The organism is Parasutterella sp. (assembly GCF_057870745.1).
Map to the genome: position 1 here is coordinate 1 of NZ_DBMALT010000018.1, position 54482 is coordinate 54482.

The 54482-nt window shown below is 51.0% G+C and carries 64 protein-coding genes and 5 tRNA genes; 56 read left to right on the forward strand and 13 right to left on the reverse strand.

The window, feature by feature from the left end:
* Positions 1–139: 139 nt before the first annotated feature.
* Complete coding sequence (locus ACZND6_RS06290) at positions 140–640, reverse strand: nitrate reductase (protein ID WP_008865138.1); 501 nt, start codon at positions 638–640, stop codon at positions 140–142.
* 161 nt (positions 641–801) lie between these two features.
* Between ACZND6_RS06290 and ACZND6_RS06295 the strand changes: the two genes are divergently transcribed.
* Positions 802–2382, forward strand: a complete 1581-nt coding sequence (locus ACZND6_RS06295) for a RecQ family ATP-dependent DNA helicase (RefSeq protein ID WP_278851320.1) — start codon at positions 802–804, stop codon at positions 2380–2382.
* 42 nt (positions 2383–2424) lie between these two features.
* Here ACZND6_RS06295 and ACZND6_RS06300 read toward each other — a convergent pair whose 3' ends face one another.
* The 5 genes from ACZND6_RS06300 to folE2 all read right to left on the reverse strand — a co-directional run bounded on the left by ACZND6_RS06300 (position 2425) and on the right by folE2 (position 7262).
* Positions 2425–3276 carry an SDR family oxidoreductase gene (locus ACZND6_RS06300; protein ID WP_008810396.1) on the reverse strand — a complete coding sequence of 284 codons (852 nt, stop codon included), beginning with the start codon at positions 3274–3276 and terminating at the stop codon, positions 2425–2427.
* A gap of 153 nt (positions 3277–3429) precedes the next feature.
* Entirely contained in the window at positions 3430–4059 is a 630-nt protein-coding gene (locus ACZND6_RS06305; protein WP_008810397.1) for a thiol:disulfide interchange protein DsbA/DsbL, read from the reverse strand.
* A gap of 66 nt (positions 4060–4125) precedes the next feature.
* Positions 4126–4668 (reverse strand): SPOR domain-containing protein, encoded by a 543-nt coding sequence (locus ACZND6_RS06310; RefSeq protein WP_008810398.1) that lies wholly within the window; start codon positions 4666–4668, stop codon positions 4126–4128.
* Positions 4669–4680: 12 nt separating this feature from the next.
* Entirely contained in the window at positions 4681–6426 is a 1746-nt protein-coding gene (gene argS / locus ACZND6_RS06315; RefSeq protein WP_489524480.1) for an arginine--tRNA ligase, read from the reverse strand.
* 29 nt (positions 6427–6455) lie between these two features.
* A complete protein-coding gene (gene folE2, locus ACZND6_RS06320) occupies positions 6456–7262 on the reverse strand; it encodes a GTP cyclohydrolase FolE2 (RefSeq protein WP_008865134.1) in 807 nt (268 codons plus the stop codon).
* Positions 7263–7602: 340 nt separating this feature from the next.
* On the opposite strand from folE2, the gene ACZND6_RS06325 reads away from it, so the two are divergent.
* The 21 genes from ACZND6_RS06325 (at position 7603) to rpsJ (ending at position 27188) form a co-directional block, all read left to right on the forward strand.
* Positions 7603–7908: a hypothetical protein gene (locus tag ACZND6_RS06325; RefSeq protein WP_008810401.1), complete on the forward strand. Its 306-nt coding sequence runs from the start codon at positions 7603–7605 to the stop codon at positions 7906–7908.
* 4 nt (positions 7909–7912) lie between these two features.
* Positions 7913–8278 (forward strand): hypothetical protein, encoded by a 366-nt coding sequence (locus ACZND6_RS06330; protein ID WP_008810402.1) that lies wholly within the window; start codon positions 7913–7915, stop codon positions 8276–8278.
* A 24-nt stretch (positions 8279–8302) separates the two neighbouring features.
* Positions 8303–8388: transfer RNA gene (locus tag ACZND6_RS06335), tRNA-Tyr, on the forward strand.
* Between the two features lie 125 nt (positions 8389–8513).
* A tRNA-Tyr gene (locus ACZND6_RS06340) sits at positions 8514–8599 on the forward strand.
* Positions 8600–8644: 45 nt separating this feature from the next.
* A tRNA-Gly gene (locus ACZND6_RS06345) sits at positions 8645–8718 on the forward strand.
* A 5-nt stretch (positions 8719–8723) separates the two neighbouring features.
* Positions 8724–8798 (forward strand) — tRNA-Thr (locus ACZND6_RS06350).
* A 52-nt stretch (positions 8799–8850) separates the two neighbouring features.
* A complete protein-coding gene (gene tuf / locus ACZND6_RS06355; RefSeq protein ID WP_008864676.1) occupies positions 8851–10041 on the forward strand; it encodes an elongation factor Tu in 1191 nt (396 codons plus the stop codon).
* Positions 10042–10053: 12 nt separating this feature from the next.
* A tRNA-Trp gene (locus ACZND6_RS06360) sits at positions 10054–10129 on the forward strand.
* 53 nt (positions 10130–10182) lie between these two features.
* Positions 10183–10566 (forward strand): preprotein translocase subunit SecE, encoded by a 384-nt coding sequence (gene secE, locus ACZND6_RS06365; protein WP_008810405.1) that lies wholly within the window; start codon positions 10183–10185, stop codon positions 10564–10566.
* A 12-nt stretch (positions 10567–10578) separates the two neighbouring features.
* The gene (nusG, locus tag ACZND6_RS06370) at positions 10579–11115 is read left to right on the forward strand and encodes a transcription termination/antitermination protein NusG (RefSeq protein ID WP_008810406.1); all 537 of its coding nucleotides are present in this window, start codon (positions 10579–10581) and stop codon (positions 11113–11115) included.
* Positions 11116–11223: 108 nt separating this feature from the next.
* Complete coding sequence (gene rplK, locus ACZND6_RS06375; protein ID WP_008810407.1) at positions 11224–11658, forward strand: 50S ribosomal protein L11; 435 nt, start codon at positions 11224–11226, stop codon at positions 11656–11658.
* Positions 11658–12350, forward strand: coding sequence for a 50S ribosomal protein L1 (gene rplA, locus ACZND6_RS06380; RefSeq protein WP_008810408.1), 693 nt, complete (start codon positions 11658–11660; stop codon positions 12348–12350). Before rplK ends, rplA begins: the two co-directional genes overlap by 1 nt.
* A gap of 257 nt (positions 12351–12607) precedes the next feature.
* Positions 12608–13138 (forward strand): 50S ribosomal protein L10, encoded by a 531-nt coding sequence (rplJ, locus tag ACZND6_RS06385; RefSeq protein WP_008810409.1) that lies wholly within the window; start codon positions 12608–12610, stop codon positions 13136–13138.
* Positions 13139–13186: 48 nt separating this feature from the next.
* Entirely contained in the window at positions 13187–13564 is a 378-nt protein-coding gene (gene rplL / locus ACZND6_RS06390; RefSeq protein ID WP_008810410.1) for a 50S ribosomal protein L7/L12, read from the forward strand.
* 229 nt (positions 13565–13793) lie between these two features.
* Entirely contained in the window at positions 13794–17927 is a 4134-nt protein-coding gene (rpoB, locus tag ACZND6_RS06395) for a DNA-directed RNA polymerase subunit beta (protein ID WP_008810411.1), read from the forward strand.
* Positions 17927–22171 (forward strand): DNA-directed RNA polymerase subunit beta', encoded by a 4245-nt coding sequence (gene rpoC, locus ACZND6_RS06400; protein WP_083769652.1) that lies wholly within the window; start codon positions 17927–17929, stop codon positions 22169–22171. Before rpoB ends, rpoC begins: the two co-directional genes overlap by 1 nt.
* A gap of 289 nt (positions 22172–22460) precedes the next feature.
* Positions 22461–22838, forward strand: coding sequence for a 30S ribosomal protein S12 (rpsL, locus tag ACZND6_RS06405; RefSeq protein WP_008810413.1), 378 nt, complete (start codon positions 22461–22463; stop codon positions 22836–22838).
* A 108-nt stretch (positions 22839–22946) separates the two neighbouring features.
* Positions 22947–23420 (forward strand): 30S ribosomal protein S7, encoded by a 474-nt coding sequence (gene rpsG, locus ACZND6_RS06410; RefSeq protein WP_008810414.1) that lies wholly within the window; start codon positions 22947–22949, stop codon positions 23418–23420.
* 57 nt (positions 23421–23477) lie between these two features.
* Positions 23478–25580, forward strand: coding sequence for an elongation factor G (gene fusA / locus ACZND6_RS06415; protein WP_008810415.1), 2103 nt, complete (start codon positions 23478–23480; stop codon positions 25578–25580).
* Positions 25581–25622: 42 nt separating this feature from the next.
* On the forward strand, positions 25623–26813 hold the full coding sequence (gene tuf / locus ACZND6_RS06420) for an elongation factor Tu (RefSeq protein ID WP_008864676.1): 1191 nt from the start codon (positions 25623–25625) through the stop codon (positions 26811–26813).
* A 63-nt stretch (positions 26814–26876) separates the two neighbouring features.
* Positions 26877–27188, forward strand: a complete 312-nt coding sequence (gene rpsJ / locus ACZND6_RS06425; RefSeq protein WP_008810418.1) for a 30S ribosomal protein S10 — start codon at positions 26877–26879, stop codon at positions 27186–27188.
* Between the two features lie 118 nt (positions 27189–27306).
* Here rpsJ and ACZND6_RS06430 read toward each other — a convergent pair whose 3' ends face one another.
* A complete protein-coding gene (locus tag ACZND6_RS06430) occupies positions 27307–28386 on the reverse strand; it encodes an FAD:protein FMN transferase (RefSeq protein ID WP_008864579.1) in 1080 nt (359 codons plus the stop codon).
* A 495-nt stretch (positions 28387–28881) separates the two neighbouring features.
* Between ACZND6_RS06430 and rplC the strand changes: the two genes are divergently transcribed.
* From rplC to ACZND6_RS06570, 28 genes are all read left to right on the forward strand, one after another.
* Complete coding sequence (rplC, locus tag ACZND6_RS06435; protein WP_008810420.1) at positions 28882–29532, forward strand: 50S ribosomal protein L3; 651 nt, start codon at positions 28882–28884, stop codon at positions 29530–29532.
* Between the two features lie 10 nt (positions 29533–29542).
* Entirely contained in the window at positions 29543–30163 is a 621-nt protein-coding gene (gene rplD / locus ACZND6_RS06440; RefSeq protein ID WP_155167964.1) for a 50S ribosomal protein L4, read from the forward strand.
* A complete protein-coding gene (gene rplW / locus ACZND6_RS06445) occupies positions 30160–30456 on the forward strand; it encodes a 50S ribosomal protein L23 (protein WP_008864581.1) in 297 nt (98 codons plus the stop codon). The genes rplD and rplW overlap by 4 nt, the downstream gene beginning before the upstream one ends.
* Positions 30456–31283, forward strand: a complete 828-nt coding sequence (rplB, locus tag ACZND6_RS06450) for a 50S ribosomal protein L2 (protein WP_008810423.1) — start codon at positions 30456–30458, stop codon at positions 31281–31283. Before rplW ends, rplB begins: the two co-directional genes overlap by 1 nt.
* A 10-nt stretch (positions 31284–31293) precedes the next feature.
* Positions 31294–31578: a 30S ribosomal protein S19 gene (rpsS, locus tag ACZND6_RS06455; protein ID WP_008810424.1), complete on the forward strand. Its 285-nt coding sequence runs from the start codon at positions 31294–31296 to the stop codon at positions 31576–31578.
* A 5-nt stretch (positions 31579–31583) separates the two neighbouring features.
* Positions 31584–31928 carry a 50S ribosomal protein L22 gene (gene rplV, locus ACZND6_RS06460; RefSeq protein WP_008810425.1) on the forward strand — a complete coding sequence of 115 codons (345 nt, stop codon included), beginning with the start codon at positions 31584–31586 and terminating at the stop codon, positions 31926–31928.
* Between the two features lie 10 nt (positions 31929–31938).
* Complete coding sequence (rpsC, locus tag ACZND6_RS06465; RefSeq protein ID WP_008810426.1) at positions 31939–32733, forward strand: 30S ribosomal protein S3; 795 nt, start codon at positions 31939–31941, stop codon at positions 32731–32733.
* A gap of 2 nt (positions 32734–32735) precedes the next feature.
* Positions 32736–33152 carry a 50S ribosomal protein L16 gene (gene rplP, locus ACZND6_RS06470; RefSeq protein WP_008810427.1) on the forward strand — a complete coding sequence of 139 codons (417 nt, stop codon included), beginning with the start codon at positions 32736–32738 and terminating at the stop codon, positions 33150–33152.
* 12 nt (positions 33153–33164) lie between these two features.
* A complete protein-coding gene (gene rpmC / locus ACZND6_RS06475) occupies positions 33165–33359 on the forward strand; it encodes a 50S ribosomal protein L29 (protein WP_008810428.1) in 195 nt (64 codons plus the stop codon).
* Positions 33356–33613, forward strand: a complete 258-nt coding sequence (gene rpsQ / locus ACZND6_RS06480; RefSeq protein ID WP_008810429.1) for a 30S ribosomal protein S17 — start codon at positions 33356–33358, stop codon at positions 33611–33613. Before rpmC ends, rpsQ begins: the two co-directional genes overlap by 4 nt.
* Positions 33614–33886: 273 nt before the next feature.
* Positions 33887–34255 carry a 50S ribosomal protein L14 gene (gene rplN, locus ACZND6_RS06485; protein ID WP_008810430.1) on the forward strand — a complete coding sequence of 123 codons (369 nt, stop codon included), beginning with the start codon at positions 33887–33889 and terminating at the stop codon, positions 34253–34255.
* Between the two features lie 13 nt (positions 34256–34268).
* Positions 34269–34589, forward strand: coding sequence for a 50S ribosomal protein L24 (rplX, locus tag ACZND6_RS06490; protein WP_008810431.1), 321 nt, complete (start codon positions 34269–34271; stop codon positions 34587–34589).
* Between the two features lie 14 nt (positions 34590–34603).
* A complete protein-coding gene (gene rplE, locus ACZND6_RS06495; RefSeq protein WP_008810432.1) occupies positions 34604–35143 on the forward strand; it encodes a 50S ribosomal protein L5 in 540 nt (179 codons plus the stop codon).
* A 14-nt stretch (positions 35144–35157) separates the two neighbouring features.
* Positions 35158–35463, forward strand: a complete 306-nt coding sequence (rpsN, locus tag ACZND6_RS06500; RefSeq protein WP_008810433.1) for a 30S ribosomal protein S14 — start codon at positions 35158–35160, stop codon at positions 35461–35463.
* 16 nt (positions 35464–35479) lie between these two features.
* Entirely contained in the window at positions 35480–35875 is a 396-nt protein-coding gene (rpsH, locus tag ACZND6_RS06505; protein ID WP_008810434.1) for a 30S ribosomal protein S8, read from the forward strand.
* A 16-nt stretch (positions 35876–35891) separates the two neighbouring features.
* A complete protein-coding gene (gene rplF, locus ACZND6_RS06510; RefSeq protein ID WP_008810435.1) occupies positions 35892–36425 on the forward strand; it encodes a 50S ribosomal protein L6 in 534 nt (177 codons plus the stop codon).
* Positions 36426–36445: 20 nt separating this feature from the next.
* Positions 36446–36811, forward strand: coding sequence for a 50S ribosomal protein L18 (rplR, locus tag ACZND6_RS06515; RefSeq protein WP_039895993.1), 366 nt, complete (start codon positions 36446–36448; stop codon positions 36809–36811).
* An 11-nt stretch (positions 36812–36822) separates the two neighbouring features.
* A complete protein-coding gene (gene rpsE, locus ACZND6_RS06520; RefSeq protein ID WP_008810437.1) occupies positions 36823–37341 on the forward strand; it encodes a 30S ribosomal protein S5 in 519 nt (172 codons plus the stop codon).
* Between the two features lie 17 nt (positions 37342–37358).
* Positions 37359–37538 carry a 50S ribosomal protein L30 gene (gene rpmD, locus ACZND6_RS06525; protein ID WP_008810438.1) on the forward strand — a complete coding sequence of 60 codons (180 nt, stop codon included), beginning with the start codon at positions 37359–37361 and terminating at the stop codon, positions 37536–37538.
* 14 nt (positions 37539–37552) lie between these two features.
* Positions 37553–37999 carry a 50S ribosomal protein L15 gene (rplO, locus tag ACZND6_RS06530; RefSeq protein ID WP_008810439.1) on the forward strand — a complete coding sequence of 149 codons (447 nt, stop codon included), beginning with the start codon at positions 37553–37555 and terminating at the stop codon, positions 37997–37999.
* A 20-nt stretch (positions 38000–38019) separates the two neighbouring features.
* Positions 38020–39348: a preprotein translocase subunit SecY gene (secY, locus tag ACZND6_RS06535; protein WP_008810440.1), complete on the forward strand. Its 1329-nt coding sequence runs from the start codon at positions 38020–38022 to the stop codon at positions 39346–39348.
* 152 nt (positions 39349–39500) lie between these two features.
* Positions 39501–39614, forward strand: coding sequence for a 50S ribosomal protein L36 (gene rpmJ, locus ACZND6_RS06540; protein WP_008810441.1), 114 nt, complete (start codon positions 39501–39503; stop codon positions 39612–39614).
* Between the two features lie 13 nt (positions 39615–39627).
* Entirely contained in the window at positions 39628–39993 is a 366-nt protein-coding gene (gene rpsM, locus ACZND6_RS06545; protein ID WP_008810442.1) for a 30S ribosomal protein S13, read from the forward strand.
* A 14-nt stretch (positions 39994–40007) separates the two neighbouring features.
* Positions 40008–40421 (forward strand): 30S ribosomal protein S11, encoded by a 414-nt coding sequence (rpsK, locus tag ACZND6_RS06550; RefSeq protein WP_008810443.1) that lies wholly within the window; start codon positions 40008–40010, stop codon positions 40419–40421.
* A 67-nt stretch (positions 40422–40488) separates the two neighbouring features.
* Complete coding sequence (rpsD, locus tag ACZND6_RS06555) at positions 40489–41112, forward strand: 30S ribosomal protein S4 (RefSeq protein WP_008810444.1); 624 nt, start codon at positions 40489–40491, stop codon at positions 41110–41112.
* A gap of 153 nt (positions 41113–41265) precedes the next feature.
* Positions 41266–42306, forward strand: coding sequence for a DNA-directed RNA polymerase subunit alpha (locus ACZND6_RS06560; RefSeq protein ID WP_008864587.1), 1041 nt, complete (start codon positions 41266–41268; stop codon positions 42304–42306).
* 160 nt (positions 42307–42466) lie between these two features.
* A complete protein-coding gene (gene rplQ / locus ACZND6_RS06565) occupies positions 42467–42868 on the forward strand; it encodes a 50S ribosomal protein L17 (RefSeq protein ID WP_008810446.1) in 402 nt (133 codons plus the stop codon).
* A 73-nt stretch (positions 42869–42941) separates the two neighbouring features.
* The gene (locus ACZND6_RS06570; protein ID WP_008810447.1) at positions 42942–43376 is read left to right on the forward strand and encodes an RNA-binding S4 domain-containing protein; all 435 of its coding nucleotides are present in this window, start codon (positions 42942–42944) and stop codon (positions 43374–43376) included.
* Between the two features lie 136 nt (positions 43377–43512).
* On the opposite strand, the gene hemB is transcribed toward ACZND6_RS06570, so the two are convergent.
* The 6 genes from hemB to lptM all read right to left on the reverse strand — a co-directional run bounded on the left by hemB (position 43513) and on the right by lptM (position 49802).
* Positions 43513–44526, reverse strand: a complete 1014-nt coding sequence (hemB, locus tag ACZND6_RS06575) for a porphobilinogen synthase (protein WP_008810448.1) — start codon at positions 44524–44526, stop codon at positions 43513–43515.
* A 77-nt stretch (positions 44527–44603) separates the two neighbouring features.
* On the reverse strand, positions 44604–45245 hold the full coding sequence (gene yihA, locus ACZND6_RS06580) for a ribosome biogenesis GTP-binding protein YihA/YsxC (protein WP_039895758.1): 642 nt from the start codon (positions 45243–45245) through the stop codon (positions 44604–44606).
* Between the two features lie 72 nt (positions 45246–45317).
* On the reverse strand, positions 45318–46445 hold the full coding sequence (gene ppk2 / locus ACZND6_RS06585) for a polyphosphate kinase 2 (protein WP_008810450.1): 1128 nt from the start codon (positions 46443–46445) through the stop codon (positions 45318–45320).
* A 129-nt stretch (positions 46446–46574) separates the two neighbouring features.
* Complete coding sequence (locus ACZND6_RS06590; protein WP_279125641.1) at positions 46575–47615, reverse strand: GMP reductase; 1041 nt, start codon at positions 47613–47615, stop codon at positions 46575–46577.
* Between the two features lie 535 nt (positions 47616–48150).
* Complete coding sequence (lysA, locus tag ACZND6_RS06595) at positions 48151–49464, reverse strand: diaminopimelate decarboxylase (RefSeq protein ID WP_021867676.1); 1314 nt, start codon at positions 49462–49464, stop codon at positions 48151–48153.
* 26 nt (positions 49465–49490) lie between these two features.
* Positions 49491–49802, reverse strand: coding sequence for an LPS translocon maturation chaperone LptM (gene lptM / locus ACZND6_RS06600; protein ID WP_021867675.1), 312 nt, complete (start codon positions 49800–49802; stop codon positions 49491–49493).
* Between the two features lie 16 nt (positions 49803–49818).
* Between lptM and cyaY the strand changes: the two genes are divergently transcribed.
* The 6 genes from cyaY (at position 49819) to ACZND6_RS06630 (ending at position 54386) form a co-directional block, all read left to right on the forward strand.
* Positions 49819–50112: an iron donor protein CyaY gene (gene cyaY / locus ACZND6_RS06605; protein WP_008810454.1), complete on the forward strand. Its 294-nt coding sequence runs from the start codon at positions 49819–49821 to the stop codon at positions 50110–50112.
* Between the two features lies 1 nt (position 50113).
* Complete coding sequence (gene folP, locus ACZND6_RS06610; protein ID WP_008810456.1) at positions 50114–50962, forward strand: dihydropteroate synthase; 849 nt, start codon at positions 50114–50116, stop codon at positions 50960–50962.
* Entirely contained in the window at positions 50959–52296 is a 1338-nt protein-coding gene (gene glmM, locus ACZND6_RS06615) for a phosphoglucosamine mutase (protein ID WP_008810457.1), read from the forward strand. The genes folP and glmM overlap by 4 nt, the downstream gene beginning before the upstream one ends.
* Before the next feature lie 6 nt (positions 52297–52302).
* On the forward strand, positions 52303–52998 hold the full coding sequence (locus ACZND6_RS06620) for a response regulator (RefSeq protein WP_008810458.1): 696 nt from the start codon (positions 52303–52305) through the stop codon (positions 52996–52998).
* Between the two features lie 348 nt (positions 52999–53346).
* A complete protein-coding gene (locus ACZND6_RS06625) occupies positions 53347–53799 on the forward strand; it encodes an IS110 family transposase (protein WP_008810459.1) in 453 nt (150 codons plus the stop codon).
* Positions 53800–53801: 2 nt separating this feature from the next.
* Positions 53802–54386, forward strand: a complete 585-nt coding sequence (locus tag ACZND6_RS06630) for an IS110 family transposase (RefSeq protein WP_008810460.1) — start codon at positions 53802–53804, stop codon at positions 54384–54386.
* Positions 54387–54482 lie beyond the last annotated feature (96 nt).

Genomic DNA, 54482 nt, shown 5'->3' on the forward strand with positions numbered 1-54482 from the left:
GACGGACGTTGTCTTTACGGCCGCTGCTTTCGAGCATCATCGCCGCAAATCACAGAGCCACGTCTAACGGTCAATTGAACCGCTAACAAAAAACCTTCCGAGGTGATTTTCCTTCGGAAGGTTTTTTAATGCCGAAAATTTATGCGGCTACGCGCTTCGATAAGGAAAGGAGCGAGTCTGTTACCGCCAGCCAAGGACTCGAGACATCAAGCAGTTTACGATCGATTGCGCGGAGCGCCGGTTCCGCCTGTTTAATCCAAGACAGGGCTTCGTTGTAAGACACGGTAGACAGGAATTCCAGAATTGCGGGCAGGAAGTGCGGAACGTCTTTTTCGGAAAAGTCTTGTCCGTGCTCGTGGTAGAGATTTTCCAGCAGTTTAAGAGCTTCTGCCGATTCATGATTTTGCTGCGTCAGATCAAGCGTCTTGTAATCTTCCTCAAAAGAAGCCAGATAGATGTTCTGAAGGGCAGACATCGGAGCTGCCGACAAAGCCACGGTGAATGTTTTCAGATTTTCCTTCGTGTGGGGGTCTAAACGACGCGAGTTTTGCAAAATATGATCAATTTTGTTCAGCTCGTTTAATGTCTGATGCCTCGGGTAGACCAATAATCTCGCAAGCGCGCTAAGTTCTGTTGTCATCTGAAAACTCGATAATGGGAAAACACCCTGTGTCACATGCGAGCATGATAAAACAAAATCTAGGGAAAACAATTAAGTAGCAACCATTATTGCCCGTTTTGGCAAAGCTTCTGAAAGATTTGTGCCTCTCGGAGCCTCAACGGATGTGATAACCTCGCGCCATGCCGAAGGAAACAAAAGTTACTCAAAAATGCCGAGAGACGCTTAAATCGGTTTTCGGTCATGAAGATTACCGCGAAGGGCAGGAGGCGATTATCGAAGCGCTCCTGGAAGGAAGAGACGTGCTGGCCCTTCTGCCTACGGGCGCGGGAAAGAGTTTGTGTTTCCAGCTGCCGGCATTGGTTAAGAACGGCATGGCCGTCGTCTTTGAGCCGCTGATCTCTCTTATGAAGGACCAAGTGGATGCGCTGAAAAAGAAAAACGTGGCGGCCGCCTACTTAAGCTCAAACATGGAATGGGATGAAATTTCTTCCACGGTAGAGCTAATACGAGACGAGAAGATCAAGATTCTTTATGTCTCTCCGGAGCGCCTTTCCAATCCCTCTTTTTGCCGTCTTCTGGAGGACAGCTGCGTTTCTTTGTTTGCTTATGACGAAGCGCATTGCGTTTCGAGCTGGGGGCATGACTTTCGGCCTGAGTATCGGCTTCTAAGTGCATTAAAAGAACGTTTTCCTTCGGTTCCAAGAATTGCCCTTACAGCCACTGCCGACGCTATTAGTTCGCGAGATATCTGCGAAAAATTGCTCGTAGAACCTTATGTGCATGCCATGAGCCTGGAGAGAAAAAATCTCCGAATTACTGTGGTCCGCAGAAAGCGAGGCAATGAACAGCTGCTAGCCTTCATAAAAGAAAAGCACGCCGGAGAAAGCGGTATCGTTTACACGAGCTCCCGAGCTAAAGCGGAGACGATTTGCGCCTTTCTGGCAGCGGAAGGAATTAATTGCCTTTGCTATCACGCCGGACTGAGCCGGGAGCAACGAGAGCTGAGTCAGACCCGTTTCCTGCATGAAAAGGACGCGGTGATTGTGGCGACGATTGCTTTTGGCATGGGTATCGATAAGGCGGATGTCCGTTTCGTAGCGCATACTTCTCTGCCTAAAAGCATCGAGAATTACGTCCAGGAAATCGGAAGGGCCGGGCGAGACGGTCAAAAGGCAGAAGCATGGCTTTGTTTTAGCGGAGGCGATGCGTTCTTTCAGAAGAAACGCATTGCAGAAAGTGACGCCGAGGATTGGTATAAGAACATCTCCGAGGTGAAGCAGGACGTGATGCAGGGCTACGCCGAAAGCACGGAGTGTCGAAGAAATCTCCTTTTGGCTTACTTCGGAGAAGAAACAAAGGAGGCCTGCGGACAATGCGACAACTGTCTTGCCTCCGAGAAAAGCTGGGATGCCTCTACGGCCGTAAAAAAATTCCTCTCTACGGTGTGGCGGTCCTACGAGAAATCGAAGCTTTACCTGAATGCCGCACAAGTGATAGAGATTCTGCACGGTATCGAAACTCCGTTTATTTGGCAGCATGATTTTCAGGAACTTAGTACATGGAAAATCGGGACGGAGTTTTCAGAAAGCCAGCTGCGGGCGGTTTATCGGTACCTGCTTTTGAAAGAAGCTGTGGGCGTGGAATTCTCTTCTTACAACGGCCTCTTTTTAACGGATAAAAGCCGCCGCTTCCTGAGCTCGTTGGCTCCCGTTTTTCTTTCCGAACACGGATCTGGACAAAGAAAAAGCCGAAACTATTGATTTCGGCTTGAGCGTGTTAAGCGTTACGTCAGTTTAAGCACTTCACTTGTTTTCGTCTGTTTTGTTGACGGTCGGAACCGCGTTCGGAGACTTTTCAGAGACCGGTCGGTTTTCGGCCTTCGACGTTCCGGCGGTGCCAGAGCGCGGTTTTTGCTTACGGGAAGCCAAAATCTTATCGAAGAGCCAGTTCGGGATGAGGCGAAGAATTTTTGACAGAACGCCCATTTCCCATGGAATCGTGGCGTACTTTTTGCCGACCATGATTACCTTGACGGCTTCTTTGGCGAATGCTTCCGGCTCCATAATGAAAGGCATCTTGTAAGGATTATGGGCGGTTAAAGGCGTTTTAACGAATCCCGGAGAGATCGTTACGACTTTGACGCCGTATTTCTGCATTTCAACACGAAGGCTTTCGCAGTACGTGATCGCGGCGGATTTGCTGGCGCAATAAGCTTCGCTTCCCGGAAGACCGCGAATACCGGCGACACTGGCAATTCCGACCAGAGTTCCGCGTTTACGCTTGATCATCGGATCGATAAACGCATGGAAAGTAGATGCCATTGCGAATACGTTGGTATCAAAGACTTTGTCAAAGACGTCTAAGTCTTCTCGGTATTGTGTTTTTACACCGACGGAAATACCGGCACAGGCAACCGCAATATCGACTCCACCGCAGGCCTCATCGAACTTACGGGCTTCTTCGATTAAACGATCACGATCCGTAACGTCGCAGACGATCGCCGTATGCAGTTCAGGATTCGGAAGTTCTGCGATCAACTCTTTGAGCTTGTCTTCACGTCTGGCAACAAGACCAAGCGTGGCGCCGTTTGCTGCAAATTCTTTTGCTAGGGCTTGTCCGATGCCGCTTGATGCTCCAGTCAGGAAAATGTTCATTTGTTACTCCGCGGCCGGACATTCTGTGCCCGGCGGATAGATATTCTTAATGGAGATAATCATACACAGCTTATCGCGGGCGGCGAATACCGTCGTCTAAAGAAGCTGCAGAGAACAGAAAAAGGAGGCGAACCTCCTTTGGACCGAAGCCGATTATTTCTTCGCGGCTCGTTCTTTTTCGATCAGGTAATTCATTACCTGAATTGCACCTTCTCGAGTGCCGACCATGTGCGGGGCAGTGATGTACTTTCCGTTGACGGCGTTGGCGGGCGTACCGTCGATTTCATAGGCCTGCCAAGTTTTGAAAGCGCGGTCATTTTTGACTTTGGTCGAGAAAGAGTTGGCGTTCTTGAGGAACTCTTCTTTGTTCAGGCCGTTCTGTGCAAAGAAATCCGCGATGCTGTTGAGGTCGGGGAATTCTTTTCTTTCCTTGATGACGGCATTAAACAGCATCTCATGGTAGGGATGCAGTTTGTGCATTGCTTCCAAGGCGTAGTAAGTCTTAGTGAAGTGGAAGCTCTTTGGAGTCCAGGCAACAGGAATCTGACGGAAAACGACGTCATCCGGGAGCTTTTCGCTCCAAGGCAGGACATCTTTCTCATAGGTATAGCAGTGAGGGCAGGTGTAAGCGAAGAAAGTTAAGACTTCAATCTTCTTGGGCTCCTGAGTCTGCACCGGTGTTTTCAAAACCGTGTAGTCCTGCCCGGCGACCGGATTTTCGGCTGAAGCGTATCCGACGACCGGAAGTAAAAGACAAGCGGACAACAAAATTCTTCGAAGCATAAGTTTTGACCTACTAATACGAAAGAACCGGAGGGAGGATCTCCCTTCGGTTCGGTGAATAAAAAATTACTTAACGCGCCCGACAGTCGCCGTAATGGAGTTGGCCTGAAGCTTGGACTTGACGTCGTTGGCTTCCTGGGCGGTTCCGTACGGTCCGAGACGAACGCGATAAAGGGTTTTTGCCCCGTCGGTTCTGGGAATCACTCGAGCTTCAAACCCTAAGAATCCGAGCTCGGCTCTTCGGGCTTCAGCGTCGACCTGAGTGCTGAAGGCACCGGCCTGCACGACAAAGCGCGAACCCTGTTCAATCTGAAGTTTAGTTTCCTCGGCGGCCTGCTCACTTGTCGGCGGTTCTACCGTCACGACTCGGCTCTTAGGCGCGTTCACAGGGGCGCCGCCGCTGGCAGAAAGCGGTTTATTCGGATCAGGAATAGTGCCGCCGGCGATAGGATTGATTTTTTCGCTGGCTTGATTAACTTTATTTACGAATGGGATCGGAGCCTTAGTGATGTACAACGCTGCAGCTGCGCAGCAGCCGACACCGATGACTCCTCCTACGAGGAATCCGTAAAACCAGGTTCCAAATCCGCCGCCGGAATTTCTTGCCATGGAGCTTAAACCTTATTTAGTTGAGTCAGCCGGCTGATCGGCACGAGACAATCTTTCAGGAGCAGAGACGCCCAAGATTTCCAGTCCGTTGCGCAGAACCTGTCGGGTGGCGACCAGAAGGGCCAAGCGGGCGTTGCGCAGCTTTTCGTCATCGACCAGCACTCTTTCGGCATTGTAGAAAGAATGGAAATCAGCAGCCAGTTCCTTAAGGTACGTGACCAATGCCAAAGGAGACAGGTCCTCAGTACCGTTTGCCAAAGCCGTCGGGAAATCAGAAAGTTTGCTCATCAGTCTGAGTTCGGTCGGAGCAGTCAAAGAAGACAGGTCTTCAGAGGCCATTTCTTCGACAGAGGGGACCTCAATGCCTTTTTCCTGCGCCTGGGCAAAAACAGAGCAGATTCTGGCATGGGCGTACTGCAGATAGTAGACCGGGTTTTCGTCGGACTGGCTAAGGGCCAAATCCACATCAAAAACAAACTCAGCGTCGGCTCTGCGATTAACCATGAAGAGACGTGCAGCATCTTTTCCGACCCAGTTGACCAAGTCAGAGAGCGTGACGTAAGTGCCGCTGCGTTTGCTCATCTTGACGGGCTGTCCGTCTTTGACCACCTGAAGCATCTTGTGCAGCATGTACTCGGGGAAAGTCTTCGGAATGTTGAAGCCGAAGTCTCCTGAAGCGGCTTGAATGCCAGCGCGGACGCGAGCGACCGTGCCGTGGTGATCGGAGCCCTGGATATTTAAAGCTCGGTTGAAGCCGCGCTCAAATTTGGCTAAGTGATAAGCAACATCCGGAACGAAATACGTGTAAGAACCGTCGGCTTTGCGCATAACGCGGTCTTTATCGTCACCGTAATCCGTGCTCTTAAACCATAAGGCTCTGTCTTTCTCGTACGTTTTACCTGCGTTCCGAATGGCCTGAACTGCTTTGGCAACTCTGCCGTCAGAGTACAGGGAGCTTTCCAAGTAGTAGTTGTCGAAAGCTACACCAAGAGCCGTCAGGTCCTTGTGCTGCTCTTCTCTGAGATAAGCCACCGCGTAAGCGCGGATGTTCTCGAGGTCATCCGGATTGCCGCTGCTTTCTACTACCTTGCCGTCGAAAGTATGGATCGGTTCCTTGGCGAGAAAGTCCTGAGCGATGTCAAGAACATAAGCACCCTTGTAGCCGTCTTCAGGGAACTCGAACGGTTTGTTTTGGAGTTCGTAGCAGCGTGCCTGAACGCTGATGGCAAGGTTATGAATCTGGTTGCCGGCATCGTTGTAGTAAAACTCACGCGTGACCGCCCAGCCCTGACTCTTGAGCATACGAGAGAGGACATCGCCTAGTGCGCCCTGTCTTGCATGGCCCAAATGAAGAGGTCCGGTCGGGTTAGCCGAAACGTATTCCAGGAGAATGGACTCACCGGTGTGCGCATCGGAGCAGCCGTAGGCCGGACCCTCTTTCAAAATTTCTCGAACGACATCCTGCTTAAGAAAGGGTGCGAGTTTGAGATTGATGAATCCGGGGCCGGCAATCTCAATGGCAGAAAACATCTCGGAGTCGGCGGTTTCTTTTCGAAGCTCTTCGACCAGTTTTTCCGCAATGACTCTCGGAGGCTGCTTCATGGCTTTTGCACATTGGAGCGCCACTGTGCAGGCAATGTCACCGTGGCTCTGCTGTTTGGGGCGCTCGAGAACAATTTTGGTGCTCTCCGGAGCACCGACGGCCGCCAGAGCATTCTTGAAAAGCTCGGTGATTTTGGTTTTCTGTGAGGCAAGCATAAAAGACCTATTTCCTAATCAGAGCAGGATTATTCCGCCGTTTGTCTCTTGTCAAAGTGCAGGGAAGCAAAGGCAGAGTGGTTATGAATCGATTCAAAGTTTTCTGCCTCGACCGTGAAGGCAAGAATTGCCGGTTCGTCCTGGCATCTGATGGCGACGTCACGAACGAGGTCTTCGACAAACTTCGGATTTTCATAGGCGTGTTCCGTGACGTATTTCTCGTCGGAACGTTTCAGCAGACCCCAAACCTGGCAGGAGGCGCAGCTCTCAATCATTTCAATCTGCTTTTCAATGGGGAAGTTCGTTTCGAGTTCCGCAGTGATTGAAACGTGAGAGCGCTGGTTGTGTGCGCCGTACTTACTGATTTCCTTGCTGCAGGGGCAAAGGCTGGTGACCGGAGCAATGACTTCCTGAGTCACGGTAATCTTTCCGTCTGCACATTCGGCAGTCAGAACCACGTCGTAGTCCATTGTGCTCTGAAGATGGGAGACGGGAGCGGATTTTTCCATGAAGAAAGGGAAGGCCAAGCGGATATAGCCGCCGTCAGACTTCAGGGAAGCAAGCATTTCCTGCATGACTTCGACCATCATCTGGGGAGCGAAAGGCTTATTGATGCCGCCGAGCAGGGTCCAGAATCTGGACATGTGGGTACCCTTCTTGTCTGCGGGCAGGGAAACATACATTTCGACATCGGCCACAGTGTGCTGTGCGCCGCTCTGGCTTTTTACCAGAATAGGGGTTCGGATCCCTTTGACGCCGACGCGACGAATGGGAATATTTCTTCTGTCAGCCGAAGACTGGACATCAGGAAGAACCATTAATTTATTATCTGTCATTGAAATCCTCTGTAAAACCGAATAGTTCGGCCACAATACATAGTCTGTGGAGTATACCTCTAAATATAGCGGCTGCTTTTAGCGCTGTGAGCTGTCAAGTCGAGAAAAACCTAGTCTTTAAAGAGTTTTCGTTAGTCGGAATCAAACCTTTGACGGCGGTTTTCCAACCGGAAAAGAAGAGAATGGGAGGGGAGGAAGCCTACAAATTTTTACAACGTCTTTCAGTTTTGATGAGTTTTGCTTTGTAGCAAATCTAATTAGTAATATATTAGGGGCGTGGAGTAAGAATCCGCATAACCTCAAAGAGGTTGCCGCTAAGTTAATAAGAAGGGGAGAGTTCGTGCGTTATCCTATTTCCAAACTCATTTGGGCCGGCTTGATCATTGCGCTCATATTTTTGGGCGCTATGTTTATTCTTCCGGTTGTAGGTGCGGTACTTATCGGTGTGTTTGCACTTTCCTGCCTCATCTGGCTCAGCAGTAAAGTCTTCGGCTTTTTCCAGGGCGGAAGGACTTACACCGAGGACAACCCCGGCGACTATTACGACGCGTCGGCGAGGACGTCGATCGTTCCCAAGAAGTGGAATAAGACTCAGGCGGTTGACGCTGAAGTCATCGAAGTAGAAGAAATAAAAAAAGAGAAATAATCTAATGCCTGGCATACAACAACCGACAAAAACACCGATCTCCGAATCCAAGATCGCGGTATTTTGGCGTACTGCCTTATATCTGTTTTCTGCAGGAATGATGGGAAAGGCAGCGGCTGGCTTTTCTGACGGCTATGTTGCCGAAGCTGTCGGTGACCTCGGCCTGTCGCTCGTCTTTATCGGCATGTGCTTTAGAAGCACGGAACTGGCGATACTGGCTTACATTTCAGACCCGGCAAAAAGGGAAGCTGCTATCGAAAAGCTGAGACAGAAAGAACGTGCGAAACGCCCGTGGATCAGCCATTTAATGAATGCCGGCTGGATCTGTTTATTGGCCGGAGTCGCAGGCCAATTGTCAAATATCTTTTAATCATGTAGAATGCGCATTTCCTCCGGAGGGGTGCCCGAGTGGCTAAAGGGGGCAGACTGTAAATCTGTTGGCTTACGCCTACGATGGTTCGAATCCATCCCCCTCCACCAGAGGTTCTGACGTAAGTCTGAAGACGATTACCCAAGTTGGTGAAATCTGTCAAAACTTGTAAAAATTTTTGCCGTAGACTTGACAAACCAAAATAAACTTGCCAAAATCTGCGTTCTCCGAGAGTGGAGGGGTGCCCGAGTGGCTAAAGGGGGCAGACTGTAAATCTGTTGGCTTACGCCTACGATGGTTCGAATCCATCCCCCTCCACCATAAGATTTCCAACAAAAGCGTTCGGCTCGAACGCTTTCTGTTTGAGCGGGTGTAGCTCAATGGTAGAGCAGAAGCCTTCCAAGCTTACGACGAGGGTTCGATTCCCTTCACCCGCTCCAGTGCCGCCCATGTGGCTCAGTGGTAGAGCACTCCCTTGGTAAGGGAGAGGTCATGCGTTCGATCCGCATCATGGGCACCATTAAATTTTATTCATTTAAGCCTGTCCGTTGACAGGCACTCAGGAGCTAGACATGGCAAAAGAAAAGTACGAACGTACTAAGCCCCATGTAAACGTTGGCACAATCGGTCACGTTGACCATGGTAAGACAACCCTTACAGCCGCTATCACAACCGTTCTTTCCAAGAAGTTCGGCGGTGAAGCCAAAGCCTACGACCAGATCGACGCAGCTCCTGAAGAAAAAGCTCGCGGTATTACGATTAACACCGCTCACGTCGAATACGAAACCGAAAGCCGTCACTACGCACACGTTGACTGCCCGGGCCATGCTGACTACGTCAAGAACATGATTACCGGTGCTGCTCAGATGGACGGCGCTATTCTGGTTGTTGCCGCTTCCGACGGTCCTATGCCTCAGACCCGTGAGCACATCCTTCTTGCCCGTCAGGTCGGTGTTCCCTACATCATCGTTTACCTGAACAAGTGCGACCTCGTCAATGACGAAGAACTGCTTGAACTGGTTGAAATGGAAGTTCGCGAACTCCTGAGCAACTACGACTTCCCCGGCGACGATATTCCTATCATCAAGGGTTCTGCTCGTATGGCTCTCGACGGCGACAAAGGCCCGATGGGTGAAGAATCCATCCTGAAGCTTGCCGACACACTCGACAGCTACATCCCGACTCCGGAACGTGCTATCGACCAGCCGTTCCTCATGCCGGTTGAAGACGTGTTCTCCATCTCCGGCCGCGGTACCGTTGTTACCGGCCGTGTTGAACGCGGTATCGTCAAAGTCGGCGACGAACTCGAAATCGTCGGTATCCGTCCGACTCAGAAGACAACCTGCACGGGCGTCGAAATGTTCCGTAAGCTGCTTGATCAGGGTCAGGCCGGTGACAACATCGGTGTTCTGCTCCGCGGTACAAAGCGTGAAGACGTCGAACGCGGTCAGGTTCTTGCCAAACCCGGCACGATCACTCCGCACACCGAATTCCAGGCAGAAGTTTACGTTCTGACTAAGGAAGAAGGCGGCCGTCACACACCGTTCTTCAAAGGCTATCGTCCTCAGTTCTACTTCCGTACAACTGACGTTACCGGAACGATCGAACTGCCGGAAGGCGTTGAAATGGTTATGCCTGGCGACAACATCCGTATGGACGTTAAGCTGATTGCTCCGATTGCTATGGAAGAAGGCCTCCGCTTCGCTATTCGTGAAGGCGGCCACACAGTCGGTGCCGGCGTTGTTTCTAAGATCGTCGGCTAATAAAAGATTTTTAGGGGTATAGCTCAATTGGCAGAGCGACGGTCTCCAAAACCGTAGGTTGAGGGTTCGATTCCTTCTGCCCCTGCCACCAAAAACGAACCGCGGCCTTAGGGTCGCGGTTTGATTTCACGGAAACAGTAAATGAGTACGCAAAACGCAACACCGGCAACAGAATCAAAAGGCGGCGTCCTTTTGATGACGATTGCTATCCTTATTGCAGTAAGCGGAGTTTTTGCTTTTGCCTTACTGGCGGAACAACCTACCGGTATTCGCGTGGGTATTTTGATCGGCAGCTTAGTCGTCGGCGTTGTTTTAGGTTGGTTCAGCGCACCCGGCAAAGAATTTGCCAAGTACTGCAAGGCCTCCTACGAAGAACTGAGAAGAGTTGTTTGGCCGACCAGAAAGGAAACGATCAATACCACCGGTATTGTCTGTGCCTTCGTGGTCGTGATTGCCTTCTTCCTTTTCATCGTTGACAAACTCATCGAGTTTCTTCTTTACGATGTCCTTCTTTCTCTGATCTAAAGAGAGTTGAAAATGTCCGATATGAAATGGTACGTTGTGCACACTTATTCCGGAATGGAGAAGAGTGCCGAGTCTGCTCTGAGAGAGAGAATTGCTCGTGAGGGACTGCAGGATTGTTTCGAAGAGATTTTGGTTCCGACAGAGGACATCTCCGAGGTGAAAAACGGCAAAAAGCGTGTTTCCACCCGCCGTATGTACTCGGGCTACATCTTCGTCAAAATGATCATGAACGACGAGACTTGGCATCTCGTCAAAAATACGGCTAGAATTACGGGCTTCCTGGGCGGCAGTGCAAACAAGCCGTCTCCGCTGCCTGCTAAGGACATTGAAGCCATCAAGAGCAAAATGGAAGCCGGTTCCGAGGCTCCCAGACCTCGTGTCGAATTTGAAGTCGGCGGTTCTGTTCGCATAAAGAACGGTCCGTTTACAGACTTTAACGGAATAATCGAAGAAGTGAACTATGACAAGAACAGACTTCGTGTTATGGTATCGATCTTCGGCCGCGACACTCCCGTTGAACTGGCTTTCAACGAAGTCGAGAAGGCTTAAAGAATATCGGTTTTCTGCCTGAGAGTCCGAGCAGGAAACTTCTTATTTTTATGGACTCTTTACCTCGGGGAGCTTCATTGCCGAAGCGTCTACCCGTAAGGAAAATAAATGGCAAAGAAAATTGTAGGCTTTATTAAGCTTCAGGTTCCTGCCGGTAAGGCTAATCCCTCGCCACCTATCGGTCCGGCTCTGGGTCAGCGCGGCTTGAACATTATGGAATTCTGCAAGGCCTTCAACGCAAAAACACAAGGCGTTGAACCGGGTCTTCCTATCCCTGTCGTGATCACGGCTTACGCCGACAAGAGTTTCACCTTCGTGATGAAGACTCCTCCGGCCACCATCCTGATCAAGAAGGCTGCAAAGATTCAGAAGGGTTCTGCCCGTCCGCATACAGACAAAGTCGGCAAGATTACACGTGCTCAGGCTGAAGAGATCGCTAAGACCAAGATGCCTGACCTTACAGCTGCCGATATGGACGCCGCGGTTCGCACTATCGCCGGAAGCGCTCGTTCCATGGGTATCACCGTTGAAGGAGTGAAATAATGGCGAAGATCAGCAAACGCGAAAAAGAGAACAAGAGCAAAGTTGAAGCCCAGAAGTTCTACGCTTTGAATGAAGCTGTCGAACTCGTCAAAGCTCTTGCCAATGCCAAGTTCAACGAATCCGTTGATATCGCTGTTCAGCTCGGCATCGATCCTCGTAAGAGCGATCAGGCTGTCCGCGGTTCTGTCGTTATGCCTGCCGGTACAGGCAAGACAGTTCGTGTTGCAGTTTTCGCCCAGGGCGCTGCTGCAGAAGCTGCTAAAGAAGCCGGTGCCGATATCGTCGGTATGGAAGATTTAGCCCACGAAATCAAAGGCGGCAAGATGGATTTCGACGTTGTGATTGCTGAACCCGCAGCAATGCGTGTTGTCGGTCAGTTAGGTCAGATCCTCGGCCCGCGCGGCTTAATGCCGAACCCGAAAGTCGGTACTGTTACACCGAACGTTGCTCAGGCTGTTAAGAACGCTAAGGCCGGTCAGGTTCAGTTCCGTGCTGACAAAGCCGGTATCATTCACGCTCCTGTCGGTCGTGCTTCCTTCGAAGTTGAACAGCTTCTTACGAACATCAAGGCCCTCATTGAGCAGCTGAACAAGATCAAACCCGCTTCTACGAAGGGCGTTTATATTCGTAAAGTTGCGGTTAGTTCGACAATGGGCCCCGGTGTCAAGGTTGACGTTCAGACATTGAACTAATTTCGTTTCGGAGCAATCCGAAACCGGGCGCAAGCCCAAGTAAAGGACTTTGGGTTACAGCCTCTGGGCTGTAGCCGTCAAAGACCGCTGGCGAATGTGTCATTCTTAATATCCCGAAGCGGAAAACCAGCGTAGATGGCAACCGAAGAGAGAACAAGCGTTGTGTGTCCTGACGGACAGATTCCTTGGAACTCTCGGAGTGAGCCGGTTATTTTGAACCGGTGCTGTGAAAGCAGCACCTCTGAGTGGAGCAGACCATGGGTCTTAATAGACAAGAAAAGGCTGACATGATCAAAGAGATCAGCGAAATCATCGCTGGTACCGAAGGTCTTGTTATTGCCGAATACCGTGGGCTGACCGTAGATGCAGCCACCAAACTCCGTAAAGAAGCACGTGAGAATGGTGTTCAGTTGCGCGTTTTGAAAAACACCTTAGCACGCCGTGCCGTCAAAGACACTCCGTTCGAAGGCTTGTCCGATCAGTTTGTCGGACCCCTTCTTTACGGTTTTTCTGCTGACCCTGTGGCTCCTGCCAAGGTCATGGCTAACTTTGCCAAGACAAACCCGCAGCTCGTTATTAAGGCTGGTGCAATGCCCAACAACGTCCTTGACGTTGCCGGCGTTGAAAAACTTGCCACAATGCCGAGCCGCGATGAATTGCTGGCTAAGTTGATGGCCACGATGAACGAACCGGTTGCTAAGTTCGTTCGTACGCTCAACGAAGTTCCCGCACGTTTCGTCAGAACTCTTGCTGCAGTGCGCGATGCCAAAGAACAGGCTGCTGCCTGATTTTGTAAGTTTTAATTTTTAGTTACACAACGTATTGGAGTTACCAAAATGGCTTTGTCCAAAGAAGAAATCCTTGACGCAATTGCGTCCATGTCCGTTCTCGAAGTTTCCGAACTCATCAAAATGATGGAAGAAAAATTCGGTGTTTCCGCTGCTGCAGCTGCTGTTGCTGTTGCTGCCCCTGCCGGTGGCGCTGCTGCTCCTGCTGAAGAAAAATCCGAATTCGACGTCGTTCTGAAAGAAATCGGCGCTAACAAGGTTCAGGTTATTAAGGCTGTCCGTGAACTGACCGGACTCGGCCTGAAGGAAGCCAAAGACCTCGTCGACGGCGCTCCTAAGACTGTTAAGGAAGGCCTTGCCAAGGCTGACGCTGAAGAAGCCCAGAAGAAACTGGAAGCCGCTGGCGCCAAGGTTGAACTGAAGTAATTTTTCAGTTATACTGCAAGGCTCCAAATTTGGAGCCTTGTTTTTTTTCCTATCGGAAAACTTTGAGTGGGTCATTCAGTATGATCCAGCCAAAGTCTTCTGCAGGAGCATAATTTAGACAATTTGAGTTTTGCCGCGCATTGGGCCCTGGTGAGGGCTCGGCGTGGCTATTCGTGTCTGTTATTGCTTTTGGGGAATTTTCTTTTTTTCTCTTTCGAACGGAGCGTTCATGTCGTACTCGTTCACTGAAAAGAAGCGTATTCGGAAAAGCTTTGCCAAGCGTCCGAGCGTACTTGAAGTGCCTTCCTTACTGGAAACGCAGTTGCATTCCTACCACGAATTTTTGCAGGCAGATGTTCCCGCTGCAGAGCGCCGTGATGAAGGTTTGCAGGGTGCATTTAAATCCATCTTCCCTATCGTCAGCCACAACGGTTTAGCCAGGCTTGAATTTCAGGAATATATTTTAGACGATCCTGTCTTTGATGTCTCTGAATGTCAGCTTCGCGGACTGAATTATTGCTCTCGCCTCAGAGCAAAAGTCCGTCTTGTTATTTTCGACAGGGACCAACCCAAGCAGTCTACTGTAAAAGAGATCCGCGAGTCAGAAGTTTACATGGGTGAAATCCCTTTGATGACGAAAAAAGGATCTTTCATCATCAACGGTACCGAGCGCGTTATTGTATCTCAGCTTCATCGTTCTCCGGGCGTATTTTTTGAGCACGATCGCGGCAAGACACACAGCTCCGGAAAACTGCTGTTCAGCGCCCGTATTATTCCGTACCGCGGCTCTTGGCTCGACTTTGAATTCGATGCGAAAGACATTCTTCACTTCCGTATCGACCGTCGCCGCAAGATGCCCGGAACCATCATGCTCAAAGCATTGGGCATGACACCGGAAAGCATTCTGAAGCAGTTCTACGAATTCGATCACTACACACTGACCCAGGACGGCGCCACGCTCGAGATCATTCCGTCTCGTCTCCGCGGTGAAATTGCCGCTTTTGATATTAAAGATCCGGAAGGCAAAGTTATTGTTGCCAAGGATAAGCGTATCAATGCCCGTCACGTTCGTGAAATCGAAAAGCTCGGCATTACCGAACTTCCGGTTCCGCTTGACAACCTCATCGGTAAGGTCATCGCTACGAATCTGTATGACGAAGATTCCGGTGAAGTCGTGGCCAACGCCAACGATGAAATTACTCCGGAACTTCTTGAGAAGATCCGCGAGCACGGCATCGATTCTTTCGATACGCTGTACATCAACGAACTGAACCGCGGTCCGTACATTTCCGACACTCTGAGACTGGACGAAACTCCTGATCAGCTGTCCGCACGTATTGCGATCTACCGCATGATGCGTCCGGGCGAACCGCCTACAGAAGAAGCTGTTGAGACATTGTTCCGTCGTCTGTTCTTCGATCCCGAAACATACGATCTGTCCCGCGTCGGCCGCATGAAGATTAATTCCCGCTTCAACCGCGGTACCGAAACCGGTCCGATGACGCTTGAACCGGAAGACATCATCGATACGATGAAGGCTATCGTTCAGCTTCGCAACGGCGAGGGCCAGGTTGACGATATTGACCACTTGGGCAATCGTCGCGTCCGCTGTGTCGGTGAATTGACAGAAAACCAGTTCCGTTCCGGTCTTGTTCGTGTCGAGCGTGCCGTTCGTGAACGTTTGGGACAGGCCGAATCCGACAATCTGATGCCGCATGACCTGATCAACAGCAAACCGATCAGCGCAGCTATTCGCGACTTCTTCGGTTCTTCTCAGCTGAGCCAGTTCATGGATCAGACCAACCCGCTGTCTGAAATCACGCACAAGCGCCGTATTTCCGCATTGGGCCCGGGCGGCTTGACTCGTGAGCGCGCAGGCTTCGAAGTTCGAGACGTGCATCCGACTCACTACGGTCGTGTCTGCCCGATTGAAACGCCTGAAGGTCCGAACATCGGTTTGATTAACTCTCTGGCTCTTTATGCGCGTCTGAACGACTACGGTTTCCTTGAGACACCGTACAGAAAAGTGATCGACGGTCACGTAACCAACGAAATCGCCTACCTCTCTGCAATCGATGAAGGCAACTACATTATTGCTCAGGCTAACGCTTCCATCGATGACAAGGGCAACCTGAGCGACGAGCTCGTCAGCTGCCGTGATAAAGGCGAATTCGTCCTGATGCGTCCCGAACGCGTTCAGTACATGGACGTGGCTCCGGCACAGATCGTTTCCGTTGCTGCTTCCCTGATTCCGTTCCTGGAACACGATGACGCGAACCGTGCTTTGATGGGTTCCAACATGCAGCGTCAGGGCGTTCCCTGTCTCCGTCCGGAAAAACCTGTTGTCGGTACGGGCATCGAAAGAACGGTTGCGGTTGACTCCGGTACGACTGTTCAGGCAGAGCGCGGCGGTGTTGTTGACTACGTCGACGCCAACCGTATCGTTGTTCGTGTAAATGACGAAGAAAACGTCCCCGGCAGAGTTGGTGTGGACATTTACAACCTTCAGAAATTTACACGTTCCAACCAGGGTACGAATATCAACCAGCGTCCTATCGTCAACCCCGGCGACCATATCGCCAAGGGCGACGTGATTGCTGACGGTGCTTCGACCGATCTCGGCGAACTGGCATTAGGTCAGAATATGATCGTTGCCTTCATGCCGTGGAACGGATACAACTACGAAGACTCTGTGATGGTGAGCGAAAAAGTGGTTGCTGATGACCGTTATTCTTCCATCCACATTGAAGAGCTTTCTGTTCAGGCCCGTGATACCAAACTCGGCAGCGAAGAAATTACGCGCGATATTTCGAATCTGAGCGAAAACCAGATCAACCGTCTCGACGAATCCGGCATCGTTTACATCGGTGCTGAAGTCAAGGCCGGTGACGTTCTGGTCGGTAAAGTGACTCCGAAGGGAGAAACTACACTGACTCCGGAAGAGAAACTGCTTCGCGCTATCTTCGGTGAAAAAGCCAGCGACGTTAAGGATACTTCTCTGCGCGTCCCGAGCGGCATGGTCGGTACCGTTATCGACGTTCAGGTCTTCACACGTGAAGGCATCGAACGCGACAAACGCGCCCAGTCCATCATTGACGATGAACTGAAGCGTTACCGCACCAACCTGAATGACCAGTTGAGAATTGTTGAGCGCGATGCTTTCGAACGTCTGGCTCGTCAGCTGATCGGCAATGTTGCTCAGGGCGGTCCTGACGGCTTAGGCAAGGGCAAGAAAGTCACTAAGGAATACCTCGACGGCCTCAATGTTCACAAGTGGTTTGACATCCGTATGGCTGACGAAGAGCTGCAGAAGCAGATCGAAGAAGTCCGCATTTCCTTGGAAGCCAAACGTAAAGAGTTCGACGAAGCTTGGAACGAAAAACGCAAGAAACTGACTCAGGGCGACGAACTGCCGACAGGCGTTCAGAAGATGGTCAAGGTTTATCTGGCCGTTAAGCGTCGTCTGCAGCCCGGTGACAAGATGGCCGGTCGTCACGGCAACAAGGGTGTGGTTTCCCGCATCACTCGTGTCGAAGATATGCCTTTCATGGCCGACGGCAGACCTGTTGACATCGTTCTGAACCCGCTGGGCGTGCCTTCCCGAATGAACATCGGTCAGGTTCTTGAAGTTCACTTGGGCTGGGCTGCTTTCGGTTTAGGCTGGAGAATTGCTGAAATGCTCAAGCACGAGCGTAGCAAGCAGGTCGCAGAGATCCGTGAGTTCTTGAACACGATTTACAACAAGAGCAGCGGTAAGAAGGAAGACTTTGATTCTCTGACCGATGACGAAATCATCGATCTGGCCAAACACCTGAAGAAGGGTGTTCCGTTCGCAACCCCCGTGTTCGACGGCGCAAGCGAAAGCGACATCCGTGAGATGCTCAATCTTGCCTTCCCGGAAGAAACCGCGAAGAAACTGCACCTGACTCCTTCCAAGACTCAGGCCCAGCTCTTTGACGGACGCACCGGCGACGCATTTGACCGTCCTGTTACCGTCGGCGTGATGCACTATCTGAAACTGCACCACTTGGTCGACGACAAGATGCATGCTCGTTCTACCGGTCCGTACTCTCTGGTTACACAGCAGCCTCTCGGCGGTAAAGCTCAGTTCGGCGGTCAGCGTTTCGGTGAAATGGAAGTCTGGGCGCTTGAAGCTTACGGTGCCAGCTATGTCCTGCAGGAAATGCTTACTGTTAAGTCTGACGACGTGACGGGACGTACAAAGCTCTACGAAAACATTGTCAAGGGCGATCACGTGATCGACGCCGGAATGCCGGAATCCTTCAACGTTCTCGTTAAGGAAATCCGCTCTCTGGGCATTGACATTGATTTAGACCGTGATAAGGAATCTTCTAAAAAATGATGAAAGCTTTTAACTCTCTCTTTAAGACAAATAAAGAGAATGAGCCGTTTGACGCGATCAAGATCGGCATTGCTTCCCCGGAAAAGATTCGTTCTTGGTCTTACGGTGAAGTAAAGAAGCCTGAGACAATTAACTACCGTACGTTCAAACCCGAACGCGACGGCCTGTTCTGCGCAAAGATTTTCGGACCGATTAAGGACTACGAATGTCTTTGCGGCAAATACAAGCGCCTGAAACATCAGGGTATCGTCTGCGAGAAGTGCGGCGTTGAAGTCACACTTTCCAAAGTCCGCCGCGAACGCATGGGCCACATTGAACTGGCGAGCCCTGTTGCGCACATTTGGTTCTTGAAGAGCCTTCCGTCCCGCATGGGTATGGTTCTCGATATCCCTCTGCGTGATATCGAACGCGTCTTGTATTTCGAAGCCTATATCGTTGTTGATCCCGGCATGACCGAGCTGCGCAGAGGCCAGCTCATGACCGAAGACGACTACATGGCCAAGACCGAAGAATACGGTGACGAATTCAAGGCCATGATGGGTGCTGAAGCCATTAAAGAGCTTCTGGCTACTATCAACATTGACGAAGAAGTCGAGGATCTCCGCAGAGAGCTTTCCGAAACTACCAGCGAAGCTAAGGTCAAGAAGATTGCCAAGCGTCTGAAAGTTCTCGAAGGCTTCCAGCGCTCCGGCATTAAGCCTGAGTGGATGGTTATGGATGTTCTTCCGGTTCTTCCGCCGGATCTTCGTCCGCTGGTGCCGCTCGACGGCGGCCGTTTCGCCACAAGCGATCTGAACGACCTCTATCGCCGCGTGATCAACCGTAACAACCGTCTGAAACGACTTCTTGAGCTTAAAGCTCCGGACATCATCGTCCGCAACGAAAAGCGTATGCTGCAGGAAGCCGTTGACTCTCTGCTGGACAACGGCCGCCGCGGCAAAGCCATGACCGGTCCTTCCAAGCGTCCGCTGAAGTCTTTGGCAGACATGATCAAAGGTAAGGGCGGCCGCTTCCGTCAGAACCTGTTGGGTAAACGTGTTGACTACTCTGGCCGTTCCGTTATTACCGTCGGTCCGTACCTGAAACTGCATCAGTGCGGTCTGCCGAAACTGATGGCTCTTGAGCTCTTCAAACCGTTTATCTTCAACAAGCTTGAACTGCGCGGTCTGGCTCCGACAATCAAGGCTGCCAAGAAGATGGTTGAGAATCAGGATCCGGTCGTTTGGGACATCCTTGAAGAAGTCATTTACGAACATCCTGTGATGCTGAACCGTGCGCCTACGCTGCACCGTCTCGGTATTCAGGCGTTCGAACCGCTTCTGATTGAAGGCAAAGCCATTCAGCTGCATCCGTTGGTCTGCGCAGCATTCAACGCTGACTTCGACGGCGACCAGATGGCTGTTCACGTACCTCTTTCCTTAGAGGCACAGCTTGAAGCCCGTTCTCTGATGCTGGCTTCCAACAACGTGCTGTTCCCTGCCAACGGCGATCCTTCGATCGTTCCGTCTCAGGACATCGTGTTGGGCTTGTACTATTCGACTCGTTCCCGTATCAACGGAAAGGGCGAAGGCATGTTCTTTGCCGATATCGGCGAAGTTGAACGCGCTTTGGCCAACAAGGTTGTCGAGCTCCAGACACGCTGCACCGTTCGCGTTAAAGAATTTGACGTCAACAAGGAAACCGGTGAAAAGACACCGAAGCTGGTTCGTTACGAAACCACCGTCGGCCGTGCGCTTCTTTCCGAAATTCTTCCTCCGGGCCTGCCGTTCTCCGTTTTGAACAAGACCCTCAAGAAGAAAGAGATCGCCAAGCTGATTAACATGGCTTTCCGCCGTTGTGGTCTGCGTGAAACCGTGATCTTCGCCGACAAACTGATGCAGCGCGGCTACCACCTCGCTACCATCGGCGGTCTGTCGATTGCTATCGACGACATGATCGTTCCAGAACAGAAGAACGAGATCGTTCACGAAGCCGAACAGGAAGTCAAAGAGATCGATGCTCAGTACACTTCCGGTTTGGTGACTGCCGGCGAACGCTATAACAAGGTGGTTGATATTTGGGGCCGTACGACAGAAAAAGTCGGTAAGGTGATGATGGATGAAATCTCCAACGAACCTGTTATCGACCGTCACGGCAACAAGACAACTCAGGAATCCTTCAACTCCATCTACATGATGGCGGACTCCGGTGCCCGTGGTTCTGCAACTCAGATCCGTCAGCTGGCCGGTATGCGTGGTTTGATGGCTAAGCCGGACGGCTCCATTATTGAGACTCCGATTACCGCGAACTTCCGTGAAGGTCTGAACGTTCTGCAGTACTTCGTGTCTACCCACGGTGCTCGTAAGGGTCTGGCTGATACGGCTTTGAAGACGGCTAATTCCGGTTATCTGACACGTCGTTTGGTTGACGTGACCCAGGACTTGGTTGTTACAGAAGACGACTGCGGAACCCATCAGGGCGTTCTGATGAAAGCCTTGGTTGAAGGCGGTGAAGTGACCGAAAGTCTGGCTGACCGTATTCTGGGCCGCGTGACGGCTGATCCGGTTATCAACCCGGATACCCAGGAAGAAATCTTTCCGGCCGGTCATCTGCTCGAAGAAGACGACGTCGAACTCATCACGAAGCTCGGCATTGACGAAGTCAAGATCCGTACTCCGCTTACCTGCGAAACACGCTACGGTCTTTGCGCCAAGTGCTACGGCCGCGATCTCGGCCGCGGCAAGCTCGTTAACGCCGGTGAGGCTGTCGGTGTTATCGCCGCCCAGTCCATTGGTGAACCGGGTACTCAGCTGACCATGCGTACGTTCCACATCGGTGGTGCTGCTAGCCGTACAGCTGTTGCCAGCAACGTCGTTACGAAGTCTGCCGGCACGATTCGCTTCACAAGCTCTATGCGCTATGTGACCGGTGAGAAGGGCAACAAGGTTGTGATTTCCCGCTCCGGCGAAATCGTGATCGAAGGTCCGAACGGCCGCGAGAGAGAACGTCATAAGATTCCTTACGGCGCCAACCTCCTTGCATCCGATGGTCAGCAGGTTGAAATCGGAACCGAACTTGCCAACTGGGATCCGATGACTCGTCCGATCGTTACCGAATACGCAGGTAAAGTTCGCTTTGCCAACGTTATCGACAACGTCACGGTTAAGAGCCAGGTGGACGAAGTTACCGGCTTGAGCTCTTTGGTCGTTATCGACGCTAAGCACTCTTCTTCCAGCAAGATCGGCAAGCCACTGATTCAGTTCCTCGATGCCAACAACGAGCCCGTTAAGATTCCGGGCACCGAGCATCCTGTGAGCATTCAGCTGCCGGTCGGCGCTCTCATCATCGTTCATGACGGTGACGAAGCCAAGGTCGGTGACGTGCTTGCCAGAATTCCGACGGAAAGCCAGAAGACTCGAGACATTACCGGCGGTCTGCCGCGTGTTGCCGAGCTCTTCGAAGCCCGCTCTCCGAAGGACGCAGGTATTCTTGCCGAGGCAAGCGGTACCGTTACCTTCGGTAAGGAAACCAAGGGCAAACAGCGTCTGATCATTACTGACACCCAGGGTCAGGATCATGAATTTCTTATTCCTAAGGATAAGGACATTCTGGTTCACGACGGTCAGGTGGTTCACCAGGGCGAAGTCATTGTTGACGGTCCTGCCGATCCGCATGACATCCTGAGACTTCAGGGTATCGAAGCTCTGGCTCGCTACATTGTTGACGAAGTCCAGGCTGTGTACCGTCTGCAGGGTGTGAAGATCAGCGACAAACATATTGAAGTGATTGTTCGCCAGATGCTTCGCCGCGTTGTCATTACCGATCCGGGCGACACCAAGTTCATCACCGGTGAACAGGTCGAACGCAGTGAAATGCTCGATGAGAACGAAAAAGCTCTTGCCGAGAACAAGCGTCCCGCCACTTACGACAATCTGCTTCTTGGTATTACCAAGGCCAGCTTGTCTACGGACTCCTTCATCTCTGCCGCTTCCTTCCAGGAAACGACCCGAGTGCTTACCGAAGCAGCCATCATGGGCAAACGTGATGAACTGCGCGGCCTGAAGGAAAACGTGATTGTCGGCCGCTTGATTCCTGCTGGTACCGGTTTGGCCTATCACAGAGCCAGACACGACCGCGATGCTTTCAAGTACGACAATGAGATCGAAACTTCCGAAGCTTATGTCGGAAACGAGAACATCGTGAGCGATGTTCCTGCGATTCCCGAAGCAGAAGTGACCGGTGAGAGCAAAAGCTATCACAACTAATTAGGTTTTAACTCCTCCAAAAAAGCGGCTGAAAGGCCGCTTTTTTGGTTTTTGAAAAACGCTGAATACAATTGCTAACCTATTCAGCCAAATAGAAAAGTTTGACAATTGGTTGAATTTGCGCAATAATGCGGAACTTTTCGGAATCCCGCCCGGGTTTCTGCGCTCTTTCTCGGCTGCCGTGCAGCACGTCCTTTCGCGCAGAGTCCGCGCATTTTCCTTAAAGTTTTTTATTAACCTCCACTCCGTTAAAAGAGTGGTTTTTCTAATCGTTTCGGATACGGACTTTATGCCGACCATTAACCAATTAGTGCGTAAGCCTCGCGAGAGAGCTATTGAAAAGAGCAAGAGCCCTGCGCTCAACAACTGCCCGCAGAAACGCGGTGTCTGCACCCGTGTTTACACAACAACTCCGAAGAAGCCGAACTCCGCTCTTCGTAAAGTTGCCAAGGTGCGCCTGACCAACGGCTTTGAAGTCATCTCCTATATCGGAGGTGAAGGCCACAATCTTCAGGAACACAGCGTCGTTTTGATTCGCGGCGGTCGTGTGAAGGACTTGCCGGGCGTTCGTTACCACGTCGTCCGCGGCTCTCTTGATACTCAGGGTGTCAAGGATCGTAAGCAATCTCGTTCTAAATACGGCGCAAAGCGTCCTAAACAGGCTTAATACCGGATCGCACCCGGTAACGGTCTCTTTTTATGACCGAGTAAGTCGCATTTTCATGATGGAAATGCATTTTCAAATTATTTGACTGAAGACAAAACTGAGGTAAACATGCCCCGTCGTCGCGAAGTACCTAAACGTGAAGTTCTCCCGGATCCTAAATTCGGTTCCGTTGAGATCACCAAATTCGTCAACATGATCATGCTTGACGGCAAGAAAGCCGTTGCAGAACGCATCGTGTATGGCGCTTTGGAAGAAATCCAGAACAAGTCTGGTAAAGATCCCCTCGAAGTGTTCACAAACGCTTTGAACAATGTTCGTCCGCTGGTTGAAGTTAAGTCCCGCCGTGTCGGCGGTGCCAACTACCAGGTTCCGGTCGAAGTTAGACCTGTCCGTCGTATGGCTCTGGCCATGCGCTGGCTGCGTGAAGCTGCTAAGGGCAGAAGTGAAAAATCTATGCCGCTCCGCTTGGCCGGCGAGCTTATCGACGCCTCTGAAGGCCGCGGCGGTGCTATGAAGAAGCGTGAAGAAGTTCATCGTATGGCTGAAGCCAACAAGGCCTTCTCTCACTTCCGTTTTAACTAATTTCTTTTTCAATAGGGGAGGCCCGGCGGGCTCTCCCCATTATCAGAGGATAGAAACATGGCTCGCAAAACTCCGATTGAGCGTTATCGCAATATCGGCATTTCCGCGCACATCGACGCGGGCAAAACAACCACCACGGAACGCATTCTGTTCTACACCGGCGTTAATCACAAGATTGGCGAAGTGCACGATGGCGCTGCGACCATGGACTGGATGGAACAGGAACAGGAACGCGGCATTACGATTACCTCCGCTGCTACTACTGCTTTCTGGCGCGGTATGGACATGAACCATCCCGAACACCGTATCAACATTATTGATACCCCGGGACACGTTGACTTCACTGTTGAAGTTGAACGTTCCATGCGTGTTCTGGACGGTGCCTGCATGGTTTACTGTGCTGTCGGCGGTGTCCAGCCTCAATCCGAAACTGTTTGGCGTCAGGCTAACAAATACAAAGTTCCCCGTCTTGCTTTCGTGAACAAGATGGACCGTACAGGCGCAAACTTCTTCAAAGTTTACGATCAGATGAAGACTCGTCTGAAAGCTAATCCTGTACCTATCGTTATTCCTATCGGTGCTGAAGACACTTTCAAAGGCGTTATCGATCTGGCCAAGAGAAAAGCCATCATTTGGGATGAAGCTTCTCAGGGCATGAAGTTCAAATTCGAAGACGTTCCCGCCGAGCTGGTTGAAGAAACCGAAAAATGGCGCAGCAACATGGTTGAAGCTGCTGCCGAAGCTAACGAAGAACTGATGGACAAGTACCTGAACGACGGCGACCTCTCCGAGGCCGACATCAACAAGGGTCTGCGTCTGCGTACCATCGCCAACGAAATTCAGCCGATGCTCTGCGGTACAGCGTTCAAGAACAAGGGTGTTCAGCGCATGCTTGACGCTGTTATTGAACTGCTTCCGAGCCCGGTTGACATTCCTCCGGTCCAAGGTGTTGATCCTGATGACGATTCTGTCGCTAGTCGTAAGGCTGATGATAAAGAGCCGTTCTCCGCTCTTGCCTTCAAGATCATGACTGACCCGTTCGTCGGTCAGCTGACCTTCCTTCGCGTGTACTCCGGCGTTGTTAACTCCGGCGACACCGTTCTGAACTCCGTCAAGGGTAAGAAAGAACGTATCGGTCGTTTGCTGCAGATGCACGCTAACGAACGTAAAGAAATCAAGGAAGTTCTCGCAGGCGACATCGCAGCTGCCGTCGGTCTGAAAGAAGTGACCACCGGCGATACACTCTGCGCTATCGACCATCCGATCATCCTTGAAAAGATGGAATTCCCAGAACCGGTTATTTCTCAGGCTGTTGAGCCCAAGACTAAGGCCGACCAGGAAAAAATGGGTATCGCTCTTAACCGTCTGGCTCAGGAAGATCCGTCTTTCCGTGTCCGTACTGACGAAGAAAGCGGTCAGACCATTATTTCCGGTATGGGTGAGCTCCACCTCGACATTCTTGTCGACCGTATGCGTCGTGAGTTCAACGTTGAAGCCACAGTCGGCAAACCTCAGGTTGCCTACCGTGAAACCATCCGTTCTACTGTTGAGAACGCCGAAGCTAAGTTTGTTAAGCAGTCCGGCGGCCGTGGTCAGTACGGCCACGTTGTTCTGAAGCTCGAACCGAACCCCGGCAAGGGCTACGAGTTCGTCGATGCTATCAAGGGCGGTGTTGTTCCCCGCGAATACATTCCTGCCGTTCAGAAGGGTATCGAAGACACCATGAAGTCCGGTGTTCTGGCCGGTTACCCGGTTGTTGACGTTAAGGCAACACTCCACTTCGGTTCTTACCATGAAGTGGACTCTAACGAAAACGCCTTCAAGATGGCCGGTTCTATGGCTTTCAAAGAAGGTATGCGCAATGCCAGCCCGGTTCTGCTTGAGCCGATCATGGCTGTTGAAGTTGAAACCCCGGAAGAAAAGATGGGCGACGTCATGGGCGACCTTTCTTCTCGCCGCGGTGTGATCCAGGGTATGGACGACTTGCCCGGCGGAGGCAAAGCTGTTAAGGCTGAAGTTCCGCTGTCTGAAATGTTCGGTTATGCTACACAGCTCCGTTCTCTGACTCAAGGTCGTGCTTCCTACACAATGGAATTCAAACATTACGCTGAAGCTCCGAAGAACGTTGCCGAAGCTGTGATTGAAGCAAAAACGAAGTAATTTTTAAACGCTGTTCTTTTATTTAATATTTAAGGATTAAAAATGGCAAAAGAAAAGTACGAACGTACTAAGCCCCATGTAAACGTTGGCACAATCGGTCACGTTGACCATGGTAAGACAACCCTTACAGCCGCTATCACAACCGTTCTTTCCAAGAAGTTCGGCGGTGAAGCCAAAGCCTACGACCAGATCGACGCAGCTCCTGAAGAAAAAGCTCGCGGTATTACGATTAACACCGCTCACGTCGAATACGAAACCGAAAGCCGTCACTACGCACACGTTGACTGCCCGGGCCATGCTGACTACGTCAAGAACATGATTACCGGTGCTGCTCAGATGGACGGCGCTATTCTGGTTGTTGCCGCTTCCGACGGTCCTATGCCTCAGACCCGTGAGCACATCCTTCTTGCCCGTCAGGTCGGTGTTCCCTACATCATCGTTTACCTGAACAAGTGCGACCTCGTCAATGACGAAGAACTGCTTGAACTGGTTGAAATGGAAGTTCGCGAACTCCTGAGCAACTACGACTTCCCCGGCGACGATATTCCTATCATCAAGGGTTCTGCTCGTATGGCTCTCGACGGCGACAAAGGCCCGATGGGTGAAGAATCCATCCTGAAGCTTGCCGACACACTCGACAGCTACATCCCGACTCCGGAACGTGCTATCGACCAGCCGTTCCTCATGCCGGTTGAAGACGTGTTCTCCATCTCCGGCCGCGGTACCGTTGTTACCGGCCGTGTTGAACGCGGTATCGTCAAAGTCGGCGACGAACTCGAAATCGTCGGTATCCGTCCGACTCAGAAGACAACCTGCACGGGCGTCGAAATGTTCCGTAAGCTGCTTGATCAGGGTCAGGCCGGTGACAACATCGGTGTTCTGCTCCGCGGTACAAAGCGTGAAGACGTCGAACGCGGTCAGGTTCTTGCCAAACCCGGCACGATCACTCCGCACACCGAATTCCAGGCAGAAGTTTACGTTCTGACTAAGGAAGAAGGCGGCCGTCACACACCGTTCTTCAAAGGCTATCGTCCTCAGTTCTACTTCCGTACAACTGACGTTACCGGAACGATCGAACTGCCGGAAGGCGTTGAAATGGTTATGCCTGGCGACAACATCCGTATGGACGTTAAGCTGATTGCTCCGATTGCTATGGAAGAAGGCCTCCGCTTCGCTATTCGTGAAGGCGGCCACACAGTCGGTGCCGGCGTTGTTTCTAAGATCGTCGGTTAATTAACTCATTTCGAATCGCGGGCCGAAGAAGGCTTCGGCCCCTCGTTCTTTAAAGGATAAATAATGCAAAGCCAACGTATTCGTATTCGCCTCAAGGCATTTGATTACAAACTGATCGATCAGTCTGCTCTTGAAATTGTTGATACCGGCAAGAGAACCGGTGCTGTTGTCAGAGGTCCGATCCCTCTGCCCACACGCATCCAGCGCTTCGATATTCTTCGCAGCCCGCACGTCAACAAGACCAGCCGCGATCAGCTTGAAATCAGAACTCATCAGAGATTGATGGACATCATCGATCCGACAGACAAGACTGTTGACGCTCTGATGAAGCTCGACCTGCCTGCCGGCGTGGACGTTGAAATCAAAGTCCAGTAATAAGGTTGACTAAATTAAACAGGCCCTTTGAATGAAAGTTCTAAGGGCCCGTTTTTTACCCAAGAGAAAAGCGCTCGGGAATTGAAGTTCCCTGAGCGCTTTTTGCAATTTGAAGTCTTTATTTTTGTTTGAGATCGGCAAAGGCAATCTTGCCCTTCGGCGGAATGATGTCGACTGTCATATCTTTGTCGATGATATTGACGATCTTGGACGCCGAATTGGTCATAGCGACATGCTTGAGGTCTTCGGAGAGTAATACGGCTTTCAGATCCGGATGCTTCTGAAGATACTCAATTGCGCCGGACCAGCCCATGACGAAGAGGGCAGTGCACAAAGCGTCAGCTTTAGCTGAATTGTCATCAATGATCGTCACTGAAGATAAAGTGGCGGGAACGGGTTTGCCGGTTTTCGGATTCAGGATGTGATGGTATTTAACGCCGTCTTTAATGAAGAACTTTTCATAGTCGCCTGAGGTGACGACTGAAGTGTCCTTTAAGGGGACGACCGCGAAATATTCGCCTCTTTCTTTATCGGGCCTTTGGAGACCGATAGACCAAGGTTTGTCCGAACCGTTGGTTCCGGAACCGATGACATTGCCGCCGAGACTCACCAGAGAGTCTCCGCATCCGCCTTGCTTGAGTTTATTAATGACCTTGTCAGCGATATAGCCCTTGCCGATGGCGCCGAAAGCGACGGACTGCTTCTTACCGATCTTGCCGAAATATCTGCCGTTTTCCTTTTTAGCGTCGATCAGGTTGTAGTCGACATTAATTAAAGCTCTTTTGATTTCAGCTTCACTCGGGACGCGGTGTTCGGGCTGATCCACACTCCAAAGTTTTACCAATGCGCCGACCGTCGGATCGAAAGTTCCGTGTGTGAGTGCGGCGATCGTTTTAGAACCGTTTAACACCTCAAAGGTTTCCGGTTCAATTTGAATCCATTCGCCGGGGTGCTGATTCAATCGCGTGACATCGCTGTCCGGATCGTAGGCAGAGAGGATGTATTCAAGGCGGCGTGTTTCATCATTCAGGATCTTGTAGCAGGCTTCAGCTTTCTCTTTACTGTCGACCTTAAATTGGCCGTTAATTAACGTTCCGATCGCAAACGTATCCACGCTGTATACGTCGGAAGCTGTTGCTGGACCCGCTGTAAAGGCGAGCGCGGCAATCAGAGAAAGAATGATCTTTTTAGATTGCATTTTCTTATAAAGATGAAACGGATAAATAAGTTAGTAATTGTAAAGATTATATTTCCGGCTCTTTAAAACTTCGGCTCAAAGAGGAGCTGAAGAGAAGCGAAATGGAGATGAACCGGATCATTAGGATGCGCATTGCCCGAAGAGACGGGCTTCGCGCCGATTCGCCGCAAGAACAGCAGGGCGGCGAACGGGGTGCGGAAATTAAGGTATCAAATTATTAAAGATCTTGTCAAACCTTTACGGAGGATTCGGGTATTAAAGATCTTGTCAAACCTTTACGGAGGATTCGGGCGAAGAGAGGAAAAAAGGTCAAGACGGACCTAATTAGAAGAATATTTAGTCACCTTACAATTGATAACTCTATGAATTGAAGGAGAATATTTGCTTTTTTGAACATCACGATGTACAATGCGTGCCTTTCGTGGTCACCGCTATTCTTTTTCGGTGACTTTTTCTAACTTGTCCAGGCCAATCGCAGCCTGGGTGGAGATAATAATGAGTGAGAAGCTCGGCCTCGTCGGTCGCAAGATCGGCATGACGCGCATCTTTACCGAAGATGGTGTTTCCATTCCGGTAACCGTGCTCGAAGTGTCGAACAACCGCATTACACAGGTAAAAACGGTTGAGACTGACGGCTACAATGCAGTGCAAGTCGCCTTCGGCTCCAAAAAGCCGTCGCGTGTGAGCAAGCCTCTTAAAGGCCAGTTTGAAAAAGCTGGTGTCGAAGCAGGCTCCATGCTCAAAGAATTCCATGTTGAAGAAGACAAGATCGGCGAAATGAAAGTCGGTCAGACTCTTTCCATCGATATGTTCTCCGAAGGTCAGAAAGTTGACGTTACGGGTACAACAATCGGTAAGGGTTTTGCCGGCGCAATCAAGCGTCATCACTTCTCTTCCAACCGCGCCAGCCACGGTAACTCCGTGTCTACAAACGCCCCCGGTTCTATCGGTAACCGTCAGGATCCGGGCCGTGTTTTCCCTGGCAAGCGTATGGCCGGTCACCTCGGTGATGTCCAGCGCACAACTCAGAACTTGGTTATCGCCCGTGTGGACGCCGATCGTCAATTGATCCTGGTCCGCGGAGCCGTTCCCGGCTGCGCCAACGGCGAAGTAATCATCCGTCCGGCTGTTAAGGCCAAAGCCTAAGGAGCGATTTATGGAACTGAAAGTCGTAAACGATCAGGGCCAGCAGACCGCAACCCTTGCGGCTGCCGACACCGTTTTCGGTCGTGAATACAATGAAGCACTGGTTCACCAGATCGTTGTTGCTTATCAAGCCAACGCTCGTCTCGGAACCCGTGCACAGCTGACTCGTGAAGCTGTTCACCACTCTACACGCAAACCCTGGCGCCAGAAAGGCACAGCCCGTGCACGTGCCGGTATGTCTTCCTCTCCGGTATGGCGCGGAGGCGGCAGAGCTTTCCCCAACACACCCGATGAAAACTTCACACAGAAAGTTAACAAGAAGATGATGCGCGGCGCTATGGCCTGCATTCTCTCCAAGTTAGCTATCGACGGTCGTCTCGTCGTTGTGGAGAACATTGACGTTGACACACCCAAGACTAAGAACTTTGCTAACAAGCTCAAAGCCATGGGTCTGAACAGCGCTCTTATCATCACTGACGAAATCAGCGAAAATCTGGATCTCGCCAGCCGCAACCTGAAGAACGTTTGGGTTGTCGAGCCGCGTTATGCTGATCCGGTCTCCCTGGTTCACTTTGATTCCGTTGTTGTTACTAAAGCAGCAATCAGCAAACTTGAGGAGATGTGGGGATGAGCCAAGATTTCCTTTACAAAGCAATCCTCGGTTCTATCGTCTCTGAAAAGAGCACCAGAATCGGTGAAAAGAACAATCAGTACGTCTTCCGTGTAGTTCCCGAAGCTACCAAAGAAGATGTGAAAGCCGCCGTTGAATTACTTTTCAAAGTGAAGGTCAAAGGCGTCCAAATGCTGAACCTTAAGGGCAAACAGAAACGCAACGGTCGTTTCCCCGGCAAACGCAATGACGTTCGCAAGGCCTATGTTTGCTTGGAAGAAGGTCAGGAAATTAACTTCGCAGAGGTGAAGTAATGGCTCTGATTAAACTGAAACCTACATCTGCCGGTCGTCGTCACGCCGTTAAGGTTGTGAACCCGGAACTGCACAAAGGCAAACCTTTTGCAGCCCTCGTAGAAAAGAAGAACCGCGGATCCGGTCGTAACAACTTCGGCCGTATCACTGTTCGCCATCAAGGCGGCGGCCACAAGAAGGCCTACCGTATCATCGACTTCAAGCGCGATAAAGACGGTATTCCCGCTATTGTTGAGCGTCTCGAATACGATCCGAACCGCTCCGCCAACATCGCTCTTGTCCTCTATAAGGACGGCGAACGCCGCTACATCATCGCTCCGAAGGGCCTGAAAGCCGGCGATGAAATCATGAGCGGTCAGGAAGCTCCGATCAAAATCGGTAATGCTCTTCCCCTGCGCAACATTCCCGTCGGCTCCACGATTCACAACATCGAAATGAAGCCCGGTAAAGGTGCTCAGATGGTTCGTGCCGCCGGTGCATTCGCTCAGCTGCTTGCTCGCGAAGGTGCTTACGCTCAGATCCGTCTGCGTTCCGGTGAAGTTCGCCGCATTCTAATCGAATGCCGTGCAACGATCGGTACCGTCGGTAATGAAGAAAACAGTCTGCGTGAACTCGGAAAAGCCGGTGCCAAGCGTTGGCGCGGTATTCGTCCGACCGTCCGCGGCGTTGTGATGAACCCTGTTGACCATCCGCACGGTGGTGGTGAAGGTCGTACCGGTACCGGTCGCGCTCCTGTCACACCTTGGGGCCAGCTCACCAAGGGTTATCGTACTCGTAACAACAAGCGCACCGACAACATGATCGTGTCGCGTCGCTATCGCAAGTAAGGGGGCCTGAATGTCTCGTTCGCTTAAGAAGGGACCGTTCGTTGACGGATCCTTACTGAAGAAAGTCGAAGCCGCTCAAGCTAGCCGTGACAAGCGTCCTATCAAGACCTGGTCTCGTCGCTCGACAATTCTTCCTGAATTTATCGGTTTAACAATTGCCGTCCACAACGGACGTCAGCATGTGCCGGTTTTTATCAATGAAAACATGGTTGGCCATAAGCTGGGTGAATTTGCATTGACCCGTACTTTCAAAGGCCACGCAGCTGATAAGAAGGCTGCTCCAGCTAAGAGGTAATAACAATGGAAACCACAGCAATCGTACGTGGAGTTCGCCTCTCGGCTCAGAAAGGCCGTTTGGTTGCGGATCTTGTCCGCGGTAAGCCCGTTGACAAGGCCCTGAACATTCTTTCTTTCACGCAGAAGAAAGCTGCCGGCATCATCCGCAAAGCTCTCGATTCTGCTATTGCCAATGCCGAACACAACAACGGTGCAGACATTGACGAACTCCGTGTGACTTCTATCTATGTTGAGAAAGCCACGACTCTCCGTCGTTTCTCTGCAAGAGCAAAAGGCCGCGGTGCCCGTATCGGTAAACAGACTTGCCACATCTACGTGACGGTCGGTGATACCCCGGCGAAGAAATAATAGGTGACCCATGGGACAGAAAATTAATCCGACAGGCTTTCGCCTTCCCGTAACACACGACTGGACTTCCCGTTGGTATGCTACTGGCCGCGATTTTGCCCGCACATTGGCTGAAGACCTCAAAGTTCGCGATTACCTGGGCAAAAAGCTCAAGAACGCCTCTGTAGGTCGTATTCTTATCGAGCGTCCCGCTAAGAACGCTCGCATCACAATTTTCTCCGCTCGTCCGGGCGTTGTGATCGGTAAGAAAGGTGAAGACATTGAAGTTCTGAAGGCCGAACTCCAGAAATTGATGGGCGTTCCCGTCCATGTCAATATCGAAGAGATCCGCCGTCCTGACCTCGATGCTCAGCTCATCGCCGACAGCATCACTCAGCAGCTCGAAAAACGTATTATGTTCCGTCGCGCTATGAAGCGTGCCATGCAGAACGCAATGCGTCAGGGCGCTCTTGGTATCAAGATCATGTCCTCCGGCCGTTTGAACGGTGCTGAAATCGCCCGTACCGAATGGTATCGTGAAGGTCGTGTACCTCTGCATACTCTTCGTGCCGACATCGACTACGGCTTCTCTGAAGCTCAGACAACTTACGGCATCATCGGCGTTAAGGTTTGGGTTTACAAAGGCGACAACACCGGTAAGGATGTTGCTGCCGAAGCTCCGGCCGAACGCGAAGACCGCCGCAACCGTCGTCCCGGCAAGCCGGCCAACCGCCGTCCTCGCAAGCAGGCCGACGGCGCTGAAGGCAAGCAGGCTCGCGCTCCGCGCAAACCCGCTCCCGCAGCCGCTGCTAAGGAAGGAGAATAAACATGCTTCAACCAAACAGAACTAAGTACCGTAAGGACCAGAAAGGCCGTAACTACGGTCTGGCCCAGAGAGGTGCTAAGGTTTCTTTCGGCCAGTTCGGTCTGAAAGTTACAGAACGCGGTCGTCTGACAGCTCGTCAGATCGAAGCTGCCCGTCGTGCGATCACTCGTCACATCAAGCGCGGCGGCCGTGTATGGATCCGCGTCTTCCCGGACAAACCCATTTCCTCCAAACCGGCTGAAGTCCGTATGGGTAATGGTAAAGGCAATCCCGAATTCTGGGTTGCTCTGGTTCAGCCGGGCCGCGTCATTTATGAACTTGACGGTGTTGATGAAGCACTTGCTCGTGAAGCTTTCCGCCTTGCTGCGGCCAAGCTTCCGCTCAAGTCCATGTTCGTTACACGTCAAATCGGCCAGTAATAGGAGTGCAGAATGAAAGCCAAAGATTTACGCGCTATGGACGAAGCTGCGCTTAACAAAGAACTGCAGGATCTTCTGAAAGCCCAGTTTAATCTGCGCATGCAGAAGTCTCATCAGCAACTTGAAAACACGAGCCTGATTCGTCAGACACGCCGCGATATCGCCCGCGTCCGTACGATTCTTGCTCAGAAGGCAGCGACGAAATGAGCGAAAACAAACTGACACGCACGCTGATCGGCAAAGCTATTAGCACCAAGATGGACAAGACTGTTACGGTTCTTGTCGAACGTAAGGTTAAACACCCGATCGGAAAGATCGTCGTCAAGAGCAAGAAGTATCATGTTCATGACGAAAACAATGACGTTAGAGAAGGCGATATCGTCGAAATCTCCGAAACACGTCCGATTTCCCGTACGAAATCCTGGACAGTTTCCAAGATCGTCGAACGTGCTGAAATCTAATTGATTTGTAAATAGATCTTAATAAGCACTTTAGAGAGCTTGCAATGTTATCCGTATATCGGATATACTTGCGGCTCTCTAATTCTTTTTGCGAAAGAATTTCTTTCGGATTAAGTAGTTAGAGGTTCTTGGGGTTCCGGTTTTTTTGAACAACCCACAAAGCTTGCGGGTATCTGTGAGATTGAATTGGAAACTCTTCTCCCGGACGGGACCAAAACTGGCCGAGCGCCGCGAATCGCGTCGAACTCGGAATAAGTTGGAATATATAAAACCATGATTCAGATGCAATCTAATCTGGACGTAGCCGACAACACCGGTGCACGTTCAGTTCAATGTATTAAAGTGTTGGGCGGCTCCAAACGCCGTTACGCTAATATTGGCGACATTATCAAAGTGACCGTCAAAGATGCAGCTCCGCGCGGCCGCGTCAAAAAAGGCGAAGTCTACTCTGCCGTTGTTGTTAGAACTGCTAAAGGCGTTCGTCGTCCTGACGGCTCTTCTATCTGCTTTGACGGCAATGCTGCTGTTTTGCTTAACAACAAACTGGAACCGATCGGAACACGTATCTTCGGGCCGGTTACGCGTGAACTGCGTACCGAACGCTTCATGAAGATTGTTTCCCTCGCTCCTGAAGTTCTCTAAGGAGAGGATGGAAATGCAACGTATCCGTAAAGGTGACGAAGTTATCGTTATCACCGGCCGTGACAAGGGCAAGAAAGGCACTGTTACAGCTGTTCATGACGATGGAAAAGTCGTCGTTGAAGGTATCAACATTGTTAAGAAGCACGTCAAGCCGAACCCCATGCTGGGCCAGGCCGGCGGCATTATGGACAAGACGCTTCCGATCGAAGGATCCAACGTCATGCTTGTCAACCCCAAAACCGGCAAGGGTGACCGCGTCGGCTACAAAGTTGTTGACGGCAAGAAAGTTCGCGTCTTCAAGAGTGACGGTGCCGTTGTCGGCGCTAAGGCATAAGAGGTCGCAGATAAATGTCTCGTTTTTTGAATAAGTACCGTGACGAAGTGATTCCGGCCCTGACAAAACAGTTCGGCTACAAAACCGAAATGCAGGTTCCTCGTATCACCAAGATCACTCTGAATATGGGTGTCGGCGATGCAGTCAACGACAAGAAGCTTGTTGACCACGCTGTCGAAGATCTGACCAAGATTTCCGGTCAGAAGCCAATCGTTACCAAAACTCGTAAAGCCATCGCTAACTTCAAGATCCGTGAAAACATGCCTATCGGCTGCATGGTCACGCTTCGCGGAGAGCGTATGTATGAATTCCTGGACCGCTTAGTCACTATCGCTTTCCCGCGTGTTCGTGACTTCCGTGGTGTCAGTGCCCGCTCTTTCGACGGCCGCGGCAACTACAACATCGGTCTGAAGGAACAGATCATTTTCCCGGAAATTGAATACGACAAGATCGACAAGCTCCGTGGTATGAACATCAGCATTACGACAACCGCTAAGACGGACGAAGAGGCTAAGGCACTTCTTTCTGCCTTCCACTTCCCGTTCCGTAACTAAGCGAGGTGATTTAATTGGCTAAGCTCGCATTAATCAATCGTGAACTCAAGCGCAAAGCCTGCGCTCAGAAGTTTGCTGCTAAACGCGCCGCTCTCAAAGCGGTCATTAACGATGCTACCCGCTCGATGGAAGAGCGCATGGAAGCACGCAACGCACTTCAGTCTCTGCCCCGTGACGCAAGTCCGTGCCGTCAGCGTAACCGCTGTGAATTGACCGGTCGTCCCCGCGGAACATTCCGCAAATTCGGTCTGGCAAGAGGCAAGATCCGCGAAGCGGCTATGCATGGTGACATTCCCGGCCTGACAAAGGCCAGCTGGTAAGCGAGGAGATTACAAAATGAGTATCAGTGATCCGATCGCCGACATGCTGACCCGTATTCGCAACGGTCAGATGGTCGACAAAACGGAAGTGACTATGCCTTCTTCCAAACTGAAGGTAGCTATTGCAAAAGTTCTCGAAGACGAAGGCTACATCGACGGTTACACCGTTGACGCCAACGACGGCAAGCCCGTTCTTCGTATTGGTCTTAAATACTATGCCGGTCGTCCCGTGATTGAAATGATTGAACGCGTTTCTCGTCCCGGACTGCGTGTGTACAAGAACCACGAAACAATTCCTCAGGTCATGAACGGCCTCGGAATTGCGATCATCTCCACACCGAAGGGTGTGATGACTGATCGTAAGGCTCGTGCAGCAGGTATTGGCGGCGAAGTTCTTTGCGTCGTTGCCTAAGCCGGAGGTAGGAAATATGTCACGAGTTGCTAAGATCCCAGTCGTTCTGGGCAAAGGTGTAGAGGCCAAGATCGAAAACGGTTTCATTACCGTTAAAGGTCCGAAAGGCACTCTTTCTCAGAAGCTTAATCCGGTTGTCGAAGTTACTATCGACAACGGCGAAGTTCATTTCAAGGCCATTGAGCCGACAAAGTTCTCCAACGCCATGAGCGGTACGCTCCGCGCTCTGGTTAACTCCATGAACATCGGCGTGACCGAAGGCTTCACCAAAAAGCTAAATCTGGTTGGCGTGGGTTACAAGGCTCAGGCTCAGGGCAATGTCCTGAATCTGTCCCTCGGTTTCTCTCATCCTGTTGCATACAAGATGCCTGAAGGAATCGAAGTCAAGACCCCGACACCGACTGAAATTGTGATTCACGGCGCTGACAAGCAGAAAGTCGGACAGGTTGCTGCGGAAGTTCGCAGCTACCGCGAACCTGAACCCTATAAGGGCAAGGGTGTCCGCTATGCTGATGAAGTTGTGATCATCAAGGAAACTAAGAAGAAATAAGCGGGCGGAGGCTTAAAGTGATCGACAAGAAACAAAATCGTCTGCGTCGTGCGCGTGCCACGCGTGCCCGCATCAAGGACATGAAGGTTAATCGCCTGACTGTTCATCGTACAAACCTGCACATCTATGCACAGATCATCTCTGCTGACGGTAAGAATGTTCTCTGCGCTGCTTCTACGCTCGAACCCGAAGTTCGTGCACAATTAGCCGGTGTGACAGGAAAGGGCGGCAACGTCAACGCTGCAAAACTCATCGGTACACGCATTGCTGAAAAAGCAAAAGCTGCCGGAATTGAGTCTTGCGCATTCGACCGTGCCGGATATCGTTTTCATGGCCGTATTGCCGCGCTTGCCAACGCAGCGCGCGAAGCCGGTCTCAAGTTCTAAGGAATAGCTAAATGGCAAAGAATCCCAAAAACGCAGTTGCCGAGGAACAGGACGACGGCATTCGCGAAAAAATGATTGCGGTCAATCGTGTTACCAAGGTTGTTAAAGGCGGCCGTATTCTCGGTTTCGCTGCTTTGACAGTGGTTGGTGACGGCGATGGACGCATCGGCATGGGCAAAGGCAAGTCCCGTGAAGTTCCGGTTTCCGTTCAGAAAGCAATGGATCAGGCTCGCCGCGCTATGGAAAAAGTACCTCTTCGCAACGGTACCATTTTCCACGCTGTTGAAGGCCATCACGGTGCTTCCCGCGTTATGCTCCATCCGGCCCCCGAAGGTACCGGCGTTATCGCCGGCGGCCCGATGCGCGCCATTTTCGATGTGATGGGCATCCGCAACATCGTTGCCAAGTCCCATGGCTCTTCCAATCCTTACAACATGGTTCGCGCCACACTTGATGCACTGAGCAAGCTTCGTTCTCCGAGCGAAATTGCTGCCAAGCGCGGTAAGACCGTTGAAGAACTCATCGGTTAAGAATCTGGAGTTTAGAAATGGAAAAGAAAACCGTTAAAGTGACCCTCGTCAAGAGCCCGATCGGCTGCAAAAAAGCCCATCGTCAGACTGTTCTCGGTCTGGGTCTCAAGAAAATTCGTCAGACACGCGAGCTGGAAGACACACCTGCCGTCCGCGGCATGATCAACACGGTCTCCTACCTGGTTCGTGCTGAATAATTGAGGATTAGACAATGAAACTTAATACTATTCAGCCGGCAGCTGGTTCCAAGAGCGCTTCTCACCGCGTCGGTCGCGGCGTCGGCAGCGGCTGGGGCAAGACTGCAGGCCGCGGCCACAAAGGTCAGAAGTCCCGTGCAGGCGGCTTCCACAAAGTCGGTTTCGAAGGCGGCCAGATGCCTCTGCATCGTCGTCTGCCGAAGCGCGGCTTCACATCCTGGACACATGAATTCGTCGCTGAAGTTCGCTTGAGCGATCTCGAAAAACTGGGTCTGGACGAAGTCAACCTGGCAGATTTGATCAACGCTAACGTGATCAAATCCAACATGAAGGACGCTCGTGTGATCCTCTCCGGAGAAATCACTCGCAAAGTTACCGTCCGCGGTATGTCTGTCACCAAAGGTGCCAAGGCCGCTATTGAAGCAGCCGGCGGTTCCGTTGTTGTAGACGCTGACAAATAATTTGAGATAAGGAATTAAACGTGGCCAAGAACATTCCAGCGAAAGCCGGCAGTAAATACGGCGACTTATACAGACGTCTGATTTTTCTTGTTTTGGCTCTCGTTGTCTATCGTATCGGCACGCATATTCCGGTTCCCGGTATCGATCCAGATACCTTAAAAGAGCTGTTTAATCAGCAACAGGGCGGCATCTTAGGGCTGTTCAACATGTTCTCAGGCGGCGCCCTGTCCCGTTTCTCCGTTTTCGCGCTTGGTATCATGCCGTACATTTCGGCATCGATTATCATGCAGATGCTTTCTTACGTACTTCCTTCTCTGGAATCTCTGCGTAAGGAAGGCGAGTCCGGCAGAAGAAAGATCACGCAGTACACCCGTTACGGTACACTGCTTCTCGGTTTGTTTCAGGCTCTCGGTATTGCCGTGGCCCTGGAAACACAGCCGGGCCTGGTCATTGATCCGGGCTTCTTCTTCCGCAGCGTCTGTGTGATTTCTCTGGTCACCGGCACTATGTTCCTGATGTGGTTAGGTGAGCAGATTACAGAGCGCGGCATCGGCAACGGCATTTCGATCATCATCTTCGCAGGTATCGTCGCCGGGCTTCCGGCTGCGGTCAGCGGTTTGTTCCAGTTGGTTTCCACCGGCGCGATCGGACCTCTGTCTGCGATTTTCATCATTGCGATCGTGATGCTGGTGACGGCTTTTGTTGTCTTCATCGAAAGAGGACAACGCCGTATTACCGTCAACTATGCAAAACGTCAGGTCGGAAACCGCATTTACGGCGGCCAGAGCTCTTATCTTCCTCTGAAGATAAACATGGCCAACGTGATTCCGCCGATCTTTGCATCTTCGCTGATTCTCTTCCCGGCTACTTTAGCCAGTTGGTTTACCAGCGGCGACTCCACTCGTTGGATTCGTGACTTAGCGGCTTCTCTTTCTCCGGGTCAACCGCTTTATACATTGCTCTACGCTGCCTTGATCGTTTTCTTTGCATACTTCTACACGGCATTGGTTTTCAATCCGAAAGAAACTGCAGAGAATCTCAAGAAGAGCGGTGCTTTCGTTCCCGGTATTCGTCCGGGCGAGCAGACCTCTCGTTATATTGACAAGGTCCTGCTTCGCTTAACACTTGCCGGTTCGATCTATTTAGTGTTTGTCTGTTTGGTTCCTGAGTTCCTCAACCTGCGATTCAACGTTCCGTTCTACTTCGGCGGTACATCGCTGCTGATCGTTGTGGTCGTGACAATGGATTTCATGAGTCAGGTTCAGGCTTATCTCATGAGTCATCAATACGAATCTCTGCTGAAGAAAACAAACTTCCGCGGATTCGGTCCCGGTTCACTTCCCCGCTAACGGGTTGTAACCATTAAAAAAATTGCTATAAAGGGCGGGATTAGTTTATAATCCCGCTCCTTATGCTTTACTCTGTCATCTGCACTACATTTGGCGGAGTCGGTTCTGTATGAAGTCTTCGCGAGAGGCTTCTTACACTTTTGGAGATAACTATGAAAGTAAACGCTTCGGTCAAAAAAATGTGCCGTAAGTGCAAGATCATCAAGCGCAAAGGCGTGGTCCGCGTTATCTGCTCGGATCCCCGTCATAAACAGCGCCAAGGCTAATTAGAGGTAAATAATGGCTCGTATCGCCGGTATTAACATTCCGCCGAATCAGCACGCTGAAATCGGCTTGACTGCCATCTATGGCATCGGCCGTCCCCGTGCCCGTGAAATTTTGGAAGCGGTTGGTGTTGAAAAAACTAAGAAGGTTAAAGATTTAACAGACGCCGAACTCGAACGCATTCGTGATGCGATCAGCAAGCTCACTGTTGAAGGCGACCTTCGTCGTGAAATTCAATTGTCAATTAAACGCCTTATCGACTTAGGCACCTACAGAGGCATGCGTCATCGCCGCGGTCTGCCCGTTCGCGGTCAGCGCACTCGTACGAATGCACGCACTCGCAAGGGTCCGAAGAAAGCTGGCGTCGCTCTCAAAAAGTAAGGTAAAGGACGACTATGGCAGGAAAGATTCCTAACGCTCAGCAGATCGCTGCTCAGCGTGCTCGTAGAAAAGTTAAAAAAGTTGTGACCGAAGGCATCGCTCACGTTCACGCTTCCTTTAACAACACAATCATCACTATTACTGACCGTCAGGGCAATGCTATTGCAGCTTCCAGCTCCGGCGCTCAGGGTTTCAAAGGCTCTCGTAAGTCCACTCCGTTCGCAGCTCAGGTTGCTGCCGAACAGGCCGGCCGTCACGCCCTTGAATATGGCTTAAAGAACGTTGAAGTCCGCATTACCGGACCCGGACCCGGCCGTGAGTCGAGTGTTCGCGCTCTCAACGCTCTTGGTATTCGCGTCACTTCCATTCAAGACGTTACTCCCGTTCCTCACAACGGTGTTCGTCCTTCGAAGCGTCGTCGTGTTTAATAACTAATTCCCGCGTTTGTCGTGAAATCGATGAACTGAATGTGGAAGACACAGGATAAGAGAAAAAATGGCTCGTTATACCGGACCTAAAGAAAAGCTCGCACGCCGTGAAGGCTGCGACTTGAATCTGAAGAGCGCTGTTCGCTCCTTCGATTCAAAATGCAAATCCGAATCTGCCCCCGGTCAGCATGGACGCACTTCCGGTGCTCGTCTTTCTGACTACGGTGCTCAGCTTCGTGAAAAGCAGAAAGTTAAACGTATGTATGGCGTTCTCGAACGTCAGTTCAGACTGTATTTTGCCAAAGCTGCCCGCAAACGCGGCAACACCGGCGAACAGCTCCTCAGCCTTCTTGAAAGCCGCTTAGACAACGTTGTCTATCGTATGGGCTTCGGCTGCACACGTGCTGAAGCACGTCAGCTCGTTTCCCACTGCGCTATCAGCGTTAACGGCAACAAGGTAAATATTCCTTCCTACTCCGTTAAGGCCGGTGATGTTATCGCCGTCCGTGAGAAGGCTAAGAATCAGGTTCGCATCGCCGAATCCCTGAAACTGGCCGAGTCCAACGGTCTGCCCGACTGGGTTTCCGTTGACACCAAGAAATTGGAAGGCACTTTCAAGAATGTTCCTGCCCGTGACGAAATTTGTCCGGACGTGAACGAATCTCTGATTGTTGAATTGTATTCTCGCTAATTTGCAGTACCCCGGCAGTGTAGTGCGCTGCCGGTTTAGTTTTACACACGATCTCTTCCTTGAGGCAGAGGTCGTCGTGTCATTTATGAGCCTCAATAATTCCTACAGCCTTATCGGTGTAACGAGCCGAGGGTATTGTTAAAAGGAAAATTAATGTCTGTAAATGCTCTCCTTAAGCCTCGCAGCATTGAAGTTGAAACTGCAGAAGGCAATCCTTATTCCGCCACCGTGACGATGGAACCGTTTGAAACCGGTTATGCGCACACCCTTGGTAATGCGCTTCGCCGTGTTCTTTTGAGCTCCATGGTCGGTTTTGCTCCGACAGAAGCCCAGATTGCAGGCGTTGTTCATGAGTACAGCCAGATTGACGGCGTTAAGGAAGACGTGGTCGACATTCTTCTGAATGTCAAAGGCATCATCTTTAAGCTCGAAAACCGTGACGAAGTTACGATCACACTTCGTAAAGAAGGCGAAGGTGTCGTCACTGCCGCGGACTTCGATCTGCCGCACGATGTTCAGATTCTCAATCCGGAACATGTCATTGCCAACCTTTCCGGCGGCAAGCTTGATATGCAGCTCAAGATTGAAAAAGGCCGCGGCTACCAGCCCGGTGACATGAGAGCACTTAAGGACGACTATAGCAAGGGTACGATCGGCCGCATCATTATGGATGCTTCCTTCTCCCCGATCCTGCGTGTTGCTTACCGTGTCGAAAACGCACGTGTCGAACAGCGCACCGACCTTGACAAACTTGTTATGAACATTGAGACGAACGGCGCCATCCTTCCGGAAGAAGCGCTTCGTCAAGCCGCCCATATTCTTCAGGATCAGCTCTCCGTCTTCGGCGGACTGCCCACCATCGGTCTCGAACCCGTTGCTCCGCAGCCTGCTTTCGGCGCAATGCAGCCGCAGGCCCCTGTCGAAGCTCCGATGGCCAAACCTCAGCCTCCGGTTGATCCGATCCTTCGTCGTCCGGTCGACGACCTTGAACTTACCGTTCGTTCCGCCAACTGCCTCAAGGCCGAAAATATTTACTATATCGGCGACTTGATCCAGAGAACCGAAAACGAACTGCTCAAGACTCCAAACCTTGGCCGCAAGTCCCTTAACGAAATTAAGGAAGTTCTTGCCGCTCACGGCTTGACACTCGGCATGAAGCTGGAAAACTGGCCTCCTGTCGGTCTTGACCACTAATTGCAGAACAATTTGTAGTACTTGTTTTATTTGAATTATTTGTCAGCAGTACCCGGCTCGGTTAGAATGCCGAGCCTACCCGCCCGCTCCGGTAGGAGATAGAAGAGACGGGAGATGCCTAAATGGCACCCTAACTAGAAACTTTTAAGGAATTTAAAAAATGCGTCATAAACTCGGACTTCGCAAACTGAATCGTACATCGGCTCATCGTCTGGCCATGCTCCGCAACATGATGAACTCTCTGCTTCGTCATGAAGCCATCAAGACCACACTGCCGAAAGCCAAAGAACTTCGCCGCGTCGTCGAACCGATGATCACTCTGGCCAAAGAACCGACAGTTGCGAACAAGCGTCTTGCCTTCAACCGTCTGCGCGATCGCGAAATCGTTGTCAAACTGTTCAACGAAATCGGACCGATGTTCAAAGACCGTAAAGGCGGCTACACACGTATCCTGAAGATGGGCTACCGTGTCGGCGACAACGCTCCCCTGGCTTATGTTGAACTTGTTCAGAAGACAACTGACGCTGCTCCTGCTAAAGAAGAAGCTCAGAAAGCTGAATAATTTCTCTGAAGTGATTTAAGACAAAGGCTCGCAATCGCGAGCCTTTGTTGTGTCCGCGCATAAGGAAACAAAAATGAAGAATACGCAGATTAAACCGGCGGCAGAGGAATCGACTTCAGTACGGCTGGATAGGTGGCTTTGGGCAGCGCGATTTTTTAAAACGCGAACTTTGTCTCAGGACAATATCGAGCTCGGCCGTGTTCGCATGAACGGCGTCAGGCTGAAAGCGAGCAAAGATATCAGGGTCGGCGATCAACTTGAAATCATTCGCGGCGAGGAGCGCTTCGTCGTTGTTGTCAAAGCTCTTTCCTCCAAACGCGGAAGTGCGACCGTGGCCCAAACACTCTATGAAGAAACGCCTGAAAGCTTAGAGGCGCGTACTCGTATCAAAGAAAACAGCCGATTTATGCCGATGCCCGGAAGCGATTATCACGGACGTCCTACCAAGCGCGACGGCCGCAAAATTCGCCAATTCATGGCGGAATTTGATCCTTCGAAAGACTTTTAGCAGGATCGCGAAGTTTTGCGCGTTCGCCGGCAGACTATTCAAAACGTTTTCCTGTTATAAAAATCAAGCCTCTGAATCTCAATCGAATCAGAGGCTTTGTACTATCTGCGCTCTTTCTCAAAGCGCAGCGGCTGCATTATTTGCGGCCTTCTTCGTTAAGCCAGCGGGCAACCTGAGGTGCGAAGTAAGTTAAGACACCGTCTGCACCGGCTCTCTTGAAGCAGAGCATGGTTTCCATGATTGTCTTTTTCTCGTCGAGCCAGCCGTTCTGGAAAGCGGCCATAAGCATGGAGTATTCGCCGCTGACCTGATAAGCGAAGGTCGGGGCCTGGAATTCCTGTTTAACGCGCCAGAGGACATCCAAGTACGGCATGCCGGGCTTGACCATGACCATATCGGCGCCTTCAGCCAGGTCTAAACCGACTTCCCACAGGGCTTCGTTGGTATTGCCCGGATCCTGCTGGTAAACGGCCTTGTTGCTTTTTCCGAGGTTCGAGGCAGAACCGACAGCATCTCTGAAAGGACCGTAGTAGCAGGAGGCGTATTTAGCGGAATAGGCCATGATCTTTGTGTAGATCAGACCGTGGGCTTCGAGAGCGTCACGGATGATGCCGATACGACCGTCCATCATGTCGGAAGGCGCAACGATGTCTGCGCCGGCCTGAGCCTGAGCAAGCATCTGCTTCACAAGCATTTCGATGGTTTCGTCGTTAAGGATGAAGCCGGTTTCGTCAATAAGGCCGTCCTGACCGTGTGTTGTGTAGGGGTCGAGTGCGACATCGCACATCACCCCGAGTTCCGGGAAGTGTTCTTTCAAAGAACGCACCACGCGAGGGATTAAACCGTCGGGATTGGCTGCTTCTCTGCCGTCGGGTGTTTTTAAGGAAGCGTCGATAGACGGGAAGAGAGCCATGACCGGAATGCCGAGTTTGACGCATTCTTCTGCCTGCTTGAGCAGGAGGTCTAAAGAAAGACGCTCTACGCCGGGCATAGAAGGCACCTGGACGCGTTTGTTGTTGCCTTCGATGACGAACACAGGGTAGATCAGATCGTCGACGCTAACGCGGCTTTCGCGCATTAAACGGCGGGAGAAATCATCATGACGCATTCTGCGCATGCGAACGGAAGGGAATTTGCCTAATGTCTGCATTTCGATTCTACGTTTGTAAGTAAAGAAAAAGCTCTATGGATAATCATAGAGCTCAATCGTGAAACAAAAATTAAATTTTAGCTGCCTAAGGGTAAGTTCAGCCATGTACAAAGCACGTTCTGAAGTTGCTCAACGCCTTCTTTCTTAAGGCCTGAGAAAAGCTGGACGCTTACATGGTTGCCCATCGCCAGAGCTCGATCTTTAACGGTGTTTAAGACCTGACGTTTTTCCATGGTCTTGAGCTGGTCGGCTTTATTCAGCAGGAGATGAAGCTTGAGATCGGGTCTGACGGAGAGGAAATCCAATAGGAATTCGTCTGCAGGCATGAAGGGTCTTCTGGCGTCCATCACCAAAACCATACCCATCAGCTGAGGTCTTTGCTGGACGTAGCCGCCGACGAGGCCCTCCCAGTTCCTACGCGTTTCGGGAGCGGCTTTTGCATAGCCGTAGCCCGGAAGGTCGACGAGGAAGCATTCGGGAATCCTTTGTCTCGGTATTTCTCCTTTAAGCGAGAGTTCGAAAAAATTCAAAAGCTGCGTTCTTCCGGGTGTCTTAGAAGAAAACGCCAAGCGGGACTGGCGGCAAAGAACGTTAATTGTTGTCGACTTTCCGGCGTTAGACCTTCCGGCGAATGCAATTTCAGGGAGTTCAGTCTCAGGCAGCCCCATAAGCTCTGAGACGGACATAACAAATCGTGCTGAATCAAAAAGGGCGCTCATAAGTGACCTCATAAATAATCTGCGTAGATTAACGCAAAGAAGACCGCTTGTCGGCCAAGCGGTCCTCTTCAATTATTTTTTACCGTCCTTATCTTTTTTAGTGAGAGTACCGGTTACTGCCGCAGCACGGAAAACGATGCGAGGATCGACTTCGCCGATCTTCTTTTCGTTTTTGTCTGTGTAAGGCAGGCTGGAGAGCACAAAGCGAATAGCGTTCAAACGCGCTCTCATCTTATCGTCGCTTTCCACAACGATCCAAGGCGCATCTACGGTATCGGTAGCAAAGAACATTTGGTTGATGTGCTTGGTGTAGTCATCCCATTTATTCAGAGAAGCCAGATCGACCGGAGAGAGTTTCCACTGTTTCAGCGGATCTTTGCGGCGCTGTCTGAAGCGGCGTTTTTGTTCTCCGCGAGTCACGTTCAGCCAGAACTTAAAGAGAATAATGTCTTCTGAGAGCAGATTGCGTTCAAAAGAAGGCACTTCTTTCATGAACGTTTCATACTGCTCCTTTGTGCAGAAGCCCATGACCGGTTCGACGACTGCTCGGTTGTACCAGGAACGATCAAAGAAGACCATTTCACCGGCAGAGGGAAGGTGAGCGACGTAGCGCTGGAAGTACCATTGCCTTTCTTCCGTGGCCGTGGGCTTTGGAAGCGCGGCGATTCTGGCGCCTCTTGGATTCAGATGCTCGGTAAAGCGCTGGATGGTTCCGCCTTTGCCGGCTGCATCACGTCCTTCAAAAATAATGACAAGTTTTTTGCCTTTCTTTTGAATCCATGACTGCAGTTTCAGAAGTTCAATCTGCAGACTGCGAAGCTGCTTGTTGTATAGATCTCGGTTGTAACCGTTGACGTAGGGATATTCGCCTGGCTTCAAATCCTTTCTTAGGGCGTTCATGTCAGCTGTTGCAGAGATCTTTTTATCAAAACTGCAGCAGGCATGTTCAATGAGGGATTTCAGGAGTTTCTCCTGGCCTTGCCCCGTGAGATTTCTCATGACGGCATCAGCGACTTTATCGGCGGCTGTCTCGTCCGTTGTTCGGAGGAATTGTTTTAGATACTGATACGGATTTTCGTAACCGCCAAGGTCAAACTTGGAATCTTCGAGTTCTTCCGATTTTTTTTCAACGATTACGGCATTTTGACCGTCAATTTTTTGAGGTTCAGCTGCGTCTTTGTGCGTGACAGAGTGGTTCATTGTTTCCTCCCCCTCCAAAATAAACTGATCAAACCATTCTATGTAAGTTGTACGGAGATAGAAGAAAATGTTGTCAATTCAGGCACAAAAAGGCCGCCACAAGGGCGGCCGTGAGGAAAAGTCTATTGATTACGACTTACCGAAGACCTCGTTTAACTGCTGAGTAACACGGACGAAAGTCGTGCGTTTCGTGAGTTCTTTCAGTCGACGGGCACCGACATATGTGCAGGCCGAGCGGACGCCGCCGAGGATTTCCTGAACGGTGTCTGCAACGGGACCGCGGTCTTCAAGGTAGACCGTCTTTCCTTCTGCTGCACGATATTTAGCAACTCCGCCGGAATATTTGTCCATAGCGGATTTGCTGCTCATTCCGTAGAAAGAACGGTAGATCTTTCCGTCTTTTTCGATGACCTCACCGCCGCTTTCATTGTGGCCGGCGAGCATGCCGCCGAGCATCACGAAGTCTGCGCCGCCGCCGAAGGCTTTGGCGATATCTCCCGGACGAGTGCAGCCGCCGTCGGAGCAGATGAGGCCTCCCAGACCGTGAGCTGCGTCTGCGCATTCAATGATGGCGGAGAGCTGGGGATAACCGACGCCGGTCATCTTGCGAGTGGTGCAAACCGAACCCGGGCCGATGCCGACTTTAACGATATCAGCGCCCGCCAGGATCAATTCTTCCGTCATGTCGCCGGTGACGACGTTGCCGGCCATGATGGCAAGGTGCGGGAATTCTTCTCTGATTTTGGAGACGAAATCGACGAAAATCTCCGTGTAGCCGTTGGCGACGTCGATACAGAGGTACTCGATAGCCCCTGGCGCACGTTCCATGACTGCTTTGAATTTCTTCAAATCGTTGTCCGTGATGCCCATGGAATAGAAGGCAGTGGACTTGCGTTTGAGACCATTGAAATAGGCGACATACTCGTCCTCAGAGTAATGTTTGTGGAGCGCCACGGAAAGATCGTATTTTCCCAGGGCCTCAGCCATTTCAAAGGTTCCGGTGGTGTCCATGTTGGCAGCAATGATAGGGACGCCGGAGTATTCAACTCTGCTGTTGCGCAGTGTAAAAGGTCGGATTAAATCGACATTGGAGCGGCTCGAAAGCGTTGAACGTTTCGGACGAATGAGAACGTCTTTAAAGTCAAGTTTAACTTCGTTTTCAATATGCATCGGAAAAGTCTCAGTCAGGCAGTTTTTAACGACACATTCTCCCACGGAAAGCAAGAATAAAGGCGAAGGACTAACTTAAATAGGTAAAGAAAAGCAAGCGTATTTATCAAGTTGTGAGATCTGCAGGCAAGAAGCCTCTGCACAAGACTTACTCTTTTCGTCAACTGTCCTCAGAAGGATCCCTCGGGGGCGCCTCGTAGAACAGTTGACGGAGAAAGGAAGAGTCTTCGCCTCACTTAGTTAATGTTGAGAAAGTAAGCTCTAGTGTTAGAAGCTGTACTTCAAACCTATCATACTGTAGTCGTGCGTTGTATTTTCGGACGTCATGAGCTGGGTTGGTCCTCAAGTCCGTGTGAGCTTTTGTACCATCGGCAGGTTGCGGGATGTAGACTCGTTCAGTGAACAGAAAATCGTGCACGATTACTTTTTCTTCAGCTCCGCGTTATTCTCGGCTTCCTCAGTCATTTGACCATGACGGTATCAGAAGAAAATAGGCTTCTGTCCTGAGCAGAAGCCTATGGTTAAGAGAATCGTGCTATTGATCAGTGAGGCCGTCTGAGCCAAGCTGAGTGTCGGTGACGAGAATTTCATCAGAGAAAAGTTCTTCGGCACACTGCCGCTTACGAATAAGGACAGCCCTGTTTCCGTCGACTAAGACCTCGGCCGGCAGACAGCGTGAATTGTAGTTGGAGGCCATAGACATCCCGTAGGCTCCTGCGCTTAATAGTGCCATGAGGTCTCCCTCCTGAACATTCAGCAGACGGTCTTTTCCAAGCCAATCGCCGGTTTCACAGACAGGACCGACGACGTAGCAATAAGTTTCTTTTTCTTCCTTTTTGGGTGTGACCGGAACGATTTGCATCCATGCCTGGTAAAGCGTAGGTCGGATCATATCATTCATGCCGCAGTCAACTATGCAGAAGTTTTTCAGCTCGCCCTGTTTCATGTACTGTACAGTCATCAACAGAGCTCCGCTGTTTCCGACCAAAGAGCGGCCGGCTTCAAAGATCATTTCTTTATCGCCGTAACCTCGTTTGACTAGGACCCTGCGTAAGGCGGCCACAAGGACCGTCGGACTTGGAACTGCTTCGTTACTGTACTGAATGCCCAGGCCGCCCCCGAAATCGATATGCTGAAGATCAATCCTGTTCAGGCGAAGCTTGTCGAGAAGGGTGCAAAGCTTTTCGCAGGCATCCACAAAAGGCGCGGTATCCGTAATCTGAGAACCGATGTGGCAGTCAATGCCCACGACCTCAAGTTCAGGACTGCGGGAGGCTTTTAAATAAAGCTCGACAGCCTGATCGTAGGCGATACCGAATTTGTTTTTCTTGAGACCGGTAGAAATGTAGGGGTGCGTCTTAGCGTCCACATCCGGATTGACGCGGAAAGAAACACGAGCCTTCTTACCTTTCTTTTGAGCAACGGCAATGACTCGATCTAATTCGGCCGGAGATTCAATATTGAAGCATTTGATATCGGCGTCGAGCGCGGCTTCAATTTCATGATAAGTCTTGGCGACACCCGAAAAAATCACTTTGCTCGTATCGCATCCGGCGGCTTGAATTCGGCGCAGTTCTCCCTCGGAGACGATATCGAATCCGGCACCCAGTTTCCCGAGAAGTCGAATGATGGAAAGATTCGAATTTGCTTTAACGGCAAAGCACATCAAATGCTTATAGGGCTCCAGAGGCTTTTGATAGCTCTGAAAAGCATTGACGATGGCTTGTTTGGAATAAACGTATAAAGGAGTTCCGAAGCGGGCCGCGAGATCTTTTAACGGGACGTTTTCGCACCAAAGAGTACCGTCCTTCCAGGCGAACTCTCGGTCATTAGGAAGAGAGAGATTCATCTTTGTCTTGAACCCATGAATATGTGTTAGTAAGCCGTCGACATCGGATTATTCGGCGCAGAGCGCAGAGGACTTGTGACGCTGTCGGGCAGCTGCTCAGTTGCGTCTCCCGGATTTTTGTCAGTTCCTTCTGCTGGTAAAGCTTCATCCTGTGCCTTTTGAGCGGCATCAGCGGGAGCGGCACCGACCGTGTCTTCTCCTGTCATTTCGTTGATTTGCTGTCCGATTCGAGAGAGGTACGAATCATTCGGGTTAGGCGGCAGGTACAGAGGACCTTTGATTCCGCAGCCTGTTAAGAGAAGGCACGGAAAGAATAAAATGAGGGAACGTTTCAGCATAATTGACAAATCTACCATGACAAAAAGAGATTTTATCGAGTTATCGGAGAAAACCTTCAACGATATTGAGCAATTAGTTGATGACCAATATCCCGATGTGGATTTTGATCGTGAAGGCAATGTCCTGACTCTGACACTTGAGGATGGCAAAGTCGTTGTGATTAACCGTCAGGAAGCTATGGAAGAGATGTGGCTGGCTTCTCCTTTGGGAGGAATGCATTTTTACTATGACGCCGCCGGTGTTCTCGTGAACTACCGCAAAGGTGAAAAGCCCTTTGCAGAATGTCTGAAAGAAGCGCTGGAGAGCTGAGATGGTTCAGAAGTTTTGGCAGTGCCGCGATCGGAGCATCGATCTGTCCTCTCCAAAAATCATGGGCATCGTCAACGTCACTCCTGATTCATTCAGTGACGGCGGTAAATATTATTCCTCTGCACAAGCGATAGAACATGGTCTTCAGCTGGCAGAGGAGGGCGCTGATATTTTAGATATCGGCGGAGAATCAACTCGCCCGGGAGCGGAAGAAGTAAGCGTTCACTCTGAGTTGGAACGTGTGATCCCTGTGATTGAGGCACTGAGCGCTCGCGGCCTAGTGGTTTCGGTGGATACCAGTAAACCGGAAGTGATGACTGCGGCAGCTCAGGTCGGCGCACAGATTATTAATGATGTTTATGCGCTTCGTCGTGACGGCGCATTAGAAGCTGCAGAGAAGAGCGGATGCGGCGTGTGTCTGATGCACATGCAGGGGGAACCGCGCACAATGCAGAAGAATCCCGTTTACACGGATTTGCTGTCTGAGGTGAAGAGCTTTCTGGCTGAGAGAGCTCGGGCGTTGACGGATCTCGGAGTTTCAGCGGAAAAAATCGTCTTGGATCCGGGATTCGGATTCGGGAAGACGGTGTCACAGAACTTTGAACTGCTTGCAAAGACAGAAGATTTTTTATCATTAGGCTATCCGCTTTTGTACGGCATGAGCCGAAAGTCTTCGCTCGGAGCTGTTACCGGAATTACGAAAGCCGAAGAACGTCTGATTTCTTCGGTGACGGCGCATTTGCTCGCTGTCGAAAGAGGCGCGTCGATTGTACGAGTTCACGACGTTAAGCAAATGAAAGAAGCGCTCACAATATACAAGGCGATGGTTCACTACAAGGATTTGAAATGAGTCGAAAATATTTTGGAACGGACGGAGTTAGAGGCAGAGTCGGACAAACTCCGATTACGCCAGAATTTGCCATGCTTTTGGCACAGGCTGCCGGCCGTATTCTTAAGCAGCAGACAACCGACGGGGAGGTCGGAGTTTTTATTGGAAAAGATACCCGCGTCTCGGGTTACATGTTGGAAGCCGCCCTTCAGGCCGGATTCTTAAGCGCCGGCGTAGACGTGATGCTCGGCGGTCCGCTTCCGACACCGGCTGTTGCCTATCTCACAAGAGCACAGAGACTGAGTGCCGGTGTTGTCATCTCCGCCTCTCATAATCCCTTCTATGACAACGGCATTAAGTTTTTCTCGGACAAAGGCACCAAGCTGCCTGATGAAATGGAACTGCAGATTGAAAAAGAAATGGACCGCGGTTTCAGCTGTGTAGACAGCGCTCGTCTCGGAAAAGCTCGCCGTCTTGATGACGCGGCAGGCCGCTATGTCGAATTCTGCAAGAGCACTTTCCCGTCAGATCTGGATTTGAAGGGCTTCAAGATTTATGTGGACTGCGCCAACGGCGCTGCCTACCACATTGCGCCGGATGTCTATCATGAACTCGGTGCGACCGTCGTTTGCGGAGGTAATACACCTGACGGATTCAATATTAATGAAGGTGTCGGCGCAACCCATACGGAAACGCTTCCGGATCGCGTTCAGAAGGCCGGCTGCGATATCGGTATTGCGCTGGACGGAGATGCCGACCGTCTGATCATGGCTGACCGCCATCAGGTCTACAACGGCGATCAGTTGCTTTATCTCATTGCTAAGGATCGTTTGAACCGCGGCGAACTGAAAGGTGTCGTCGGTACACTCATGACGAACTTTGCGATTGAAAAGCAGTTCAAGACGCTCGGCGTTCCGTTCCACCGCGCTAAGGTCGGAGACCGTTATGTTTTAGAAATCATGCTTAAAGAAGGCATTGATTTAGGCGGAGAAGGCTCTGGCCACCTCATTATTTTGGATAAGCAGACCACCGGTGACGGTATTGTTTCTAGTCTCCAAGTTCTGTCTGTGCTCGCTCGCAACCGCTCTACGCTCGAATCCGTTCTTTCTGAAGTTGCTCTGACGCCGCAGGTTTTGATTAACCGCAGATATAAAGCCGGTTACGTTTGGAACGAAGACCAGGCACTGCTTGACGCAATCAAGGCTGTTTCGAAAGAGCTGGAAGGAAAAGGCAGAGTTTTAGTGCGCGCTTCGGGGACGGAACCGTTGGTCCGTGTTATGGTGGAATGCGAAGATATCGGTGAAGCGAAAAAGCACGCTCAGGCATTAGCCGAACTCATTCCGCTCGAAGCTTAAGGAGAGATGATGACGACATCCGTTCTGATCGTAGAAGATGAGCCGTCAATTTTGGAGTTAATTTCTTATACCTGCCGGACTTCCGGAATGGAAGTCCGCAAGGCAGCGAACGTCGCCGAAGCAAAGAAAAATCTTGAAGCGGCCAAACCGGACATCATTCTTTTGGACTGGATGCTTCCGGACTGCGCCGGCCTTGATTGGCTGCGCGAACTTCGGAGCTATCACAGCAACGAGAGTCTGCCAGTCATTATGCTGACTGCGCGCGGACAAGAGGACGACAGGGTTCGAGGTTTAGAAGCGGGAGCGGATGACTATGTGACCAAACCCTTCTCTCCGAGAGAGTTGGTCGCAAGAATTCGTGCCGTCATCCGCCGCAAAGGCGGAGATGCGCTTCCTGATACGCTGCGTGTCGGGCCGCTTGAGATTGATGCCGAGCGGTACGAAGCACGCGTTAACGGCAAACCGCTGCGTCTGTCGGCTGTGGAATTTAAATTTCTTCAGGTTTTTGCCAAGCATCCGGGGCGTGTTTATTCACGCGCCCAGCTCATCGACAAAGTATGGGGCGTCGGTGCGGACATTGACGAAAGAACGGTTGACGTTCACATGCTTCGCCTGCGCAAACAGTTGGCCGGAACAGCCGCGGCTGATTTTATCGAGACAGTTCGGGGCGTCGGATATCGAGCTTCGAATTTAAAGGCCTAAAGGAATCGACTCCGAGGCAAGACTCAGTCGAGGTTAGACACCTCCAGAAACTCAAAGTCCCGCCGACCAAATAGGTCGGCGCCGGCTCCTATCAAATGAAAAATTACTAGTGAACGATAATGTCCCAGGCGTCTAGATAGCACCACGATCTTCGCCAAGTTAAGGGCAGCGGGGACAGCTTTCAAAATAGTAGTTTCATTCAATTGGTGCGGCGGATGCTAGCGAGATCTTTAACAACTGATTAGCCGCCAAACGTAGAAGTGAGGGGCTCCAAAGCGATTCTTCCGAATCTCAACGGCATCTTAAGTGCCACAATAAAGTTTTCCACAACTTAAAAAGGAGCCCCTCATGACTAATAATATTCAATTTTCATCTGTTTGTGGTATCGACATTGCAAAGTCTGTAATGCAAGTCTACAGAGTTACTTCCGACGGCGTTGTTTCTAATAAAGCTGTTAAACGAGCCGATTTTCTAAATGAATTTAGAAACACTCCGCCCGCTCTGATCGGAATGGAAGCCTGCGGTGGCTCACAACATTGGGCACGTGAGCTGCAAAGTCTTGGCCACACGGTTCGTCTTATGCCCCCAAAGTTGGTAAAGCCGTACGTAACGGGGTTAAAGAATGACAAAAACGATGCACGCGGTATCTATACAGCTCTCGAGATGGGTGTGCGTGAGGTACCGGTCAAATCTGCAGCGATCCGTGACCTGGCGCTGCTGCAAACGATGAGAACGAAGCGCCAAAGAGAAAAAGTCGAAAAATTAACCACATCAGAGGCATCTTGTCTGGGTACGGGTTGATTATGGGGAAAAGCGTAAATGCATTCTTAGCAAAGGCCGGATCCTTAATTGTTGAGTTAAAGGAACGAGCTGACGTAAGCCCATTTATAGTTTCTGAGCTGAATGCTCTTTTCCCAAAAGTTAAAGAGGCGATGGCAAAAATCAAAGAATTGGAAACGAATATTGAGTCCATCGCAAAGACTCTCAAGCACTACGACCTATTCCAATCTGCGCTGGGAGTTGGACCGATAACGGCAGCGACAATGTTGGTTTTGCTTTGTAATCCGGAAGTTTTTAAGAACGGAAGAGAATTTGCCGCGTATATAGGTTTGGCTCCAAAAAGCTCCGGAAGCGACGGTAAAAACTTTGTTACTCACATTCCCAAGAAATATGAATGTAACAATGAGGTCAGAACTCTTCTAGTTCAATGTGCTCATGCCATCTGTAGGAGCAAGCACAAATCCGACAGGGTTTCTTCAATCTTAGCGAGAAAGCCAAAAAAGGTGGTCATTATTGCCGTTGCAAATAAGCTTGCCAGACAATTATGGATTATGGCTAAGAAAGGAGAGAAGTTTGAAAGACGCTTCATCTTGGCCGCCGCTCAATGAACTTATGGTGCGGGAAAGTGGGCCGAATAAGAACACAGCAGCTATCTGCATCGTCGATAACCGAAAATCCAAAATACAAGCGGATGAAATGCACAA

Bases quoted from the DNA above. Each gene is read 5' to 3' on its own strand.
- ACZND6_RS06290 (WP_008865138.1), bottom strand. From the start codon at position 640: ATGACAACAGAACTTAGCGCGCTTGCGAGATTATTGGTCTACCCGAGG.
- ACZND6_RS06295 (WP_278851320.1), top strand. From the start codon at position 802: ATGCCGAAGGAAACAAAAGTTACTCAAAAATGCCGAGAGACGCTTAAA.
- ACZND6_RS06300 (WP_008810396.1), bottom strand. From the start codon at position 3,276: ATGAACATTTTCCTGACTGGAGCATCAAGCGGCATCGGACAAGCCCTA.
- ACZND6_RS06305 (WP_008810397.1), bottom strand. From the start codon at position 4,059: ATGCTTCGAAGAATTTTGTTGTCCGCTTGTCTTTTACTTCCGGTCGTC.
- ACZND6_RS06310 (WP_008810398.1), bottom strand. From the start codon at position 4,668: ATGGCAAGAAATTCCGGCGGCGGATTTGGAACCTGGTTTTACGGATTC.
- argS (WP_489524480.1), bottom strand. From the start codon at position 6,426: ATGCTTGCCTCACAGAAAACCAAAATCACCGAGCTTTTCAAGAATGCT.
- folE2 (WP_008865134.1), bottom strand. From the start codon at position 7,262: ATGACAGATAATAAATTAATGGTTCTTCCTGATGTCCAGTCTTCGGCT.
- ACZND6_RS06330 (WP_008810402.1), top strand. From the start codon at position 7,913: ATGCCTGGCATACAACAACCGACAAAAACACCGATCTCCGAATCCAAG.
- tuf (WP_008864676.1), top strand. From the start codon at position 8,851: ATGGCAAAAGAAAAGTACGAACGTACTAAGCCCCATGTAAACGTTGGC.
- secE (WP_008810405.1), top strand. From the start codon at position 10,183: ATGAGTACGCAAAACGCAACACCGGCAACAGAATCAAAAGGCGGCGTC.
- nusG (WP_008810406.1), top strand. From the start codon at position 10,579: ATGTCCGATATGAAATGGTACGTTGTGCACACTTATTCCGGAATGGAG.
- rplK (WP_008810407.1), top strand. From the start codon at position 11,224: ATGGCAAAGAAAATTGTAGGCTTTATTAAGCTTCAGGTTCCTGCCGGT.
- rplA (WP_008810408.1), top strand. From the start codon at position 11,658: ATGGCGAAGATCAGCAAACGCGAAAAAGAGAACAAGAGCAAAGTTGAA.
- rplJ (WP_008810409.1), top strand. From the start codon at position 12,608: ATGGGTCTTAATAGACAAGAAAAGGCTGACATGATCAAAGAGATCAGC.
- rplL (WP_008810410.1), top strand. From the start codon at position 13,187: ATGGCTTTGTCCAAAGAAGAAATCCTTGACGCAATTGCGTCCATGTCC.
- rpoB (WP_008810411.1), top strand. From the start codon at position 13,794: ATGTCGTACTCGTTCACTGAAAAGAAGCGTATTCGGAAAAGCTTTGCC.
- rpoC (WP_083769652.1), top strand. From the start codon at position 17,927: ATGAAAGCTTTTAACTCTCTCTTTAAGACAAATAAAGAGAATGAGCCG.
- rpsL (WP_008810413.1), top strand. From the start codon at position 22,461: ATGCCGACCATTAACCAATTAGTGCGTAAGCCTCGCGAGAGAGCTATT.
- rpsG (WP_008810414.1), top strand. From the start codon at position 22,947: ATGCCCCGTCGTCGCGAAGTACCTAAACGTGAAGTTCTCCCGGATCCT.
- fusA (WP_008810415.1), top strand. From the start codon at position 23,478: ATGGCTCGCAAAACTCCGATTGAGCGTTATCGCAATATCGGCATTTCC.
- tuf (WP_008864676.1), top strand. From the start codon at position 25,623: ATGGCAAAAGAAAAGTACGAACGTACTAAGCCCCATGTAAACGTTGGC.
- rpsJ (WP_008810418.1), top strand. From the start codon at position 26,877: ATGCAAAGCCAACGTATTCGTATTCGCCTCAAGGCATTTGATTACAAA.
- ACZND6_RS06430 (WP_008864579.1), bottom strand. From the start codon at position 28,386: ATGCAATCTAAAAAGATCATTCTTTCTCTGATTGCCGCGCTCGCCTTT.
- rplC (WP_008810420.1), top strand. From the start codon at position 28,882: ATGAGTGAGAAGCTCGGCCTCGTCGGTCGCAAGATCGGCATGACGCGC.
- rplD (WP_155167964.1), top strand. From the start codon at position 29,543: ATGGAACTGAAAGTCGTAAACGATCAGGGCCAGCAGACCGCAACCCTT.
- rplW (WP_008864581.1), top strand. From the start codon at position 30,160: ATGAGCCAAGATTTCCTTTACAAAGCAATCCTCGGTTCTATCGTCTCT.
- rplB (WP_008810423.1), top strand. From the start codon at position 30,456: ATGGCTCTGATTAAACTGAAACCTACATCTGCCGGTCGTCGTCACGCC.
- rpsS (WP_008810424.1), top strand. From the start codon at position 31,294: ATGTCTCGTTCGCTTAAGAAGGGACCGTTCGTTGACGGATCCTTACTG.
- rplV (WP_008810425.1), top strand. From the start codon at position 31,584: ATGGAAACCACAGCAATCGTACGTGGAGTTCGCCTCTCGGCTCAGAAA.
- rpsC (WP_008810426.1), top strand. From the start codon at position 31,939: ATGGGACAGAAAATTAATCCGACAGGCTTTCGCCTTCCCGTAACACAC.
- rplP (WP_008810427.1), top strand. From the start codon at position 32,736: ATGCTTCAACCAAACAGAACTAAGTACCGTAAGGACCAGAAAGGCCGT.
- rpmC (WP_008810428.1), top strand. From the start codon at position 33,165: ATGAAAGCCAAAGATTTACGCGCTATGGACGAAGCTGCGCTTAACAAA.
- rpsQ (WP_008810429.1), top strand. From the start codon at position 33,356: ATGAGCGAAAACAAACTGACACGCACGCTGATCGGCAAAGCTATTAGC.
- rplN (WP_008810430.1), top strand. From the start codon at position 33,887: ATGATTCAGATGCAATCTAATCTGGACGTAGCCGACAACACCGGTGCA.
- rplX (WP_008810431.1), top strand. From the start codon at position 34,269: ATGCAACGTATCCGTAAAGGTGACGAAGTTATCGTTATCACCGGCCGT.
- rplE (WP_008810432.1), top strand. From the start codon at position 34,604: ATGTCTCGTTTTTTGAATAAGTACCGTGACGAAGTGATTCCGGCCCTG.
- rpsH (WP_008810434.1), top strand. From the start codon at position 35,480: ATGAGTATCAGTGATCCGATCGCCGACATGCTGACCCGTATTCGCAAC.
- rplF (WP_008810435.1), top strand. From the start codon at position 35,892: ATGTCACGAGTTGCTAAGATCCCAGTCGTTCTGGGCAAAGGTGTAGAG.
- rpsE (WP_008810437.1), top strand. From the start codon at position 36,823: ATGGCAAAGAATCCCAAAAACGCAGTTGCCGAGGAACAGGACGACGGC.
- rpmD (WP_008810438.1), top strand. From the start codon at position 37,359: ATGGAAAAGAAAACCGTTAAAGTGACCCTCGTCAAGAGCCCGATCGGC.
- rplO (WP_008810439.1), top strand. From the start codon at position 37,553: ATGAAACTTAATACTATTCAGCCGGCAGCTGGTTCCAAGAGCGCTTCT.
- rpmJ (WP_008810441.1), top strand. From the start codon at position 39,501: ATGAAAGTAAACGCTTCGGTCAAAAAAATGTGCCGTAAGTGCAAGATC.
- rpsM (WP_008810442.1), top strand. From the start codon at position 39,628: ATGGCTCGTATCGCCGGTATTAACATTCCGCCGAATCAGCACGCTGAA.
- rpsK (WP_008810443.1), top strand. From the start codon at position 40,008: ATGGCAGGAAAGATTCCTAACGCTCAGCAGATCGCTGCTCAGCGTGCT.
- rpsD (WP_008810444.1), top strand. From the start codon at position 40,489: ATGGCTCGTTATACCGGACCTAAAGAAAAGCTCGCACGCCGTGAAGGC.
- ACZND6_RS06560 (WP_008864587.1), top strand. From the start codon at position 41,266: ATGTCTGTAAATGCTCTCCTTAAGCCTCGCAGCATTGAAGTTGAAACT.
- rplQ (WP_008810446.1), top strand. From the start codon at position 42,467: ATGCGTCATAAACTCGGACTTCGCAAACTGAATCGTACATCGGCTCAT.
- ACZND6_RS06570 (WP_008810447.1), top strand. From the start codon at position 42,942: ATGAAGAATACGCAGATTAAACCGGCGGCAGAGGAATCGACTTCAGTA.
- hemB (WP_008810448.1), bottom strand. From the start codon at position 44,526: ATGCAGACATTAGGCAAATTCCCTTCCGTTCGCATGCGCAGAATGCGT.
- yihA (WP_039895758.1), bottom strand. From the start codon at position 45,245: ATGAGCGCCCTTTTTGATTCAGCACGATTTGTTATGTCCGTCTCAGAG.
- ppk2 (WP_008810450.1), bottom strand. From the start codon at position 46,445: ATGAACCACTCTGTCACGCACAAAGACGCAGCTGAACCTCAAAAAATT.
- ACZND6_RS06590 (WP_279125641.1), bottom strand. From the start codon at position 47,615: ATGCATATTGAAAACGAAGTTAAACTTGACTTTAAAGACGTTCTCATT.
- lysA (WP_021867676.1), bottom strand. From the start codon at position 49,464: ATGAATCTCTCTCTTCCTAATGACCGAGAGTTCGCCTGGAAGGACGGT.
- lptM (WP_021867675.1), bottom strand. From the start codon at position 49,802: ATGCTGAAACGTTCCCTCATTTTATTCTTTCCGTGCCTTCTCTTAACA.
- cyaY (WP_008810454.1), top strand. From the start codon at position 49,819: ATGACAAAAAGAGATTTTATCGAGTTATCGGAGAAAACCTTCAACGAT.
- folP (WP_008810456.1), top strand. From the start codon at position 50,114: ATGGTTCAGAAGTTTTGGCAGTGCCGCGATCGGAGCATCGATCTGTCC.
- glmM (WP_008810457.1), top strand. From the start codon at position 50,959: ATGAGTCGAAAATATTTTGGAACGGACGGAGTTAGAGGCAGAGTCGGA.
- ACZND6_RS06620 (WP_008810458.1), top strand. From the start codon at position 52,303: ATGATGACGACATCCGTTCTGATCGTAGAAGATGAGCCGTCAATTTTG.
- ACZND6_RS06625 (WP_008810459.1), top strand. From the start codon at position 53,347: ATGACTAATAATATTCAATTTTCATCTGTTTGTGGTATCGACATTGCA.
- ACZND6_RS06630 (WP_008810460.1), top strand. From the start codon at position 53,802: ATGGGGAAAAGCGTAAATGCATTCTTAGCAAAGGCCGGATCCTTAATT.